Origin of the sequence: Chromobacterium alticapitis, from assembly GCF_002924365.1 — a bacterium.
GTDB lineage: Bacteria > Pseudomonadota > Gammaproteobacteria > Burkholderiales > Chromobacteriaceae > Chromobacterium > Chromobacterium alticapitis.
Genome location: NZ_PQWB01000036.1, coordinates 1 through 57,486 on the forward strand (window position 1 = coordinate 1; position 57,486 = coordinate 57,486).

General features: G+C 63.7%; 47 protein-coding genes and 7 tRNA genes (1 of these 54 only partly in view). 34 read left to right on the forward strand and 20 right to left on the reverse strand.

The features are described from left to right. The first annotated feature begins 181 nt into the window (after positions 1-181). The gene (locus tag C2I19_RS09645; protein WP_103902493.1) at positions 182-571 is read left to right on the forward strand and encodes a hypothetical protein; all 390 of its coding nucleotides are present in this window, start codon (positions 182-184) and stop codon (positions 569-571) included. Between the two features lie 101 nt (positions 572-672). Here the strand turns inward: C2I19_RS09645 and C2I19_RS09650 are convergent, their stop codons facing one another. Further along, positions 673-1,863, reverse strand: a complete 1,191-nt coding sequence (locus C2I19_RS09650) for a radical SAM/SPASM domain-containing protein (RefSeq protein ID WP_103902602.1) — start codon at positions 1,861-1,863, stop codon at positions 673-675. Positions 1,864-2,022: 159 nt separating this feature from the next. On the opposite strand from C2I19_RS09650, the gene C2I19_RS22455 reads away from it, so the two are divergent. Both C2I19_RS22455 and C2I19_RS09655 read left to right on the forward strand, forming a co-directional pair. Next, entirely contained in the window at positions 2,023-2,187 is a 165-nt protein-coding gene (locus tag C2I19_RS22455; RefSeq protein ID WP_233201161.1) for a hypothetical protein, read from the forward strand. Between the two features lie 37 nt (positions 2,188-2,224). Further along, positions 2,225-2,494: a GNAT family N-acetyltransferase gene (locus tag C2I19_RS09655; protein ID WP_439647044.1), complete on the forward strand. Its 270-nt coding sequence runs from the start codon at positions 2,225-2,227 to the stop codon at positions 2,492-2,494. Between the two features lie 27 nt (positions 2,495-2,521). On the opposite strand, the gene C2I19_RS09660 is transcribed toward C2I19_RS09655, so the two are convergent. Then, on the reverse strand, positions 2,522-2,758 hold the full coding sequence (locus tag C2I19_RS09660; protein WP_103902494.1) for a hypothetical protein: 237 nt from the start codon (positions 2,756-2,758) through the stop codon (positions 2,522-2,524). 321 nt (positions 2,759-3,079) lie between these two features. Between C2I19_RS09660 and C2I19_RS09665 the strand changes: the two genes are divergently transcribed. The 3 genes from C2I19_RS09665 to C2I19_RS09675 all read left to right on the forward strand — a co-directional run bounded on the left by C2I19_RS09665 (position 3,080) and on the right by C2I19_RS09675 (position 5,817). Further along, positions 3,080-3,934: a DUF2076 family protein gene (locus C2I19_RS09665; RefSeq protein WP_103902495.1), complete on the forward strand. Its 855-nt coding sequence runs from the start codon at positions 3,080-3,082 to the stop codon at positions 3,932-3,934. A 248-nt stretch (positions 3,935-4,182) separates the two neighbouring features. Next, entirely contained in the window at positions 4,183-4,605 is a 423-nt protein-coding gene (locus C2I19_RS09670; protein ID WP_103902496.1) for a hypothetical protein, read from the forward strand. 216 nt (positions 4,606-4,821) lie between these two features. Next, positions 4,822-5,817: a hypothetical protein gene (locus C2I19_RS09675; protein ID WP_103902497.1), complete on the forward strand. Its 996-nt coding sequence runs from the start codon at positions 4,822-4,824 to the stop codon at positions 5,815-5,817. Positions 5,818-5,979: 162 nt separating this feature from the next. Here the strand turns inward: C2I19_RS09675 and C2I19_RS09680 are convergent, their stop codons facing one another. Beyond that, positions 5,980-8,790 carry an EAL domain-containing protein gene (locus tag C2I19_RS09680; protein ID WP_103902498.1) on the reverse strand — a complete coding sequence of 937 codons (2,811 nt, stop codon included), beginning with the start codon at positions 8,788-8,790 and terminating at the stop codon, positions 5,980-5,982. 248 nt (positions 8,791-9,038) lie between these two features. Here C2I19_RS09680 and C2I19_RS09685 point away from each other — a divergent pair, with 248 nt between their 5' ends. The 3 genes from C2I19_RS09685 to C2I19_RS09695 all read left to right on the forward strand — a co-directional run bounded on the left by C2I19_RS09685 (position 9,039) and on the right by C2I19_RS09695 (position 12,067). Further along, positions 9,039-10,358 (forward strand): TRZ/ATZ family hydrolase, encoded by a 1,320-nt coding sequence (locus C2I19_RS09685; RefSeq protein ID WP_103902499.1) that lies wholly within the window; start codon positions 9,039-9,041, stop codon positions 10,356-10,358. 4 nt (positions 10,359-10,362) lie between these two features. Further along, the gene (gene ubiG, locus C2I19_RS09690) at positions 10,363-11,064 is read left to right on the forward strand and encodes a bifunctional 2-polyprenyl-6-hydroxyphenol methylase/3-demethylubiquinol 3-O-methyltransferase UbiG (RefSeq protein WP_103902500.1); all 702 of its coding nucleotides are present in this window, start codon (positions 10,363-10,365) and stop codon (positions 11,062-11,064) included. A 334-nt stretch (positions 11,065-11,398) separates the two neighbouring features. Then, positions 11,399-12,067: a GntR family transcriptional regulator gene (locus C2I19_RS09695; RefSeq protein WP_103902501.1), complete on the forward strand. Its 669-nt coding sequence runs from the start codon at positions 11,399-11,401 to the stop codon at positions 12,065-12,067. A 71-nt stretch (positions 12,068-12,138) separates the two neighbouring features. On the opposite strand, the gene C2I19_RS09700 is transcribed toward C2I19_RS09695, so the two are convergent. From C2I19_RS09700 to C2I19_RS09720, 5 genes are all read right to left on the reverse strand, one after another. After that, positions 12,139-13,329: a metallophosphoesterase family protein gene (locus C2I19_RS09700; protein WP_233201158.1), complete on the reverse strand. Its 1,191-nt coding sequence runs from the start codon at positions 13,327-13,329 to the stop codon at positions 12,139-12,141. 36 nt (positions 13,330-13,365) lie between these two features. Further along, complete coding sequence (locus tag C2I19_RS09705; protein WP_103902503.1) at positions 13,366-15,252, reverse strand: c-type cytochrome; 1,887 nt, start codon at positions 15,250-15,252, stop codon at positions 13,366-13,368. A gap of 54 nt (positions 15,253-15,306) precedes the next feature. After that, on the reverse strand, positions 15,307-18,759 hold the full coding sequence (locus C2I19_RS09710; RefSeq protein ID WP_103902504.1) for an alpha/beta fold hydrolase: 3,453 nt from the start codon (positions 18,757-18,759) through the stop codon (positions 15,307-15,309). 250 nt (positions 18,760-19,009) lie between these two features. Beyond that, the gene (locus tag C2I19_RS09715) at positions 19,010-19,519 is read right to left on the reverse strand and encodes a dihydrofolate reductase (protein ID WP_103902505.1); all 510 of its coding nucleotides are present in this window, start codon (positions 19,517-19,519) and stop codon (positions 19,010-19,012) included. Beyond that, positions 19,516-20,310: a thymidylate synthase gene (locus tag C2I19_RS09720; protein ID WP_103902506.1), complete on the reverse strand. Its 795-nt coding sequence runs from the start codon at positions 20,308-20,310 to the stop codon at positions 19,516-19,518. Before C2I19_RS09720 ends, C2I19_RS09715 begins: the two co-directional genes overlap by 4 nt. Positions 20,311-20,449: 139 nt before the next feature. Between C2I19_RS09720 and flhB the strand changes: the two genes are divergently transcribed. Genes flhB through C2I19_RS09750 form a run of 6 tightly spaced genes read left to right on the forward strand, consistent with a single transcriptional unit; the run spans position 20,450 to position 27,620 of the window. After that, positions 20,450-21,616 carry a flagellar biosynthesis protein FlhB gene (gene flhB / locus C2I19_RS09725; protein ID WP_103902507.1) on the forward strand — a complete coding sequence of 389 codons (1,167 nt, stop codon included), beginning with the start codon at positions 20,450-20,452 and terminating at the stop codon, positions 21,614-21,616. Between the two features lie 6 nt (positions 21,617-21,622). Further along, on the forward strand, positions 21,623-23,707 hold the full coding sequence (gene flhA, locus C2I19_RS09730) for a flagellar biosynthesis protein FlhA (RefSeq protein ID WP_103902508.1): 2,085 nt from the start codon (positions 21,623-21,625) through the stop codon (positions 23,705-23,707). A gap of 6 nt (positions 23,708-23,713) precedes the next feature. After that, positions 23,714-25,198, forward strand: coding sequence for a flagellar biosynthesis GTPase FlhF (gene flhF / locus C2I19_RS09735; RefSeq protein ID WP_103902509.1), 1,485 nt, complete (start codon positions 23,714-23,716; stop codon positions 25,196-25,198). Between the two features lie 5 nt (positions 25,199-25,203). After that, positions 25,204-26,073, forward strand: a complete 870-nt coding sequence (locus tag C2I19_RS09740; protein ID WP_103902510.1) for a MinD/ParA family ATP-binding protein — start codon at positions 25,204-25,206, stop codon at positions 26,071-26,073. Continuing rightward, a complete protein-coding gene (locus C2I19_RS09745; protein WP_103902511.1) occupies positions 26,070-26,819 on the forward strand; it encodes an RNA polymerase sigma factor FliA in 750 nt (249 codons plus the stop codon). The genes C2I19_RS09740 and C2I19_RS09745 overlap by 4 nt, the downstream gene beginning before the upstream one ends. A 51-nt stretch (positions 26,820-26,870) precedes the next feature. After that, complete coding sequence (locus tag C2I19_RS09750; protein WP_103902512.1) at positions 26,871-27,620, forward strand: flagellar motor protein; 750 nt, start codon at positions 26,871-26,873, stop codon at positions 27,618-27,620. A gap of 363 nt (positions 27,621-27,983) precedes the next feature. Here the strand turns inward: C2I19_RS09750 and C2I19_RS21715 are convergent, their stop codons facing one another. Both C2I19_RS21715 and C2I19_RS09755 read right to left on the reverse strand, forming a co-directional pair. Further along, on the reverse strand, positions 27,984-28,466 hold the full coding sequence (locus C2I19_RS21715) for a surface-adhesin E family protein (RefSeq protein WP_146056771.1): 483 nt from the start codon (positions 28,464-28,466) through the stop codon (positions 27,984-27,986). Positions 28,467-28,553: 87 nt separating this feature from the next. Continuing rightward, a complete protein-coding gene (locus tag C2I19_RS09755; RefSeq protein WP_233201159.1) occupies positions 28,554-29,954 on the reverse strand; it encodes an exonuclease domain-containing protein in 1,401 nt (466 codons plus the stop codon). A 187-nt stretch (positions 29,955-30,141) separates the two neighbouring features. Between C2I19_RS09755 and C2I19_RS09760 the strand changes: the two genes are divergently transcribed. The 4 genes from C2I19_RS09760 to C2I19_RS09775 all read left to right on the forward strand — a co-directional run bounded on the left by C2I19_RS09760 (position 30,142) and on the right by C2I19_RS09775 (position 30,460). Further along, positions 30,142-30,218 (forward strand) — tRNA-Arg (locus C2I19_RS09760). Between the two features lie 5 nt (positions 30,219-30,223). Then, positions 30,224-30,298, forward strand: a tRNA-Glu gene (locus C2I19_RS09765). 7 nt (positions 30,299-30,305) lie between these two features. Beyond that, positions 30,306-30,382 (forward strand) — tRNA-Arg (locus tag C2I19_RS09770). A gap of 3 nt (positions 30,383-30,385) precedes the next feature. Then, positions 30,386-30,460: transfer RNA gene (locus C2I19_RS09775), tRNA-Glu, on the forward strand. A gap of 80 nt (positions 30,461-30,540) precedes the next feature. Here the strand turns inward: C2I19_RS09775 and C2I19_RS09780 are convergent. The 5 genes from C2I19_RS09780 to C2I19_RS21985 are packed head-to-tail and all read right to left on the reverse strand — an operon-like array spanning position 30,541 to position 37,643. Continuing rightward, on the reverse strand, positions 30,541-32,979 hold the full coding sequence (locus tag C2I19_RS09780; RefSeq protein ID WP_158253679.1) for an ABC transporter permease: 2,439 nt from the start codon (positions 32,977-32,979) through the stop codon (positions 30,541-30,543). A 58-nt stretch (positions 32,980-33,037) separates the two neighbouring features. Continuing rightward, on the reverse strand, positions 33,038-35,458 hold the full coding sequence (locus C2I19_RS22730; protein WP_158253680.1) for an ABC transporter permease: 2,421 nt from the start codon (positions 35,456-35,458) through the stop codon (positions 33,038-33,040). 10 nt (positions 35,459-35,468) lie between these two features. Beyond that, positions 35,469-36,146 carry an ABC transporter ATP-binding protein gene (locus tag C2I19_RS09790; RefSeq protein WP_103902515.1) on the reverse strand — a complete coding sequence of 226 codons (678 nt, stop codon included), beginning with the start codon at positions 36,144-36,146 and terminating at the stop codon, positions 35,469-35,471. A 16-nt stretch (positions 36,147-36,162) separates the two neighbouring features. After that, the gene (locus C2I19_RS09795; RefSeq protein WP_158253681.1) at positions 36,163-37,458 is read right to left on the reverse strand and encodes an efflux RND transporter periplasmic adaptor subunit; all 1,296 of its coding nucleotides are present in this window, start codon (positions 37,456-37,458) and stop codon (positions 36,163-36,165) included. After that, positions 37,455-37,643: a hypothetical protein gene (locus C2I19_RS21985; RefSeq protein ID WP_158253682.1), complete on the reverse strand. Its 189-nt coding sequence runs from the start codon at positions 37,641-37,643 to the stop codon at positions 37,455-37,457. Before C2I19_RS21985 ends, C2I19_RS09795 begins: the two co-directional genes overlap by 4 nt. A gap of 224 nt (positions 37,644-37,867) precedes the next feature. On the opposite strand from C2I19_RS21985, the gene C2I19_RS09800 reads away from it, so the two are divergent. From C2I19_RS09800 to C2I19_RS09810, 3 genes are all read left to right on the forward strand, one after another. After that, entirely contained in the window at positions 37,868-39,211 is a 1,344-nt protein-coding gene (locus C2I19_RS09800; protein ID WP_103902517.1) for a sigma-54-dependent transcriptional regulator, read from the forward strand. After that, the gene (locus C2I19_RS09805) at positions 39,195-40,400 is read left to right on the forward strand and encodes a sensor histidine kinase (protein WP_199181127.1); all 1,206 of its coding nucleotides are present in this window, start codon (positions 39,195-39,197) and stop codon (positions 40,398-40,400) included. Before C2I19_RS09800 ends, C2I19_RS09805 begins: the two co-directional genes overlap by 17 nt. Before the next feature lie 120 nt (positions 40,401-40,520). Beyond that, positions 40,521-43,205, forward strand: a complete 2,685-nt coding sequence (locus C2I19_RS09810; RefSeq protein WP_103902518.1) for a TonB-dependent receptor plug domain-containing protein — start codon at positions 40,521-40,523, stop codon at positions 43,203-43,205. Between the two features lie 116 nt (positions 43,206-43,321). Here the strand turns inward: C2I19_RS09810 and C2I19_RS09815 are convergent. From C2I19_RS09815 to C2I19_RS09830, 4 genes are all read right to left on the reverse strand, one after another. Next, positions 43,322-43,396 (reverse strand) — tRNA-Glu (locus tag C2I19_RS09815). Between the two features lie 3 nt (positions 43,397-43,399). Then, positions 43,400-43,476: transfer RNA gene (locus C2I19_RS09820), tRNA-Arg, on the reverse strand. Positions 43,477-43,482: 6 nt separating this feature from the next. Next, a tRNA-Ser gene (locus C2I19_RS09825) sits at positions 43,483-43,576 on the reverse strand. A 61-nt stretch (positions 43,577-43,637) separates the two neighbouring features. Further along, entirely contained in the window at positions 43,638-44,864 is a 1,227-nt protein-coding gene (locus C2I19_RS09830) for an aspartate kinase (protein ID WP_103902519.1), read from the reverse strand. A gap of 324 nt (positions 44,865-45,188) precedes the next feature. On the opposite strand from C2I19_RS09830, the gene C2I19_RS09835 reads away from it, so the two are divergent. The 10 genes from C2I19_RS09835 (at position 45,189) to C2I19_RS09880 (ending at position 55,611) form a co-directional block, all read left to right on the forward strand. Then, positions 45,189-46,016, forward strand: a complete 828-nt coding sequence (locus C2I19_RS09835; RefSeq protein WP_146056772.1) for a hypothetical protein — start codon at positions 45,189-45,191, stop codon at positions 46,014-46,016. Positions 46,017-46,034: 18 nt separating this feature from the next. Continuing rightward, positions 46,035-46,403 carry a response regulator gene (locus C2I19_RS09840; protein ID WP_103902521.1) on the forward strand — a complete coding sequence of 123 codons (369 nt, stop codon included), beginning with the start codon at positions 46,035-46,037 and terminating at the stop codon, positions 46,401-46,403. A gap of 14 nt (positions 46,404-46,417) precedes the next feature. After that, positions 46,418-46,714 (forward strand): STAS domain-containing protein, encoded by a 297-nt coding sequence (locus tag C2I19_RS09845; protein ID WP_103902522.1) that lies wholly within the window; start codon positions 46,418-46,420, stop codon positions 46,712-46,714. Continuing rightward, positions 46,704-48,887 (forward strand): chemotaxis protein CheA, encoded by a 2,184-nt coding sequence (locus tag C2I19_RS09850; RefSeq protein ID WP_103902523.1) that lies wholly within the window; start codon positions 46,704-46,706, stop codon positions 48,885-48,887. The genes C2I19_RS09845 and C2I19_RS09850 overlap by 11 nt, the downstream gene beginning before the upstream one ends. Further along, positions 48,884-50,470, forward strand: a complete 1,587-nt coding sequence (locus tag C2I19_RS09855) for a methyl-accepting chemotaxis protein (protein WP_103902524.1) — start codon at positions 48,884-48,886, stop codon at positions 50,468-50,470. The genes C2I19_RS09850 and C2I19_RS09855 overlap by 4 nt, the downstream gene beginning before the upstream one ends. Positions 50,471-50,487: 17 nt before the next feature. Beyond that, positions 50,488-51,036 carry a chemotaxis protein CheW gene (locus C2I19_RS09860; protein WP_103902525.1) on the forward strand — a complete coding sequence of 183 codons (549 nt, stop codon included), beginning with the start codon at positions 50,488-50,490 and terminating at the stop codon, positions 51,034-51,036. A 39-nt stretch (positions 51,037-51,075) separates the two neighbouring features. Then, positions 51,076-52,626 carry a methyl-accepting chemotaxis protein gene (locus C2I19_RS23005; RefSeq protein ID WP_199181128.1) on the forward strand — a complete coding sequence of 517 codons (1,551 nt, stop codon included), beginning with the start codon at positions 51,076-51,078 and terminating at the stop codon, positions 52,624-52,626. An 83-nt stretch (positions 52,627-52,709) separates the two neighbouring features. Further along, positions 52,710-53,297, forward strand: a complete 588-nt coding sequence (locus C2I19_RS09870; RefSeq protein ID WP_103902526.1) for a chemotaxis protein CheD — start codon at positions 52,710-52,712, stop codon at positions 53,295-53,297. Further along, on the forward strand, positions 53,294-54,397 hold the full coding sequence (locus tag C2I19_RS09875) for a protein-glutamate methylesterase/protein-glutamine glutaminase (protein WP_103902527.1): 1,104 nt from the start codon (positions 53,294-53,296) through the stop codon (positions 54,395-54,397). The genes C2I19_RS09870 and C2I19_RS09875 overlap by 4 nt, the downstream gene beginning before the upstream one ends. An 8-nt stretch (positions 54,398-54,405) precedes the next feature. Further along, the gene (locus C2I19_RS09880; RefSeq protein WP_103902528.1) at positions 54,406-55,611 is read left to right on the forward strand and encodes an EAL domain-containing response regulator; all 1,206 of its coding nucleotides are present in this window, start codon (positions 54,406-54,408) and stop codon (positions 55,609-55,611) included. Between the two features lie 7 nt (positions 55,612-55,618). Here C2I19_RS09880 and C2I19_RS09885 read toward each other — a convergent pair whose 3' ends face one another. Then, positions 55,619-56,608: a serine/threonine protein kinase gene (locus C2I19_RS09885; protein ID WP_103902529.1), complete on the reverse strand. Its 990-nt coding sequence runs from the start codon at positions 56,606-56,608 to the stop codon at positions 55,619-55,621. Positions 56,609-56,697: 89 nt separating this feature from the next. Between C2I19_RS09885 and C2I19_RS21725 the strand changes: the two genes are divergently transcribed. Together C2I19_RS21725 and C2I19_RS09895 are read left to right on the forward strand one after the other, a co-directional pair. Beyond that, positions 56,698-57,039: a hypothetical protein gene (locus tag C2I19_RS21725; RefSeq protein ID WP_146056773.1), complete on the forward strand. Its 342-nt coding sequence runs from the start codon at positions 56,698-56,700 to the stop codon at positions 57,037-57,039. A gap of 48 nt (positions 57,040-57,087) precedes the next feature. Then, on the forward strand, positions 57,088-57,486 hold the beginning of the coding sequence (locus tag C2I19_RS09895; protein ID WP_103902531.1) for a cation diffusion facilitator family transporter. 540 nt of this gene lie beyond the right edge of the window; 399 of the gene's 939 nt are visible here — the first part of the coding sequence; the start codon lies at positions 57,088-57,090; its stop codon lies off the right edge, out of view.

The window sequence follows — 57,486 nt, forward strand, 5'->3', positions numbered from 1 at the left end:
TCACGTGGACCCGCGAAACGCTGGATGCAGAGATCTCGGCGCTGCTTGGTGGTTATGGCGACAAGTTTCAAATCAATTTTTCGTGATTACTTAAATGACAGATTTAACACCGCCGTCATGAGCTATAGATCAACGGCAGGACGCTCTTAATCAACCATAACGTCGTTTTAGGAGACCAGTCATGTCGTCAGTACCGCAAGTAGGCACCTATGTTTCCGCGGACAAGAATTTCTCTTTCAAGATTTCTTCCGCCAATCCGTCTAATGGCGTGATCGCCGGAGCGTATCAAGCCAACTACAGCCCCATCGGCTCTTTCCATACCGAAGGCAATATCGGCAACTACAGCTGGGTGTTCAACAAGTCCCAAGGCCGTGACGGCGTGGCGCCGTTCAACATTTCCTTTGGCGGCAGCCAGCGTCCGGACAGCCGTCCGTACTGCATCGTCGACACCTGGACTGGCGCTTACTTGACCAACAACACCATCCAGGCCGAAGGCTCCCGCGCCTTCGTCAACAGCGATGGCGTGGTTCAGGTCGGCAGCCTCGGCACCCAGACCTTTACCTTGGCCTAAGGTAAAGTACGCGGACGGCGCCTAGGCCGTCCGCGCAGCGTCTATAGCGCGCTCAGCTTTAGTCTTGTCTGCCGCGCGCATTGCCGCAGCGCGCCACACGCTCACGGCATGATTTCGACATATTCGTACACTTCGCAGTCACGCAGCTGCTTGCGCACGTCCAGGCTGGCGCGTTCGAACCAGGCTTGCGGGTCATGGCGGTCGATTTCCGCTCCCATGAAACGCAATAGCTCGCAAATGGGTTCCACCACCTGGCTGCGGTAGCGGGCGTCGCCCTTCTCATATCCCAAGTAGAGATTTTTCATGCAATTGCCGCGGCACCAGCCATAGGCCTCGCAGCCTGCACAGGGCATGGCCGGCGTGTGCTGCAGCGGGCTGGCGCGCAGCCAATTGCCTTTCACATCGCCCATTTTCATTTGCGGCAGATACATCATGTCAGGACAGGGATAAATCTCGCCGTTAGGCATCACATTCAGCAGGTGAGTGGAAACGCGGCATTGGGTGCGTCCTGCATACAGTTCCTGCGCGCGATCGGGAAACAGTTTGTTGCGCGCGATGCCCATCAGGGGAATCAGCGGGTACAGCCGGTCAGGCTGGGAGAAAAAACGTTCGATCAAACGGCGCAACACCGCCTGGCGTTTGACGACGGAGTCGCCCTCATACATTTCATCCGCCACGAACTGCCAGTAGAGGTAGTCGAACGGCGAATCTTCCGCCAGCAGTTGGTCCAACTCTTCAAACGTGGTGTCGGCATTGCCCCAGGTGACGCGCGCGGTCAGGCTGCCGCCCAGATGCGGCCGTACCTTGGCCAGATTGCGCAGCACCTGGCGGTAAATGCCGCGTCCGCGATAGCCGTCGGTGATGGCCTCTCCGCCATCTATGGACACCAGCACATTGGACAAGCGCACCAGCGCCCAGGCGGGCACATCGTCCAGCAAGGTGCCGTTGGTCTGCAGCTGGTAGCGGAAGCCGGGAAAGCGGCGCATCACCTCCAGCATCAGTTTCAGATTCAGCGTCGGTTCGCCGCCGTAAAAGGTAACGTAAACATCCTTGCCGCCAAGGTGGGTCTCCACAAAGGCGGCCAATTGCTCGACATCGTATTCCAGCTCGGTTTGCGAGCCCAGCACCTCGCCCACGCCCAGCGAACAATAAGTGCATTTCAGATTGCACTTCAGCGTAGTCAGCAGTTGCAGCTCCACGCGGGCGCCGACGATGGGCGGTTCCGCGCCGGCCTTGGGCGGACAGGAGTCATGAAAATGGATGGGGGCAAAGGACGAAGAGGAAGCGGTCATGATGCGGCTCCGGTTGGTCAAACCGGCCATTTTGCCCCGCCCGCGCAGACGGGCTCTTGATCTGCGCCAAGCCGCCCGGGCGCTCCGTTCCGTGCCAGGATGCCAAGCTTCCATTTGGCATGCCAGCCAGTCGATATCGCGAGAAACGGAGCGAAACGGATGATGAAACTGGAATGGATGGTCAGAAACGCCGTCGAAAGCGATTACGCAGGCTGGCGCCCCTTGTGGGATGGCTACAACGCCTTTTACGGCCGCGCGGGCGAAACCGCGCTGCCGGAGGCAGATTACCCGGCAAACCTGGGCGCGCTTCCTGGACGCGCGTGAACCGGTCAATGCGCTAGTAGCTCAAGGCGAGGGCCGCATGCTGGGCCTGGCCCATGCCATTATCCACCGCCGCACCACGCGGCTGGCCGATGTATGCTACTTACAGGATCTGTTCACCACGCCGGAGGCGCCCGACAGGGGCGTCGCGCGCTTGCTGATTGAGGCGGTTTATCGACAAGCGGAGGCCGCGGGCTGCAGCCGCGCTTACTGGCAAACGCAGGCAGGCAATCAAACGGCGCGCGCGCTATACGACAAGGTTGCCGCGCACTCAGGCTTCATCGTTTACGGACGAGACCTGGCGCCTTGACGCCGGCTTGCCGGCCCTAGCAGCCGGCTACTTGAATTGCTCGCCGTGGTTCTGCAGCTTCTTATTGCCGCAGGCCTGGCAAATCACGTAACGATCCACCAGATCGATGGACGCCAGGCCGTGTCCGCCCCAGCCGGAAAAGAAACCGTCCAGAAATGCCTTGAGCTGCTCCTTGCGGCTCTTGCCGTACTGGGAAGGCTTCTGCTGGATCCATTCCTTATGCTCGGTCTCTTTACCGCATTTCTCGCAATATTGCTTGGCCATGATGACTCTCCAAACCGGCGGGTAGCCACCGATAGCGGCTTTCCAAACCAGCATTCGTTCTATGTGCAACCGCAGCATTATTTCACCCCAATGTCATACGGCGCAAGAAGAAGCGCATCTTGCTTGAGCAAGAGTCTGAAATCGTACCTCGCGCTGCCAGGGAAAAACCCGCTCTGCGGCCCGGAGGATTATGTCCAGCCAATTTACCAACACATACCAAATCGATATACAATTAGTTTACAAAATCCACATGAATTGCCAGCGGATCTGCAACATCGCTTAAGCGCATGCAGAAGCCGCATTACTCCGTGAAAGGACATCATGACGCCGCAAGAGAACCAAGCCTTGCAGGGCTTCCTCGGCCAATTAGTGCAAACCCAAGGCGTAGCCAAGGATCCGCAGGCCCACGCCAGCATCATGCAGGCTGTTGCCCAGCAACCCGACGCCGCCTACCTGCTGGTATTGCGCTGCATGCAGCAAGACCAGGCGCTGAACGCGCTGAAAGCGCAAGTGGCGCAACTGCAGACCCAAGTGCAAGCCGCCCGCGCGGCTCAGCCGCCGGTTGGCGCGCAGGGTACCTTCCTGGATCCGAACGCCGGCGCGCCCGCTGGTTTCGGCGCCGCAGCCCCCGCTTTCGCGCCCGCCCCGGCGCCGCGCCCGGCTGCTCCGGCCCCGGCCTATCCTCCCGCGGCTCCCGCTTATCAGCAGCCGGCTCCTGTCTATCAACAAGCCGCTCCGGTTTACCAGCAGCCGGCGCCAGTCTATCAACAGCCGGTGCAGCAACCGGTCAAGCAGGGCTTGTTCGGCGGCGGCGTCGGCAGCTTCCTGGGCACCGTAGCCACCGCCGCCGCAGGCGTGGCCGCCGGCACCTTGCTGGCGGACGGCATAGAAAGCCTGTTCAGCAGCGATAGCCACTCCAGCCACGGCAGCCATGGCCACGGCGGCAGCGGCGACTACGGCGGCGATGGCAATTACGCTGGCGACAGCGGCGGTTTCGGCGGCGGCGACTATGCCCAGCAGCCGGTCGAGCAACACATCACCGTCAACAACTATTACAGCTCCGACGACACCGGCGGTTCCGACTACAGCGACCAAGCCGACTCCGGCGGCGACTACAGCGCCAGCGACGACAGCGCCTCGTCCGACGACTACAGCTCCGACGACTCCAGCTACTAAGCTGCCTCCGCCGTCCGGTCAAACGGGACGGCGGCCAGCTTCTCCCACCCGTCGCCAAGGCGACGGGTTTTCTTTGTCCGCGCGCCGCGCAATACCCGGCTTGCGCCGCCCGCCGCTCGTACACCTTGTTACGGTTATGAACAAATACAAATAGCAATCAGCAGCTATCTAATCTTTGCGTTTGCGCAACAAACGGCAGCCATAGTGCAAACATGCGCGATGCGCGTTCGCAATGAAAGAAGACTGCCATGAAACACGTGATGACCGCGGCGGCGCTGATCGCCGCATCCCTGTTCAGCCTGCCCACCCAAGCCGCCGTATCCATCAGCGTCGGCGAGCCGGGCTTCTACGGCCAGATCGACATCGGCGGCGCGCCCGCGCCCCAGGTCATTTACCAGCAACCGGTCATGATCCAGCCCGTGCCGGTGGCTGAGCCCCCCATCTACCTGCGCGTGCCGCCCGGCCATATGAAGCACTGGGATCGTTACTGCCGCGAATACCACGCCTGCAACCGCCGGGTCTATTTCATCCGCGACGAATGGTATAGACAGGTCTATGCGCCGCACTATCGCGAGCATCATCACGACAACGGCCGCCACGAAGGGCAGCGTCATGATGACTGGCAGCATGAATCCTGGCATGGCGATCATCGCGGCTGGTACGAGCACTGAAGCTCGCTTCGTTCATACAAATTAACCACGCCGCGGCGGCATCTTTCGGTTTCGGCCTCGGCGGTTCAGCGAAAATCATCCGACTTTCGCTGAAATCGCAATGCTTTATTGCGACAGCCCCCGCAGCGCTCTTTGCTGCGGCATTTTGCCGCAGCGCCATCCCGGCCGCGCCTAGCCATACTTGCCCCGCAATGTGAAACTAACAAGGGGAACCCTATGGCCGCAAACCGTCTCTTCAAACTTCTGCCCGCCCTCATCGCCGCCAGCGCCTCGTCCGGCGCGCTGGCCTGCGCCAGCTGCGGCTGCACCTTGAGTTCGGACTGGGAAAGCCAGGGTTTCAGCAGCCAGCCCGGCCTGAAAATGGACGTGCGCTACGACTACCTGAACCAGAATCAGCTGCGCAGCGGCAGCGGCGCCATCTCGCCGGCCGCGGCCAGCCAATTGAGCCAAGGCAACCAGGAGGTGGAGCGATACACCCGCAACCAATACCTGACGCTGGGCTTCGACTATGCCTTCTCGCCAGCCTGGGGCCTCAATGTGCAGATCCCGTATCTAGACCGCAAGCACAGCACGCTGGGCACCGGCTCGGACGGCGCCAATCTAGCCGACGGGGCCTATGACTCCAGCACCTCCGGCCTGGGCGACATCAAGGCCATAGGCCGCTATCAAGGCTTCGCCGAGGCGCGCGACTTCGGCCTGCTGTTCGGTCTGAAGCTGCCCACCGGCAGCCATACGCAAACCGGCGTCTCTACCGATCCCGCCAACCCCGGCGCAGCCGCGCCGATAGACCGCGGCCTGCAGCCGGGCACCGGCACTACCGATGCCATCGTCGGCGCCTATTACTTCGGCGAACTAAACCGAAGCTGGCATTACTTCACCCAGGCCACGATCCAGAGCGCGCTGGCGCCGTCCGATCAGTACCGCCCCGGCACCGGCGTCAACCTGAACCTGGGTCTGCGCTATACCGGCTTTACCGGATGGATGCCGCAGCTGCAGCTGAACGCCCGCTACGTCCAGCATGATGCTGGCGACAACGCCGACACCGTCAGCACCGGCGGCACGCTGGTCTACCTGAGCCCCGGCCTAACCGTGCCGCTGACGCGCCAGACCTCGCTCTACAGCTTCGCGCAGTTGCCGATATACCAGCATGTCAACGGCGTGCAGCTGGCGCCGCGCTATACCCTGTCCGTAGGCGCACGCTTTTCATTCTGATCGTCCGTCCTCGCCCTTCCCCCGCTGCAGCTCTGGCCTTCTGAGCAGGGCAAGCAGCCAACGGCAATCCAGCGCAATTTCAGCATTTCATGCGGAATGCCCGGATATGAAAAGCCCGCCGAATCGGCGGGCCAGGATGAGGCGCGGTGGGATGCGAAACGCTCAACTCTGCGGCAGCAGGCTGTCCCGCGTCAGCAGCGCGGCGAACTCGTCAGCCGGCAGCGGCTTGGCGATCAGATAGCCCTGGACGAAATCGCAGCCCTCCTGCTCCAGGAACTGCCACTGTTCCATGGTCTCCACGCCCTCGGCCACCACCTGCATATTCAGGTTCTTGGCCATATTGATGATGGCGCGGGCGATGGCGCTGTCGTCGGCATCCTGCGGGATGTCGCGCACGAAGGAGCGGTCGATCTTCAGCTTGTCCGCCTTGAAGCGCTTCAGATAGGACAGGCTGGAATAGCCGGTGCCGAAGTCGTCGATGGACAGCCTCAGCCCCATGTTCTTCATATTGTCTATGGCCTGGATGGTGGCCTGGGCATCTTCCATGATGATGCTCTCGGTCACCTCGATGTCCAGCGCGTGGCCGGGCAGGCCGTTGGACGACAGCGCGCGCTGCACCTGCTCGGCCAGGTCCGGCTGGCGGAACTGCAGCGCCGACAGATTGACCGCCAGCGTCAGTTCCGGCAGGCCGGCCTGGCGCCACGCCACCAGCTGGCGCGTGGCCTCGGCGAGCACCCAATTGCCTATCTGCACGATGAAGCCGCGCTCCTCTGCCACCTGGATGAAGCGCACCGGGCCCAGCAGGCCCAGCGAGGGGTGGTTCCAGCGTATCAGCGCCTCCGCGCCTATGATGCGGCCGCTTTCCATCTCCACTTGCGGCTGGTAGTGCAGCACGAACTCGTCGCGCTCCAGCGCGAAGCGCAGCTGGCTCTCTATGGCCAGGATTTCGCGCGCGCGCGCGTTGAGGTCCGCGGTGTAGAACTTATAGCTGTTGCGGCCGGACGATTTGGCGTGGTACATCGCCGCGTCGGCGTTGCGCACCAGAGTTTCGTAATCGCGGCCGTCGTCCGGGTAGACGCTGATGCCGATGGACGGGGTGATGGTGATCACGTGGTTGTGCAGCTCGATCGGGCTGGCGAACACGTCGCGCACGCGCTCCGCCGCCAGCGCCGCCTCGCCCGGATCTGAAATCACCGGCAGCAGGATGATGAACTCGTCTCCGCCCTGGCGCGCCAGCATTTCGCCCGGCCCCAGCGCGGACTTGATCCGGTCCGACGCCACCTGCAGCAACGTGTCCCCGGCCGAATGGCCCAGCGACTCGTTGACGGTCTTGAAGCGGTCCAGATCCAGCAGCAGCAAGGCCAGCCGCTGGTTGTCGCGCACGGCGTTGTGGATGGCCAGCTCGACGCGGTCCTGCATGTGCATGCGGTTGGGCAGGCTGGTCAGCACGTCGAAATGCGCCAAGAACTGGATGCGCTCGTCCGCGGCCTTGCGCTCGGTCAGATCGCTGAAGATGGCCACGTAGTGCGTGATTTCGCCCAGGCTGTTGCGCACCGCGTTGATGGCCAGCCACTCCGGATACACCTCGCCGTTCTTGCGGCGGTTCCACAGTTCGCCCTGCCAGGAGCCGTGCTCGTTGATCGCCTGCCACATCTGCTCGTAGAACGGCGCCTCGTGGCGGCCGGACGACAGCACGCTGGTCTTCTGGCCCAGCACCTCGTGCTGGGTGTAGCCGGTGATTTCGGTGAAGGCGCGGTTGACGCTGCGGATGCGCTTGTCGGCGTCGGTGATCATGATGCCTTCGACGGTGTTCTCGAACACCTTGGCCGCCAGCTGCACGCGCTCCTCGGCCGCGCGCTTCTCCGAGATGTCGCGCACCATGCGCCACACCGCGTTGATGCGGCCGAAGGCGTCGCGCATCGCCACCGTCTTGACGCTGACCGGCACCTGATTGTCGAAGCGGTTCAGATAGGTGGCTTCGAACTCGTCGCAATAGCCGAAGCGCAACACCTTGTTGTCCAGATTGAAGCGCTCCAGCGGCTCGCTCTCCTCGGCCACCAGGCTCCAGAAATTCTGCTGTTTGAGCTGGTCCAGGCTGTAGCACATCAAGTTGAGGAAGGCCGGGTTGGCGTCTATCACCTGGCCGTCCAGCGAGCTGATGACGATGCCGTCCAGATTGGACCAGAACAGCTCGCGGTATTTGTTCTCGGAGCGGCGCAGCGCGTCTTCCACTTCGCGGCGGCGCGAAATGTCCGCCTCCAGCGCCAGCGTCTTGGCGCGCAGCTCGTCCACCAGGCGTTTGAGTTCCGAGCGGGTCCACTCCAAATGGGTGCCCAGGCGGCCCAGCTCGTCGCGGCGCGACCATTCGAACGGCGTATCCAGCTTCAGCTCGGCCAGCAGCCGCGCCTGCTCGGTCAGCAGCCGCATCGGCCTCAGGAAGCGCGAATGCAGAATACTCATGATCAGCATGATGGACAACACCAGCTGCGCCGCCAGTATCATCAGGATATTCTTGACCTGGTTGCTCAGCGCGATGGCCAGATTTTCGTTGTCGAACTCCATCGTCACCTGGCCGATGGCCTCGCCGCGGTAGATGACCGGCTTTTCGACATAGGATACGCTGCCGATGCGCCGCTCGCTGCGCACGGCGGACAGGAAAACCTGGTTGGACTGGGTGTCGGTGACGCGGATGGAAATCACCCGCGGATCTTCCATCACCGAGGCGATCAGCGGATTGCCTGCCTGGCGGCTCAGGTTCCACAGCGGTTCCTGCATGCCCAGCGCGACGATGTCGAGCAGACGGCGCTGGTCGGTCTCCAGCTGGGTGGTCAGATTGTCTTTCTGAATGTTGAAACTCAGATAGCTGATGATGGAAGCGGGGATCAGCAAGCCGAGTATCACGGCAATGAGAAACACGTCCCTCAGATTCAGGCCAGAGCTGGCAGTGGTTTTATCGTCTGCTTGTTGAGCCATGTCGCGCTAGTCTTATGCTTCGCCGAAATTTCGGAGATCGTCCCGGAGTTGGATTTGTGCGTGCAATCAGCAGTATACACCGGCGCGTGCCGGCTTTTCTCTTCTATATTCAGCAGTCATCCGCAATCGTCATTTTCAAGCACAGATGAACCATCGCCAACTGGCTTGGCAGCGGCGCATTGCCTTGCCAGTCCCGCTAGGCCTAAAATCCACGACACTTTATTGACAACGCGTTCAGGATTCACACCATGCCGCAGTCACGTTATGAAAAGATTATTTCCGCCCGCTGGATCATCACCGTGGAAACGGATGGCGAAGTCCTGGAAAACCATGCGGTGGCGATCAAGGATGGCAGGATAGCCGCCATTCTGCCAGCGGCCGACGCCGCCGCGCTGGATGCCGATGAAAGGCTGGAGCTGCCCGACCACGCGCTGATGCCGGGCCTGATCAATCTGCATGGCCATTCGGCGATGACCCTGTTGCGCGGTCTGGCCGACGACAAGGCGCTGATGGACTGGCTGACCAACCACATCTGGCCGGCCGAGGGCAAGCACGTGCGCGACGACTTCGTGTTCGACGGCACCCTGCTGGCCATGGGCGAGATGATCCGCGGCGGCACCACCACCATCAACGACATGTATTTCTATAATGCCGCGATGGCGCGGGCCGGCCTGGCCTCCGGCATGCGCACCTTCGTCGGCTGTTCCATTCTGGAATTCCCGACCAACTACGCCAGCAACGCCGACGACTACATCGCCAAGGGCATGGCCGAGCGCAGCCAGTTCCTGGGCGAAGACCTGGTCACCTTCACCCTGGCGCCGCATGCGCCCTACACCGTATCGGACGACACCTTCCGCAAAGTTGTGACGCTGGCGGAGCAGGAAGACATGCTGATCCACTGCCACATCCACGAAACCGCGGAAGAAGTGAGCAATAGCGTCAAGGAACATGGCCAACGCCCGCTAGCCCGCCTTCAGGGTCTGGGCATGCTGTCGCCGCGCCTGGTGGCCGCCCACATGGTGCATCTGAACGACGCCGAAATCGAGCTGGTGGCCAAGCACGGCGTATCCGCCGCCCACAACCCTGCCTCCAATATGAAGCTGGCCTCCGGCATCGCCCCCGTCGGCAAGCTGCTGGGCGCCGGCGTGGCCGTAGGCATAGGCACCGACGGCGCCGCCTCCAACAACAAGCTGGACATGCTGGCGGAAACCCGCCTGGCCGCGCTATTGGCCAAGGTGGGCACGCTGGACCCGACCATCGTCCCGGCCGCCGCCGCCATCCGCATGGCCACGCTGAACGGCGCGCGCGCGCTGGGCATAGACGGCAAGACCGGCTCGGTGAAGGAAGGCAAGGACGCCGACTTGATCGCCATCGACCTGTCCGCCCTGGAAACCGCGCCGGCCTTCGACCCGATCTCGCACGTGGTGTACGCCGCCGGCCGCGAGCAGGTCAGCCACGTCTGGGTCAAGGGCCGCGCGCTGATGGCCGGCCGCAAGCTGCAAACCCTGGACGAAGGCAATCTGAAAGCCCGCGCCGACGACTGGCGCAACCGCATTCTGGCAAAGTAATCGCATGAGCAACGTAGACGAACTCGAAATCGACAAATTCAGCCAACTGGCGCACAAGTGGTGGGACAAGGACAGCGAATTCAAGCCGCTGCACGAGATCAACCCGCTGCGCCTGGACTATATAGACCGCCACGCCGCCCTCGCCGGCAAGAAAGTGCTGGACGTGGGCTGCGGCGGCGGCATTCTGGCTGAAAGCATGGCGCTGAAAGGCGCCCAGGTGACCGGCATAGATCTGGCCAAGAAATCCCTGAAAGTGGCGCAGCTGCACAGCCTGGAAACCGGCGTGCCGATAGACTACCGCTGCGTGCCGGTGGAAGAGCTGGCGGCGGAAATGCCGGCAGGCTTCGACGTGGTGACCTGCATGGAAATGCTGGAACACGTGCCGGACCCGCAAAGCGTGGTGCGCGCCTGCGCCACGCTGGTCAAGCCGGGCGGCTGGGTGTTCTTCTCCACGCTGAACCGCAACGCCAAGGCCTATCTGCTGGCCGTGGTGGGCGCCGAATACGTGCTGAACATGCTGCCGCGCGGCACGCATGAATACGCGCGCTTCCTCAAACCGTCCGAACTGGGCCGCATGGTGCGCCACGCCGGCCTGGACCTGCAGGGCCTCAGCGGCATGGCTTACAACCCGCTCACCCGCATCTACTCGCTGAACGACGATACCGACGTCAATTACCTGATGGCTACCCGCCGCGCGGCGGAATAGCCGCGCATGCGCGCGCCGCCCGCCCCCTCGGGCGGCGCGCCTCTCCCCTCATGGCGCAAGCTCTCCCCTCCTCCGCCGAAAAATAAGACAGATACTGCCAATGAGTTCTGTCAACACAAATACAAAACATGCGTTTTAATCATCTGATTGATATCATGGCCGCCCCCGCGAAAACGGGCGCATGATGGCCATCCGCGACAGGGCAGTGTCGCCGGGCTACGGATGTCCCTGCTGGATACAAACCGGCAAACCAACAGGATATTGCCGGACAATCCATCACAATAGTGTCTTACAATACGTACGAGAACGATAACATTCCATCCGGAGATGACGCATGACTTTCAAGGCCAACGATCTGTTGACCGAACAGATCGCCCAATATCTAGGCAAGCAAATCATCCAGGGCGAGATGAAACCGGGTGAGCGGATACAAGAGCTGCGCATCGCGTCCGAGCTGGAGGTCAGCCGCGGCTCGGTCCGCGAAGCCTTGCTGATTCTGCAACGCCGCCATCTGGTGGACATTTTCCCGCGACGCGGCGCGGTGGTGGCCAGCATCAGCGCCAGCGACGTCAGCGACTTCTTCGATCTGTGGTTCCTGCTGCTGGACCGGGTGGCGCAAAACCTGGCCGCCGGCTGGCAGAACGACGACCTTGCGCGCTTCATCGAGCTGATGGCGCTGCTGGATGAAGCCAAGCGCCACGGGGACTTGCAGGCCTTCTACGACTACGGCATAGAATTCCTGTCCGCGCTGTACCGGCATGCCAACAACCGCTACCTGACCGATACGCTGAACGACATGCTGCCGCTGACCCAGCGCTGCCTGTACGCCATCCTGCGCGCCGGCCAAACCCAGATCGAGCGCACTCACCAGTTCCTGGAAAGCCTGCTGAAAACGCTGATCGCGCGCGATACCGCGCGGCTCAAGCAGATGGTCGGCGAATTCGGCCGCGACTACAGCCGGCTGGCGCAAAGCGCGGCGGAAGCGCTGGAGGGCCGAGGCTGAGCCCCGGACTGTTTTCCCACGGTTCATAAACAAAGGGCTGCCAAAGGCAGCCCTGTTTCAAAACTGGCCGATCAGGGCTGAGGCCAGCGCTTTTCGCCATTCTCGTCGTACAGAACCTCCACCAAGGCCTCGCCGTTCAACTCCACTCGCGCAAAACCATTCAGCACTCGCTCAGGATATTGGCGATCGTCAGCCGATTTCGTTTCCGCCCAAGCCACCTGCGGCTTGCCGTCCAGGATGCTGGCGGCGCCATAAGGAATGGCGCCGTGGCCAATGCAACGCCCTAACATGCCATTCTGCGGCTGATAACAGATCACATTGTGCAAATGCCCCCAATACCAGTAGTCCGGCGCACGGCCCAACGCGTCTTTCACCGCCAGGAACAACGCATTCGACTCGCCCTCCATCGAATAGCCCTGATGGTGGGACAAAACCATGATCTTTCCCTTCCAGCCCGCCGTCACTTCGCGCAGCCAAGCGGTTTGTCCATCGCCCAGCGCGCCGTCCATGTACAAATTCCACTTGTCGCTCCAATAGGCTGTATCCAGCCCGAGAATCAGCCAGTTGGCATTGAACAAGCTGAAATAGCTGGTGCCCTGCTGCAAAGGGAAGCGGCTGGACAGCACGCCGAAATAACCCAGCGCGCCGTTATACATCTCATGGTTGGAATTGAGGGTGAATTGCCCGCGCGCGCCAGCCGGCCAGCCAGCAAAATCCTGATTCTCATCCGAGCCGACACCGGCGTAATAAACATCACCCAAGTGGATGGTGTAATCCGCCGGTCGGCCCGTCATCGCCGTTGCCACCTTGTGGGCGATGTAATCCCCCGTCCCCCAGTCCCCCGCGATGTTAAAACTGACCTTATCGGGTATGGCCAGATGGCAAGGCTGCGTATTCCAGGGAGCCCGGTTTTCGAGATGCTCTACCCACTGCGTCAATGCCTCGCCCCACAAAGGATCCAGCAGCTCCCATTTGCGGCATCCCAACAGCGTGCCGTCATCCATCACCCGGGTAGGCAACTGCGCCTCGGTCGTCGGCAGCGGCTCGCCGTTCAGCCCGCTCGACAAGATGGACAGGCCATGGGCAAACTCCCACGGAATGCCAGGCGCGCTGGTGGCGTCGGGATCGTTGATCACCGCTCTCACTTGCGCGTCTATCAGTTTCAGCCTGCTCAGTAATTCCTGCTTTTGCTGCAACCCCTGCTCGGCTTCCGCCAGGCTACTGTCTATCCGGTTTTTCCATGTGTCGAAAATGCCCATCATTCGCCTCCACGCTTTAAAACGGTCCGATGCGGCCGCCTACAAGGTTTTCATGTACTCGATCAGATCCCACTTCTCGCCATCGCTGAGGTGGATGCCGTACTCGTGGCCGCTGTTGTGGTTGCCCGGCAAGCGGGTATCGAACTTGAAATAGCCGCCGCCCTTGGCCTCCGGCCCCGCCGTGCTGAAACCCACATTGCGCGCGTCGAACACGCTGGAACCGCGATAGAACGTCTTGGGACGCTTGTCCGGCGGCTGCAGCAAGTCCCACAGCGTAGGCACCGAACCGTTGTGCAGATACGGCGCGCGCAGCCAGATGCCGTCGGTGGGCGTATTGCTGTAGCTCTGCGTCTTGCGGTAGGCGCCGAAGTCGAACGGCGGCTTCTTGAACGCGTGGAACTTGTCCACCAGGCCTACGGTGAAGGAGTTGACGCGGTAGGGGTCGGTGCCCAGTTCGTCCAGTCCCACCGTCACCTGGCCAGTGGCTGCCTTGCCGAAGTCATGGCAACCGGCGCAGTTCTGCGCCCACAGCGTCCGCCCGCGCGCCACCCGCACCTGGTCCAGTCCGCCGAACGGCCACTTAGGCGGCTGATGCGTCAGCAGCCAATCCGTCACGCGGGTGAATTCGGCCGGCAGCACCGACTGCGGCGTGGCCCCCACCGCCATCGCGGCGGCGTAATTGCGCTCATGGATGTCATTGTTATTGCCGTCCCAGTGCAGATACAGCGATTCCCTTGGCTTCTGGTTCCAGATTTGCGGCAGGTCCACCGTGCCTATGGTGGAATCGTCCGGGAAGCCGAAGATCACTATCTTGGTGGGATTGAAAGTGTCGGTGCGGCCCGGCCCCTGCAATGGCCGCAGCTTCTGCCAGGCGTATTGCTTTTCCTGCTTCAGGAAGGCCTGCTGCGTGGCCGGCACGATCAGGAAGCGGTAGAACAGTTTTTCGATGGGGCCGAGATCGTAATGCTGCTCGATGGCGTCCATCACCTTGTTCTTGAAGTCCGGATCGCCGGCGCAGCCGTACAGGAACCACTGGAACGACTCCAGATCCAGCAGCGCCGCCGGCGCGGTGGGCACCGGCACCGGCACGTCGTCCGCGCTCTTGCGGTACTGCCCGGTATGGCACAGCGCGCAGTTGGGTTCCACCGACGGGTAACCTATCTGCCGCTTGGCCAGGCCTATGGGCAAATCATGCCCGCCCTCGTAGATGAAGCCGAAGGTCTGCCAGCCTGTCCCCATCCTGGGCATGCGCTGCGCGCACACCTGAGGCAAAACCGAAAACACATAGAGCGGAATGCGCGCATCAGGCCCCAGGCCGATGGCGGCGTACTTGAAGTGGTCCACATTGGACTGCATGGGCGGCTGCGGCACCTCGCGGAACAGATTGAGCCAGGTCTCGAAACCGACGAAACCCAACACCAGCGCGACGACGAGCGCCGCCTTGCGGCAGCGGCCACAAAGGCAATGGCAGGCGCAGCGCCACAGCCCGCGCAATCCGGCGCGCATCAGCGGCCACGGTCTTTGCTCCCGCGGCATGCCGGCGTACAACAAGCCGCCCAGAATCAGGAACATCGCGCCGTCCGAGTAGAGCAGCGGCCGGAACGCATCCGGATAGCCCGAGGTCTGGATCAGATAAATCCAGAACACCACCGCGATCAGCCGCGACAATACGCATAGCCAGGCGTACACCGGATAGCGCTCGGCGCAGACGCCGGCCGGCGCGTAGAACAGGCTGACACCCACCAGCAACATGCCGGCGTTCTGCAACCAGGGGTAGACCGCCTGGGCCGGCAGCCCGAAGTAGCCGTTCAGATAGTCCGGCCACAGCAAGGCCGGCACCGCGAACACCATATTGATGATGATCCCTATCCAGATGAAACGCTGAAACCACCGGATGCAGGGCTGGGCAGAGCATGCGTTTTCCATGACTTCATCCTCAAGGAGCAACCCCGCTCGGCCAGCGAGCGGGACGGCCGGGGTTCAGGATTGGGCGGTCTTGTCCAGATGGGCGACGATGGCCGGGTAGATGTCCACCGCCGCGTTCTTGCCGAACATGCAATCGATATGGCCGTAACCGGGCGCCACCAGCCGGCTGTAGCGCTCCGGCCCGTAGCTCGCCACCAACTTGTCGTAAGTACGCTGCGTGCTTTCCGGCAGATAGCACGCGTTGTCCGCGCCGCTGATGAACAGGATGGGCAGTTGCAGTCGATCGAAATGCGGCATGTAGAGGTCCGCGCCGTCGAAGGCCACCAGATGCCCCTCCCGGCACATCCGCGCCAGATGCTCCATGGTGCGCATATTGGCGATGCCGAACAGCTCGTGCAGATTGTCATGCAGCGTTTCATTCAGCTGGTTGTGGCGGTACAGCGAGGCATACATGAAAGTGATGCGGTGGCACACCGGGTTATCGCAATAGCCCTGCGCCTCCGCCAGCGCATAGCCCTTCAGCGCGGTGTCGTACAGCTTCTCGAACCAACTGGCGTTGGACGCGGTGTAGGCGGTCAGCGATTGCACGCCCAGCTTGTCCAGCACCGTCGGCAGGTGCAGCCCCGTTTTCAGCGCGGTGGCAGGCGGCACCACAATGTCGGCGGCGATCTGCGAGCACACCACCGAGCGCACGCCCTCCAGTCCGGCCAACAAGGCCATGAAGAAAGTGGTGGCGCCATAGCAATGCACCACGCACTGCACATCCTTGGCCCCAGTGGCCTCGCGGATCTGCCGAATCGCCGCCGGATAGTCGTAGCGGGCGATCTGGTCGCCGTCCCACTGCTCCTTGCTGGCCGGCAACAGGATGCTGACGCGGAAATCCAGCAGCCACACGTCGTAGCCATGCTGATACAGGTACTCCAGCAGATTGGTGGCGATGGTGTCGGTAGAGAAGATGTTCGAGCCCACCCCCAAGCCGTGAACCAGCATTACCGGCCCCTTCGTCCCGCCTTGGTAGCGCGTGAGCCTCAGGTCCACCCCGTCCTCAGTGTGGAAGAAGGTCACCTCCGGCGCGCCCGCGTTCAGCGGTCGCTTGCGCCGCGGCGGCGCGTCCGGATGGAAGTAGACATTGGGCGCCAGCACGCCGCCGTAGCTGTCCCACAGCACGCCGGCGAAGTATTCGCCGAAGCGGGCCAGCTGTTTCAGCCTCTCCGCCTCGCTGTCCACGTTCAGCACCTTCATCGTGGTCATCTGCCGCGCGAAATCGGCCGGCGCGATATGCAGCACCCCGCTGCCGACGACCTCGCCCGCATCATCCGCCCCGCGGTGCACCGTGACGTACAGCGTGCTGGTGTCGGACCACACCCTGAGCGCGCTATGGTTGCTCGGCACGTACTTGAAGGCGCTGAAGAAGAATTCGCCGCCGTCTTCAGCCGTCAGCCGCATGTTGTAATTCATATGCCGCACGCCCACCTGCTCCGGGTATTCCTCGAACAGGTTGAACACGCCATGGCTGACGGTCAGCGGCAGCGGCGACAAGGCCGGCGCGTCCAGCGTGCCGACGATGGATGCCTGGTGCCGGGGATTGGAAATCAACTGCTCCAAATCATCCGAGGCCACGGTCACGGTGAAACCCATAGCGGAACCCGCATCCTTGCCGGCTTGGTACGCCGCCTGATAGGCGGCCAGGTCCGTGCCGGCCGGCTGGCGGTAGGCGGTGGAAAAGAAGCCCTTCATCGTCTCGGTGAACTCGATGCCGGGCTTGGCGGCCGCCTGCGCCGCGCGCGGCGCGGAGGGCAGCGCGTAATCTATGCTCCAGCCGCGGTCCGCCGCCAGCAGCGCCATCGCGCGCTCGCTGACCGCGGAAATGGTCAGCAGCGGATTGACCGCCAGCGAGGTGGGGATGACCGAGCCATCGGTGACGTACAGGCCCGCGTAGACCGCGTCGCCGGCCTGGTCGCTGAACACCTGGCCCTTGTGGTTGACCACGCCCTGCGCGGCGTTCTCGCCCATCACGCAGCCTCCCAGCGGATGCACGGTGATCAGGCTGTGGCGGAACAGCTCGGTCCAGATCGGATTGCGCACGTAGATGCCGCCCAGCGCGCGCGTGGCCTCCAACAGCCGCGCGTTGCCGATCTCGAAATTGGGCTGTTCGCCCACGCCCGGCCACTCCAGCTTCAACTGATCATGCTCGTCCAGCGCCATCACGCCGGCGCCGTCGTCGTGGCTCATGATCAGATAGGTCTGCAGCCGGTTCACCGCGCCGTGATAAGGTCCGCGCAGCGCGCTGTCGGTCTCGCGTGCCAGGTATTTGAGCTTGGCCAGCGGCCCGGTTTCGGCCGGCTGCCCTAGCTCCGCCGATGCCGCCGCCATGGCCGGCACCATGGCTCCGCCTATCGCGCCGGGAATGGAGCCCTCCTCTATCACCATCCGCTTGCGCCAGTCGGTTTCATCGCGCATGTCGATGATGGAGGTGATACAGGGGCCGACCGGGCCGATTTCCTTGGCCGAATGCGCGCCGAAGCCTATGCCGTTGATGCGCTCGTCGTTGTTGTAGCCGAAGCCCAGGATGTCGCCGTTGCCGCTCATATGCTTGCCCAACTCGCCGGACAGCGAGAGCCCCTGCTCGCGCGAGCGCAGCAGGATTTCAGTGGAACCCAGCGTGCCGGCGGACAGGATGACGATGTCGGCCTTGACGAACAAGGTGGGCGCGTCGAATTTCTCCCGCCCGGTGCCGACGTACTGGTAGTGCACGATCCAGCCCTCGCCATCACGCTCCAGATGGCGCACCGACGCCTGGCAGAAGATTTCCGCGCCATGGTTGCAGGCATCGGGCAGGTAGTTCATCAGCGTGGTGTTCTTGGCCTTGTTGTTGCAGCCGGAAACGCAATCTCCGCAGTAATTGCACGGCAGCTGCTCCACGCCTACGTGGTTGCGGCCGTCCGGCAGCTTGTCGAAAGTGACGTTGATGGGCGGGCGGTAGAAAGTGTGCTTGTCCTTGAGCCGGTCCGCCGACTGGCGGTTCGCCTCCAGCTTGGGCAGCGTCGGCGCAGCGTCCGGGTAGGGATTGGGCTTCAGCATCTCCTGCGCCCGCGCGAAGCCGTCTTTCAACAAGGTGTCGGCGTGCTCGCGCACCCGCCGCGGCCAGCGCGGGTCTTCGAATACCTGCGGCTCCGGCTGCAGCGAGACATTGGCGTTGATCAGCGAGGTGCCGCCCAGGCCGCAGCCGACCATCACGTTCTGCTGCGGGTTGACGTGCAAATCGTAAAGGCCTGTGCGCGACCCCAGATGGCCATCCGGATGGTGCACCTGGAATTCCGGCGTGGCCTCGGCCAGCGTCGCCGGGTATTCGCCGGGAATGATCTCGCGCCCGCGCTCCAGCAGACAGACGCTGCGGCCGGCCCGCGCCATGCGCGAGGCGGCGATGCCGCCGCCGTAGCCGGAGCCGATCACCACGACTTCGTAATGTTCCTTGATTTCGCTGAGGGAAATAGCGATGCGCGCCATGCTTCGTGCTCCTGTTCGGATCGAACTGCGAGCCACGAATACCTTGCACAAGGCGCGGGGCAGCCAGGCTGCTCGGGCGCGGCGCCGCCTGACGGCGGCCTTATCGTTTTGTGAAGCTTAAGATTTGATCTAGATCAAAAAAATTCAGCCGGCAATATCTGTGTAGTAAAAAGCTCGCCTGGCATGTTCGATATAAAAAGAAAAAGCCGGAAGCGCTGGCTTCCGGCCTGGTATTCGAGACAAATGCCGCTCAACGGCGTTTATAATCGACGAAGGCGTAAGCCAAGCCATCCTGCGAGACATTTTCCTGGCGCGACACTTCCGTCCATTCTCCATCAGAAAACGTTGGAAAAGCCGCAAACGCGGGGAAATGGGCATCGCCGCTAAAATCCTTGTCTATGCGCGTCAGGCACAGCTTGTCGGCGATCTCCAAAGCCTGGCGATACAAGTCGGCTCCGCCGATCAAGCAGACTTCCTCCACATCTCCAGCCAGCTCAAGCGCCTGTTGCAGCGAATGCGCCGCTTCGGCGCCCTCCGCGCTCCAGTCCAGCTGGCGCGTCACCACGATATTGCGACGTCCCGGCAACGGCCGGCCGATGGAATCCCAGGTCTTGCGGCCCATGATCACCGGCTTGCCCAAAGTCACCGCCTTGAAGTGCTTCAGGTCTTCCGGCAGATGCCAGGGCAAGCGGTTTTCTATGCCTATGGTACGGTTGGCGGCCATGGCGGCCACCAGGGTCAGGATGGGTTTCTGGCTCATACGGCCACCGGCGCCTTGATGGCGGGATGCGGATCGTAGCCTTGCAGCGCGAAATCCTCGAAACGGAAGGCGAACAGGTCTTTCACTTCCGGATTCAGCTTCATGGCCGGCAGCGGCAGCGGCTGGCGCGACAATTGCAGCTGCACCTGTTCCATATGATTGCTGTACAGATGGGCATCGCCCAGAGTATGGATAAACTCGCCCGGCTCAAGGCCGCACACCTGGGCCACCATCATGGTGAGCAAGGCGTAGCTGGCGATATTGAACGGCACGCCCAGGAAGATGTCGGCCGAGCGCTGGTAGAGCTGACAGGACAGCTTGCCGTCCAGCACATAGAACTGGAACAAGCTGTGGCAGGGCGGCAGCGCCATTTCGTCCACCAGGGCCGGGTTCCAGGCCGACACGATCAGCCGCCGCGAGTCCGGATTCTTCTTGATCATCTCCACCACATTGGCGATCTGGTCGATGTGGCGGCCGTCCGGCGCCGGCCAGCTGCGCCATTGGTAGCCGTAAACAGGTCCGAGATCGCCGTTTTCGTCGGCCCATTCGTCCCAGATCGACACGCCGTTTTCTTTGAGATAACGGATATTGGTGTCGCCGCTCAAAAACCACAGCAGTTCATGAATGATGGAGCGCAGATGGCATTTCTTGGTGGTGACCAGCGGAAAACCGTCTTGCAGATTGAAGCGCATCTGGTAGCCGAACACTGAACGGGTGCCGGTGCCAGTGCGGTCGGCCTTGTCGTGGCCATGTTCCAGCACATGGCGCATCAGGTCGAGGTATTGTCGCATGTCGTTTTCTCTCGCCAGGAGGCGGTCAAACCAAAAGGCCGGATTATAACAACACTGGCCGGACCAACGCAGCATGCGCTAACATTCACTTGAAAATCAAGACAAAAGCATTAGCGCAACATAAAGCTGAAACAGGGCCATGGCAGAAGATTCAGACCTCGAACGCACCGAACCCGCATCAGATAAACGACTATCCATGGCGCGGGAGGACGGCAACATTCCGCGCTCGCGGGAGTTGTCGACCTTCGCCATCACCATAACCGGCGTCTCTCTGCTAATGGTTTTTGGCGGCCGGATCGCCGTTTTCCTGCGCGAAACCATGCGCCAGCTGCTGACGTTCGACCAAGGCTCCGTTCATAGCACCGAAACCGCCCTCCTGCATTTTCGAGAAGCGATCTTCGGCACTTTGTGGCAACTTGCGCCGGTGTTGGGCGGCCTGACGCTGGTAGCCGTGTTCGTGCCCACGCTGGTGGGCGGCTGGAACCTCACCTTCAAGGCTGTGGAGCCGAACTTCGGCAAACTGAACCCACTGCCCGGCATCAAGCGCATTTTTTCACTGAACGCCGCCACCGAGGGCTTGAAGGCCATTCTGAAAAGCCTGCTGATCGGCGGCATCGCTACCTGGTACATCTGGAAGGAGCGAGACGAGGTGATCGGCCTCATCTCCATGCCGCTGGAGTCCAGCATCCTGAAGATGTCCGACATGATCATCCGCACCTTTTTCATCGTCACCGCGGCGATGATCCTGCTGGTAGCGATAGACGTGCCCTATCAGCTATGGAGCTACTACAAAAAGCTGCGCATGACCAAGGAAGAGATCAAGCAGGAATTCAAGGAAGCGGAAGGCTCGCCCGAGGTGAAGGGCCGCATCCGCCAATTGCAGCGCGAAGCCGCTCGCAAGCGCATGATGCAGGAAGTGCCCAAGGCCAATGTGATTGTCACCAACCCGACCCACTTCGCCGTCGCGCTGAAATACGACGACACCATGCGCGCGCCGCAGGTGGTGGCCAAAGGCTCGCTGAAGCTGGCAGAGAAAATCATAGATACCGGAAAGGATAGCCACGTGCCGGTGATGCGCTCCCCCCGCTTCGCGCGCGCGCTGTATTTTAACGCCGAACTGGGCGAGGACATCCCTTCCCCGTTGTACGCCGCGGCCGCCCAGGTGCTGGCCTATGTGTTCCAGTTGCAGCAGTATCAATCCAGCGGCGGCGTCGCGCCGGTGTTCCCGGACCAACTCGACGTGCCCGAGGAACTTGACCCGTACAGCAAACGTCAGCAAGATTCGGCGCCAGAAGAAAGCCGATAATCCAGCATGGACTCCATCCTCCAGATACTGCGTAACATGAAGATCGCCCGGCTAGCCGGGCCGCTGCTGATCATCCTCATCCTGTCGATGATGATCCTGCCGCTGCCCCCCGTGCTGCTGGACATCTTCTTCACCTTCAACATCGCGGTATCCGTCATCGTGCTGATGGTGGGCATCAATGTACGCAGGCCGCTGGACTTCTCGTCCTTCCCGTCCGTGCTGCTGATCACCACCATGCTGCGACTGTCGCTGAACGTCGCCTCCAGCCGCGTGGTGCTGCTGGAGGGCCATACCGGCCCGGACGCCGCCGGCAAAGTGATCGAATCGTTCTCCCACTTCCTGGTTGGCGGCAACGTCGCCATCGGCATCGTGGTGTTCGTCATCATCACCATCATCAACTTCGTGGTGATCACCAAGGGCGCCGGCCGGATCGCCGAAGTATCCGCTCGCTTCACCCTGGACGCCATGCCCGGCAAGCAGATGGCCATCGACGCCGACCTCAACGCCGGTTTGATCGGCGAAGACGAAGCGCGCAAACGCCGCGCCACCATTTCCGAGGAAGCCAACTTCTTCGGCGCCATGGACGGTGCCTCCAAATACGTGCGCGGCGACGCCATGGCCGGCATTTTGATCATCCTGATCAACGTCATCGGCGGCCTGATCGTCGGGGTGGTGCAACATGACCTGCCAGTGGGCCAGGCGGCGGAAACGTATACTCTGCTGAGCATAGGCGACGGCCTGGTGGCGCAGATTCCTGCGCTGATCATCTCCACCGCCGCCGGTATCGTGGTGACGCGCGTCGGCACAGATCAGGACATGTCTGAACAGTTCTTAGGCCAACTGTTCACCAAGCCGCCGGTGCTGTACATCACCTCAGCCGTGATCGGCATCATAGGCCTGATCCCCAATATGCCCCACTTCTCCTTCCTGCTGATCGCGGGCGGCTTGCTGGCGCTTGCCCGCAGCATGGAGCAGAAGGCCAAGCGCGAACAGCTGGCCGCCCAGCAGCAGGCGGCTCAGCCGCAGGCACAGCCGGAGCAGCAGGGCGCAGAGGTGGGCTGGCACGATGTGCAGCACGTGGACCAACTGGGCATGGAAGTGGGCTACCGGCTGATTCCGCTGGTGGACCGCACCCAGGATGGCGAGCTATTGCGCCGCATCCGCGGCATCCGCAAGAAGATCGCGCAGGATCTGGGCTTCCTGGTGCCGCCGGTGCACATCCGGGATAATCTGGAAATCAAACCCAGCGCCTACCGCATTTTGCTCAAGGGCGTGGAGGTGGGCCAGGGCGAAGCCTTCATGGGCCAGTTCCTGGCCATCAATCCGGGGCGCGTCAGCCAGGAGATCGCCGGCGCGGCGACCACCGATCCGGCCTTCGGTCTGCCCGCAGTGTGGATAGACGCCGGCAAGCGCGAAGAGGCGCAAGGCCTGGGCTATACCGTGGTCGATGCCAGCACCGTGGTGGCCACCCATATCTCGAACCTGCTGCAAACCCATGCGGCGGAACTGCTGGGCCGCGAGGAAGTGCAAGCCTTGATAGACCACCAGGCCAAGGAGTCTCCCAAGCTGATCGAAGATCTGGTTCCCAAGGTGATTCCGGTGGGCACGCTGCAGAAAGTGCTGCAGCAGCTGCTGACCGAAGGCATCCACATCCGCGACTTCCGCACCATTCTGGAAACCTTGGCCGACCACATTCCGCAAAACCAGGACATAGACGAGCTGACCGGCGCGGTACGCACGGCGCTGTCGCGCGTGATCGTGCAGCAGCTATTCCCGGGCGAAACCGAGCTGCCGCTGATGACGCTGGAGCCGCAGCTGGAAAACGTGCTGATGCAGGCGGTGCAGTCCAAGACCGGCGGCGGCCTGGAGCCGGGCCTGGCGGAGAATTTGCTGTCCAGCGCCGCGCAACAAACGGAGCAAGTGGAGATTCAAGGGTACAATCCAGTGCTGCTGACGGCCCCCGGCCTGCGCCCGCTATTGGCGCGTTTCCTGCGTCGGGCATTGCCGCAGCTGCGTGTGATTTCGCATAATGAGATTCCAGACAATAAATCCATTCGTATAATTGCGGTAATCGGCGGCAGCAAGGGCTAATCGACAATGGTGGTGAAAAAGTTCTTCGGGAAGACCACTCGAGACGCACTCAGGCAAGTTCGCGAAGAACTGGGGGCGGACGCCCTCATTTTGTCCAATCGCCCCACCATGGGCGGCGGCGTGGAAATCATGGCGGTGGCCGACGCGGACGTCGCCAACCTGGCCAGCACCCTGTCCCCTTCCAGCAGCAAGCATCCGCCGCGCAACGCGCCGCCCGCGGTCAACCGGCCGCAACAGCCCGCCCCCATTCCGCAGAGCAACGGCAACGCGGTGAACCGCGCCATCGCCCGCACCTACGCCATGCCGGTGGAACCGCTGGAAAGCCCGGCGCCGCCTAGACTGGACGCCGCTCCGCCTCGGCTGGAGCCCGTCTACGCTCAGCCGCAGGCAGCTCCCGCCATGGCGCCCCACTATCCGCCGCAAGCCATGCCGAAAATGGCGCCGCCCAGCAGCCCCCCGCCTTCCCGCCCGGCCCCTCAGCCCGCGCCGCCGCCGCGCGCGGAAACCGCGCCCACGCTGCGCCACAATGGCGAGGAGCCTGAGCAGATGGCTCAGGAACTCAGGCAGATAGGCGACGAGATCAAACTGCTGCGCAGCCTGCTGCAAAGCCAGCTGGCCAGCTTCGCCTGGTCCGATATGGAAGGCAAGGCGCCCAACCGCATCGAGCTGTTCAAGCACCTGCTGGCCATGGGCTTCTCCGCGCAGCTGATCCGCCAGCTGATAGAAAAAATGCCGGCGCAGTATCAGGCAGAAGTGGCGGTGAAATGGGCGCGATCGGCGCTGGTGCATAATCTGAAATGCGCCGACGCCGACCGAGAAGTGATGGACCGCGGCGGCATTTTCGCGCTGGTCGGCCCCACCGGCGTCGGCAAGACCACCACGGTCGCCAAGCTCGCCGCGCGGGCCACCATGCGCTTCGGCGCCCAGCACGTGGCGCTCATTACCACTGACAGCTACCGGATCGGCGCGCAGGACCAACTGCGCATCTACGGCAAGATACTGGGCGTGCCGGTGTTCTCCATCCAGAACGAGGGCGACCTGCAACTGACTCTGGCCGATCTGTCCAACCGCCACATCGTATTCATCGACACCGTGGGCATGGGCCAGCGCGACGCGCGCGTGCTGGCGCAAATCGACATGCTGCGCACCGCCGGCCGGCCGATCGAGCGGCTGTTGTTGCTGGCGGCCAATACCGACGGCCACACGCTGGAAGACGTGGTGCGCCGCTACCGCGGCGAAGGCCTGGCGGGCTGCATACTGTCCAAGATAGACGAAGCGGTGGCGCAAGGCCCCAGCCTGGACGTGATCATCCGCAACCGCCTCAAGCTGTATTACATCACCAACGGCCAGCGCGTGCCGGAAGACCTACATTCAGCCAACGCCGCCTTTCTGGTGGATCGCGCGATGCGCGCGCAGCAGATAGGCTCGCCATTCTCGCTGCAGGCCGACGAGCTGCCCATCATGCACGCGGCGCAATCAGGTTGGCTGTAAGCGCCATGCAGGACCAAGCCGCCAGTCTCCGCTTGCTCGCCGCGCAGCATCGCCGCGCGCCCAGCTTCGCCTTCATCGGCTCCCCCCACTCCGGCACCAGCACGCTGGTTACCGAGCTGTCGCTCGGCCTGGCCTACGCCGGCTTGCGTCCGCTGGTGGTAGACTGCTGCCTGGGCCAGGTGCAGACGCGCCGGCTGGGCGTGCCCGCCACCGCGACCCTGGAAAGCCAAGTGACCAGCGTGGGCGGGCTGGACGAAATGCTGATCATGTCGCGCCAGGGCGTGCAGCTGGTCAACTTGTATGCCAGGCCGGAGCAGCGCGCGCTGTTTTCCGCCCAATTGTGGCTGCGCCTGGGCAGCGAATTCGGCGCGCTGGAGCGCGACGCCTCCGCCCTGCTGGTGGACGCGCCCAGCCCGAGCCAGGATCCGATCCCGGCCAGCGTGGCCGACAATCTGGTTTTGGTATTAACACCGGAGGCCGACTCGCTGACCACGGCCTACGCTAATATCAAGCGTCTGGCCAGCCTGTACGGTCGCCAGCGCTTCAATGTGCTGATCAATCGCGCGCGCCATCTGGATGAGGCGCGCGAGCTGTTCACCCGGCTGTCGGCGGTCGCTAGCGAATTCCTGACCGTCTCGCTGCGCTGGGTGGGTTTCGTGCCGCAGGACAACGCGGTCCGCCGCAGCCAGACGCTGCGCCGCCCGCTGATGGAAGCCTTTCCAGATAGCGAGGCCGCCGCCGCGTTTTCGCAGTTGGCCGCGGTGCTGCCGCAATGGGACGCGCCGGAAACGACGCGAGACAGTACCGGATACATGGACTTGCTGATTGCCGCCTCGCGCGACTGGGCCGAGGCGGATGGAGCCAAACTGCTATGACCTTGCCGCCGTCATTCCGCCGATCGGGCTATGCCGCAGCGGCCCCCAGCGTCGAGATAGACGTGGCGGCCTACGCGCCGCTGGTGCGCAAGCTGGCCAGCATCATGATCGCGCGCCTGCCAGCTTCGGTGGACTTGGGCGATCTGATCCAGGTCGGCATGATCGGCCTGATCGAAGCCTCGCGCCAATTCGACCCGACTCAAGGCGTGCTGTTCGAAACCTTCGCCAGCCAGCGCATCCGCGGCGCCATGCTGGATGAGCTGAGGCGCGAGGATTGGCTGCCGCGCCAGGCGCGCCGCAACTCGCGTCAGATCGAAGAAACCATAGCCCGGCTGGAACATCAATTCGGCCGCGCGCCGCTGGAGTCGGAAATCGCCGCGGAAATGGGCATGGAGCTGGCGCAATACCAGGATATGCTAAGCGACTGCAAAGGCACCACCCTGCTGCATTTCGAGGATTTCAGCGGCGGCGGCGACGAGAGCAGCCACAATCCGGTGGCCAACGTCGCCGACGAAGACTCGCCGGACCCGCTCTCCGCGCTGGCCGACGACAGTTTCCGCCAACAACTGGTGGACGCGATCAAGCTGCTGCCAGAACGCGATCAACTGGTGATGGCCTTGTACTACGAGCAGGAGCTGAACCTGAAGGAAATCGGCGCGGTGCTCGGCGTGACCGAGTCCCGCGTCTGCCAGCTGCACAGCCAGGCCGTCGCCCGGCTGCGCGCCAAACTGAAAGACTGGCTGTAAGGGAGGGCGCGGTCCTGCCGCGCCGCAGACCAGATCGATAACGGAAACAATGTGGATAAGATCAGTTTAATCGCCGTGGTGCTGGGCCTGAGCGCCATTGTCGTCGGCCAGGCCATAGAAGGAGGCAATCTCGGTTCGCTGCTGCAGCTGACCGCCTTCATGATCGTCATCGGCGGCACCACCAGCGCGGTGATGCTGCAAAGCACGCCCAAGCAGTTCGTGGCCGGCCTGCGCATGCTGCGCTGGGTATTCCGCCCGCCCAATTTCGACCACGAGAAAATGATCCGCGAAGTGGTCAGCTGGAGCCAGGCCTCGCGCAAGGGCGGCCTGCTGTCGCTGGAGGGCGTGATAGGCCAGCAGCGAGATCCCTTCATCCGCAAGGCTCTGCAGATGCTGGTGGACGGCACCGAACCGGACACGCTGCGCGCGGTGATGGAAGTGGAAATCAGCATGTTCGAGCATGCGCGCAAACAGGCAGCCCGCATCTGGGAATCGGCCGGCGGCTATTCGCCCACCATGGGCATTCTGGGCGCGGTGCTGGGCCTGATCCACGTGATGGAAAACCTGTCCGACCCATCCAAGCTGGGCGGCGGCATCGCGGTGGCCTTCGTCGCCACCGTTTACGGCGTCGGTTCGGCCAACCTGTTCTTCCTGCCCATGGCCAACAAGCTCAAGCACCTGGTGGCATCCGAGCTGGCGATGAAGGAGCTGGTGGTGGAAGGCGTGGTGGCCATCGCCAACGGCGAAAACCCGCGCATCATCGAGAGCCGGCTGCGCGGCTATTTGGCGATGCATGAATAACCGGGGACTCGCCCCGACCCAGCCTATTCATGATCGCCAAGATTGTGAATCCGCTTCGCGGATATTCTATTATATTGCCGGCCCAGCCCGGCGAGCAGGGAGGGGATATTTGCTTGGCCAAATATCCCCTCCCCCTAAAGGCCACCCTGCAAGCCTGGCCTACGGCTTCCCACCGGGGCCCGTCAGGCCCGAGTCGCGGCTGAACTCGCGATTTGCTAGCGTCAAATCGCTCAAACAGGAACCGTTTAAAACCTCGGGCCTGCCACCCGGCGGCAGGCTTGAAGGGATATTGGCACATCGCAATTGTTCGGCCCAATCAAAGAACAAGCAGAAGTATAAAGCCAAGTAACCTTGCACAGGCTATTAAAATGTAACTATTTTAGGCGCGTGCTTTTTGTGGCCGCTTTTATCCGGTTTCTTTGGCTTTTGGCTACATATTTTCTTGAGCAAACTCTCACCTATAGTCTCAGGAACTATATCGGACATAGTGGGTGCAGCAGGAGCATTCCAACTACACGCGATACCTCCATCAGCCCGATAATACACGGCTGACTCTGCCCCCATTTGCAAGGAGGTACAATTTAAAACATAGTGAACCTTAGCCGTTTGGTAGCTCTGCCCATAACACCAGGGCACTGGTGTTTGTATCACCTGCTCATGCATTTCCAGAACCCAGACTTTTACCGAATCAGTACTCCACTGCATGCTATCTTTATCGTAGCTTTCAGAAATATGGTCGCCTTCGGAACCAGTCAATCCATATAGTTCCCACTGTGCAGCACACGCACAACTACTCCAGCTAGCAAGAATGAAAAACGTCGCCAGCATGCAAAGAGTCATCTTCATATGCTCACCTAAGACATCTCAAAATCAGAGTATCTTTATAGAACCAAAAAACCAATACGTCACAACAATACAGGCAATCGCTCTCATTTAAATTTCGCGTATTACCATATCTTCCTTCCGCAATACCATCTCCAGCAATTTGTAGTAATCGAGATCGAAAGCCGGCTCGCCTTCCAGCTCGCCGCCATTGCGGCGGCTGCCCAAATAGCACCAGCGGTCGAACACATGCTCCACCACATCGCCGCATACCTCGTCGCGCTCCAGCACCGCCACCGCGCCCTCGAACGGCCACGGCTTGACCTTGAGCCGTTGCAGCGCGGCCGATAAGCGCTGGTTGTGGCTGTCCGCGCCCTCCTCGCCCACGCAGGCACCGCGGCAGCGGCGGATCTGGTAAGCCGCGCAGGGCGCGCCCTTGCGGCTGGTGACCTGTTCCACGCCCAGCACGGACTGGCATAAGCCCTGCGCCAGCGCGATTTGCGCCAGCGCCTTGCGCGCCTCCCGCGCGTGGCGGAACAGGCCGTACAAATCGGAGGTGCGGGTGAAGTCGATATCGCCGGCCGCAACCGGAACCGCCCGCATGAAGCCGTCCTCGCCTGTGCTCAGTTGCAAGGTGCACACCTCGCCCATCATCTTGGCGCGCGGATTGTGCAGCGGCAACAGCCGGCGCAGCCACTGCAGCTCCGTGAGATGCGCGCCGAACTCGCTCAGGCACTCGCGCCACTCCACCCTGGCCACAGTCTCGTCTATTTTCACCTCATGCCGGCCCGGCTTGCGCTCGGCGAAATGGCCCAGCGTCTTGCGGTACAGATTGGGGGCGCGGCCCACGTATAAGGCTCGGCCATCCGCGCCGAACAGGGCATAGACGCCGGCGGAATCCGGCATATCCTCGATCTGCTGCTGCAGCTCGGCCGGCAGGCTGGATACTTCGGCCGGCTGCGACAACAGCGCGGCGGCCTCTCCGGCCACCTTGTCGCGCCCCAGCTCGCCCTCGGCGATGTGCAGGAACTGATATACCGCGTCGGCGTCCGCCAGCGCGCGATGTCGATCCGGCATGTCTATGCCGTGGCGTGCGATCAGACTATCCAGGCTGTGCTTGAAATGCTGGGGATACAGCCGCCGCGACAGTTTGACCGTGCACAGCGCGCGCGCCTGGAAGCGCAGGCCCAGGCGGCGGAATTCATTCTTCAGGAAACCGTAGTCGAAGCGGGCGTTGTGCGCCAGCAGCAGCCGGCCCTGCAAGCGCGCCAGCAAATCATCGGCCAGTTCGGAGAAAGGCGGCGCGGCGGCCACCATTTCATTGCTGATGCCGGTCATCTGTTCAATGAACTCGGGAATGGGCTGGCCTGGGTTGACCAGCCAGGACAGGCGTTCGACGCGCTCGCCGTCCACCAGCACCAGGCCGACCTCGGTGATGCGGTCGCGGGCGATATTGCCGCCGGTGGTTTCCAGATCGACGATGGCGCAGGGCTGCGCAAACAGGGTATTCACTCTCGCTTCGCTTTCATGGACGCGGCCCGCCCAAACATGACAAACAGCTTAAAATGTTGGCAGGCCGCGACAGAGACAGGCGGCCAGTTTACCGGCTTTGGAAAAAAAATCATACGAGGTGTTGACAGCGCATTCCCCTATCTATATTATCCGTCCTCTCGCAAGACACAACGTCTCGCGAAACAGTGCACCCGTAGCTCAGTTGGATAGAGTATCTGGCTACGAACCAGAGGGTCGGGCGTTCGAATCGCTCCGGGTGCACCAGGCATGTCCCTATAGTTTAGCGGTTAGAACACCGCCCTTTCACGGCGGTAGCCGGGGTTCGATTCCCCGTGGGGACGCCAACAATATGCACCCGTAGCTCAGTTGGATAGAGTATCTGGCTACGAACCAGAGGGTCGGGCGTTCGAATCGCTCCGGGTGCACCAGCTGTCCCTATAGTTTAGCGGTTAGAACACCGCCCTTTCACGGCGGTAGCCGGGGTTCGATTCCCCGTGGGGACGCCAGGATTCAAAAAAGCCCAGCATTTCACAATGCTGGGCTTTTTGTTTTTCCAAACAGAAAAGGCGGCCTGAACCGCCCTTCGCTATCCGCGCAAGGCCATCTCCGGCCGCAGCCGCAACGCCGCGAGCAAATGCCGCCACACCGCCAGCAGGCACAATGCCAGCGCCAGCAGCAGCGTCCAGCCCCCTATCGGCGCCCTAGCGACGAAACCATCCAGATAATGGCGGATAAACAACCAGGCCGGCGGCAAGGCCAACAGGGCGCTGGCAGCCAGCACCAGCGCGAACTCCCGGCCGATCAGCCTAGCGATCGCCAATCCATCCGCCCCGTACAGCTTGCGCAGCACCACCTCGCGCGCCATGCGCTGCACCGAATAAGCAGACAAGACATAAATGCCGAAGGCGGCGATCAGCATCGCGATGGCCGAGGCGATGGCCAACAGCTGCGCGGCGCGGATGTCCTGGCCATAACGCTTGTCCAGCTGCTGCTTCGCGCTGATGGGCTGCAAGGGATAATCCGGGAAGAAGCGCGGCCACAGCCCCGCCAGTGCCTGCCGCATGGCGGTCTCGCTGCCTTGGTAACGGATGGCCAGCGTGTTGGCATAGCGGTTCTTCGGTCCGATGGAGAAATACAGCATAGGGATGGCGCGCTCGCGCGAGGTTTGCTCGGCGATGTCGGCCACCACGGCGCTGATCGCCTTCTTCCCGCCATCGAACATATCCGACTCCACCACCCGCCCCACGGCCTGCTGCGGCGATGCGAAGCCCAAGCGATGCGCCGCCGATTCGGAGATAATCAGCCCCTCGCCGCCCGCAGCCGTTCCATTGGCGTCGCATACTGCCGCGCTGCGCCCGGCCAGCAAGGGCAGGCGATAGGTTTGCAGAAAGCCGCAATCCACCATGCGGTAGCGCATATTCTGGAAAGCGCCGCCCGCCAAACGGAAGTTATTGGAATTATTGTTTTCGCCAGCCGGCAGGCCGTCGCCATAACTGAGCGCCTGCACGCCCGGTTGCCGCAGCAAGGCCGCGCGCAAGGCCTGCCGTTGTTGCAGATCCCGCGCATTGACGTCTCCCGCCGCGACGAACAGCAAGCCATCGCGCGGAAAGCCCGCCGGCAGCCGCGCGCCATGCCAAGTCTGCCAAGCCACCGCCAGCGTCACGCCCACCAAGCCCATGGCGATGCCGAATTGCGCCACGGTCAAGCCGCGCCGCAGCCAGACGCCCTGCCGCGTCTCCTGCTGATCGCGCCCGGCCAGCGCCTGTGTGGCGCGCACGCCGGCCGCCACCCAAGCGGGATAGAGGCCGCTCAGCGCCCCCACCTGCGCGGCGGCGGCCAGCGTCAGCAAACCGCCCTGCCAGCCGATGATGCCGGCCAATTCACGCTGCACCAGAAAGGCGAACGCAGGCAGCAACAGCCAAGCCAGCAGCAAGCCCAACGCGGCGGCGGCCAGCGCGACCAATATCGACTCCGCGACAAATTGTCCGGCCACGCGTCCCACGCCGGCGCCCAGCACCTTGCGCACGCCGATTTCGCGCTGGCGGCGAATGGCGCGCACGGTCGCCAGATTGACGTAATTGATAGCCGCCAACAGCAAGATCAACAAGCCGATGCCGGCGCAGCCCCACAGCATGAGCCGATTGCCGTGGCGATCCGGGTCCGCGCTTTGGTCCAGGTCGGCGTCCAGATAAACATCCGCCAGCTTGACCGCCGAAAAATCAAGCAAATCCCGGCCGCCCATTTTTGCCTGGATGGCCTGCAGGCTGGGATCGCGGTAGGACGGCGACTGTTTCAAGGCCTGCGACAACAAGGGGCCGGCCTCAGCCGCGTCATGGCCCGGCTTGGGCTGGAAATACAGCGAGGCGCCCCAGCTGAACCAGCTGCTGAAGAACTGCTCATGTAGAAAGTCCGGCGCCATCCGGCTGGACCTGCCCCCCAGGATCGCGTAACGCTGGGTGGCGGTGGCCGGCGGCGCGGCGACGATGGCCGCCACCGTCAAGGCCTTGCCGCCGACGGTGAAACGCTTGCCCAGCGCCTGGCGGGTGCCGAACATGGCCATGGCCTCCTCGTCGGTCAAGGCTGCGCTGTCCGGCCGCGTCAGCGCCCTTTGCAAATCGCCGGCCAAGGTTTTCACCTCGAACAGCTGAGCATAGTCCGGGTCCACCAAGCTCACCCAGCGATTGGCCACCTGCCCGCCCACGCGCACCGGCGCCTTGAAGCCAAAGGCCATGCTGACCCGCTGCGCCACGCCATGCTCGCGCAATATCTGGCCGGCGATCACAGGCGTTTCCTGCTGCCATTGATTACGCACGCCATCCATATTCGGCCTGACCTTGAGCTGATACACCCGCTCGCGGCCGGCGATATGCCGGTCGAACTCCATGGAATAATTCACATAGCCCAGCAGCAAGGCGCAGCAGGCGAAGCCTATGGCCAAGCCGCCTATCACCAGCGCCGACCAGCCCGGCTCCTTGAGCAGCCAGCGCCAGCCCACCCGGAAGTCTTCCCAACGCATCATCGTCATCGCCATCCTCTCCACGCGCCATCTGCGCCGACCTCCCGTCGGCGCGATGGCCTCATCATCAGCCCTTCAAAGCCAGCGCGGGACGCAGCCGCAACGCCGCCGCCAGATGCTTCCACACCGCCAGCGCCGCCACCAGCAGGCACAAGGCCAGCGACAGCAGCAGCGTCCACCCGCCCACCGGCGCTCGCTCGGCGAAAGCGGCCAGGTATTGCCGGATGTACAGCCAAGCGGGAAGCAGACCGATCGCGGCGCCGGCCAGCAACACCCACAGGAACTCGCGCCCCACCAGCCTGGCGATGACGCCGTCGCCGGCGCCGTGCAGCTTGCGCAGCACCACCTCGCGCGCCATGCGCTGCACGGAATAGGCCGCGAGCACATAGATGCCGAAGGAAGCGATCAACAAGGCCACGCCCGCAGCCGCGGCCAGCAACCCCGCCTGCTTGGCGTCGGCGGCGTAACGTTGGTCCAGACGGTAACGCGCGCTTTCCATCTTCAAGGGGTAGTCGGGGAAATAACGCGGCCACAAGCCGGCTATGCTTGCGCGCATTGCCGCTTCGTCGCCCCGGAAACGGACCGACAGCACATCCGCGGAACCGCCAGCCGCCACATACATCCAAGAGCGCGCCTTCTCGCGCGCCGACTGCAGGCGAATATCCGACACCACGCCCGCCACCATGCATCCATCGCCGGCGCCTTCCGCGTTCAGCTTTCTGCCCACTGCCTGCTGCGGCATGGCATAACCCAGATCGCGCGCGGCGGACTCGCTCAGCACGCATTCGCGCCTGGCGTTGTCCTGCGGGCTCGCGCAGCCCGGCAACACATGCCCGGCCAGCAGCCTGACGCCGTAAGTCTCCAGATAAGCGCAGCCTATGCTGCGCACCTCCAGATTGATCGAACGCTCGCCCTGCTTGATGCTGGTGATGTTCATGGAACCGTCGGCCAGATTATTGCCGCTCAGTGCCGCCCCGCTGACGCTTGGCAAAGCCGCCACCGCGGCGCGCAGCGCTTCTCGGGCATGGCGGCTGCTGCCCGTCTCCAGAGTCAGCAAGCCTTCCACCTGGAAACCGGTGTCCAGGCGGCTGCCATACCAGGCCTGCCAGGCAATGGCCAAGGTCACGCCGCTCAGCGCCATGGCGGCGGCGAATTGCGTCACCGTCAAGCCCCGGCGCAACCAGACGCCGCGCGTCGTTTCCTGTTGATCGCGCCCAGCCAGCGCTTGCGTGGCCCGCACCCGGGATGCCACCCAGGCCGGATACGCGCCCGCCAGGCCGCCCACGCCTATCGCCGCCAGCAGGGCCAGCGCCACGCTGCCCAGCGTGAACATCCCGTCCAGCTCCCTTTGCATCAGGAAGGCGAAGCCAGGCAACAGCAGCCACGCCAGCAGCAAACCCAGCGCCATCGCCAGCAGCGACACCAGCACGGACTCCAGCAGGAATTGTCCCGCCACTCGCGCCACGCTGGCGCCCAGCACCTTGCGCACGCCGATTTCGCGCTGGCGGCGTATCGTGCGCACCGTGGTCAGGTTGACGTAGTTGATCGCCGCCAGCAGCAGGATCAACAAACCGATGGCGGCCAGCCCCCACACTTCGCCCCGCCTCGCATGCTCGCTGTCGCCGCCCCCCACCCCGGCATCCAACCTGGGGTCCAGATACACGTCGGCCAAGGCCGCCGCGCCATACACCACCATGGGCCGGTTCTTCAGCATTTGCCGGAACTCCGGCGGCAAGCCGCGCGAAAAAGCGGAATGCTCGAAAGTTTGCTGCAGATTCGCCAATACCTGCTCGCGGGATACGCCGACGCGCGGCCGGAAATACACCTTGCCGGACACGCCGCCCCAGTTCTCCAGCATGGCCCGCGACATTTTGTCGTCCATCGCCACGAAGCGGCGCGCTGCCAGAATGGCATAACGCTGGGTGGAAGTGGACGGCGGCGCCGCCACCACGGCCGCCACCGCGACATTCTGGCCATTCACGCGCAAAGTCTTGCCGACCGCGGCCGCGCTGCCGAACAATTGCCTGGCCTTGTCGTCGGTCAGCGCCACCTGATCCGGCCGGCTCAGCGCCGCCGACAGATCGCCGGCCAGCGTCTTGACCTCAAACAGCTGGGCGAAATCAGGGTCCGCCAGCGTCACCTCCTGCATGCTGACGGACTGCCCCGCTCTCACCGCTTGCTGAACGTCCCAGGCAAGGCTGGTCCGCTCGGCCAGCCCTCCATCCCGCATCGCCTGAACTGCCGGAAAGGGCGCGACGTTGAGCCACTTGTTGTCCATGCCCGGCAGATTGAAACGCGACTCCAATTGGTAAACCTGCCGCTTCCCTTGCAGGTGCTGGTTGTATTGCAGCGAATAGCGCGCATAGCCCAGCAGCAGGAAGCAGCAGGCGAATCCCACCGCCAGGCCAGCGATCACCAGCGCGGACCAGCCAGGCTCCTTGAGCAGCCAGCGCCAGCCGACGCGGAAGTCTTGCAAGATTTCGCTCATGTCCGGCTCCTCACAATTGGGTGGCGTCGACCACCACGCGGCCATCCAGCATATTGATGGTGCGCGAGGCCTGGGCGGCGTGGAACGGCGAGTGGGTCACCATGACCACGGTGGTGCCGTCGGCGTTGATCTCGCGCAGCATCTTCATCACCTCGTCGCCATGGGCGCTGTCCAGATTGCCGGTGGGTTCGTCCGCCAGCAGCAGGGCGGGCTGCGAAACCAGCGCGCGGGCGATGGCCACGCGCTGCTGCTGGCCGCCTGACAGCTGCGACGGGCGATGGCCGGCGCGGTGCGTCACGCCCAGCCGCTCCAGCGCGACGCCCACCCGCTGCTTGCGTTCGGCCGCGGGCACATCGGAATACTCCAGCGCCAGCGCCACGTTCTCGCGCACAGTCAGTTCCTCGATCAGGTTGAAGCTCTGGAAGATGAAGCCGACGCGGCCGCGGCGCAGCTGGTTCAACCTGGCCTCGCTCCAGCCGGCCACGTTCTGGCCATCGAACCAGTATTCGCCGCTATTGGGCACATCGAGCAGGCCCAGCAGCGACAGCAGCGTGGACTTGCCGCAACCGGACGGGCCGGTCACCGCCACGTATTCGCCGGCCTCTATCTCCAGATCCACGCCGTTCAGCGCGCGGGTTTGCACTTCGCCGCCAACGTGCAGCTTGCTGATGTTCTTCAGCTTGATCATCTCTATCGCTCCCTTGTCATTGTTGTTGCAGCGTCAGCCGCGTGTATTTGCCGAAAGCCGAGTACGAGGACACGATGACGCGCTCGCCGGCCTTCAATCCATCCAGTATTTCCAGCTGGGTCTGGCTGCGCCGGCCGATGCGGATGGCGCGGCGCTCGGCATGGCTGCCGTCCGCGCTCAGCGCCATGACCCAGTTGCCGCCGGTGTCGTTGACGAAAGCGCCGTTGGGCACCACCAGTCCCTGCGCCGGCCGGCCCAGCGTCAGCCTGCCGTCCAGCCCCTGGCCCGCGTTCAGCGACGCCGCCGGTTGCGCGCCAAACTGCAACTCGACCTGAAAATGGCCGTCTTGCACCTGCGGATTGATATTGCTCACGGTCGCGTCCACCGTCTTGCCGCCATCCAGCTCGATGGCGGCGCGCTGTCCGCGCCGCGTCCGCGCCAGATAAAACTCGTCCACCTGCGCCGTCAGCTTGTAGCGGCCCAGGCTGTCCACCCGCCCGGCTCTATCTCCCGGCTTCAGCGAGCTGCCCACCTGGGCGGTGAAATTAGTCAGCTGGCCATCCATGGGCGCGCGCAGCGACAAGGCGGCCAGCGTGTCCGCCGCCATCCGCGTGCCGCGGCTCAACTCGTCCTGCGCCTGCTGCATCTGCCTGAGCGCGGTCTCCTTGATGCCCAGCTCGTTCGCCTGGCTTTGCCGCTCATCGCGGTAGTCATCGCGGTATTGCTGCAGCCGATCGCGCGAATCCTCCAGCGCGGCGGTGGAAATGAAACCCTGCGCCGCCAGCGCCGCGTCGCGTTTGTACTGGCGCTCCTGCTGCTTCAGCTTCAGCGCCAGATCGCTGAGGCGGCGGCGGTAATCGCTGCGTGTCGCCTCCAGCTGTTCCCGCGTGGAGGACAGGTTGGCGTATTGCTGCGCCAGGTCGGACTTGCGTGCCAGTAGGTCCAGTTGGCGCTGAGGATTGGACAGGCGCAACAACACCTGGCCGGCCTTGACCTTGTCGCCGTCATGCGCCAGCACCTCGTCCACCCGGCCACCCTCCACCAGGTCCAATAGCACGGACTGAGCCGGCTGCACCGTGGCGCGCAGGATCACTTCGTCGCTGAAGCTGCCCTGCGCGACCGTTGCGATCTGCAGCTCGCCCGCCGCCACGCGCAAGCCGGAAGGCTGCCAGGCCCACCAGCCCAAGCCCCCCGCCATCGCCGCCGCCAGCGCGGCCAGCCCTATCACGCGGCCGCGGCTCCAGCGCTTGCGCGCCACCGCCTCATCCATGGCCGCGCCGCTGACCGGCGCCTCCGCGCGCGCCTCGCTCATGCCGCCGCTCCCGCCGGCCAGGACACATGCAGCTCCAGCCGCAGCACCGCCAGATGGGCCGCCACATGCATGCCGCCTTGTCCCACATGGCAGGCCAGGGACAGCGGCGCGTTCCGCAGCGTCATGGCCAGGCATACGGACAAGGCCAGCGCCGCGCACAGTATCAAGGGGGTTGTGCTCTTCATGTCATCACCTCACTTTGCTTACCCCCCATCTAAGCAAGCCGCATGCCAGCAATTAATATATTGAATTTAAAAGAAAAAATTAAAATCAATCGCAAAGCTGTCCGATAACGGACAGCTAAGCCTGTCCGATAGTGGACAGTGTCCGCTCCGCGGACACATCGCGCTTGCCAAGCAGGCCTCCACGCAGCAACATCATGCCCTTGTGCTAACAAAAAGCTGGAGCCATGAGCCGCCCCGTAATTCTGCTGATAGAGGATGATGAAGACGTCGCCCTGGCCGCCCGCATGCTGCTGCGCAAGCTGGACGCCGACTTCGTCCACCTGCCCCACCCGCAGTTGTTCGACGCCTGGCAGCGTCAGCGGCGGGCGGACATCGTGCTGCTGGACCTCAACTACAGCCCCGGCGCCATAGACGGCGCGGAGGGCATGGCCATGCTGGCTCGGCTGCGCGCGCTGCCGCAGCCGCCGCAGGTGTTCGCGCTGACGGCTTATGCCGACGTGCCCTTGGCCGTCGCCGCGCTGAAGCAGGGCGCCGCCGACTTCGTCACCAAGCCCTGGAACAACGACAAGCTGTTGCAAACGGTGGCCGGCGCATTGCGAGCGCTGGCGCCCGCGTCGGATGGACGCGCGGATTCTCAACACGAGTTGCTGGGCGACTCCATGGCCATGCGCGCGCTGCGCGCGCTGATAGCCAGCGTGGCGCCCACCGAGGCCAATGTGCTGATTCTGGGCGAGAACGGCGTGGGCAAGGAACTGGTGGCGAGCGCCGTCCACCGCGCCTCGCTGCGCGCCGCCGGGCCGTTTCACAGCGTGGACATGGGTGCGCTGCCGGAATCCACTTTCGACAGCGAACTGTTCGGCCATCGCAAGGGAGCCTTCACCGATGCCCGCGCCGACCGGACCGGGCGCTTCCAGAGCGCGGCAGGCGGCACCCTGTTCCTGGACGAAATCGGCAATCTGCCGCTGGCCAGCCAGGCCAAGCTGCTGACGGCGCTGGAACGCCGCCAGATCACGCCGCTGGGCGCGGACAAGCCGGAACCGCTGGATGTGCGCGTGGTCAGCGCCACCAATCTGCCGGAAATCCAGCTGCACGACCCGCAATGCTTCCGCCGCGACCTGCTGTTCCGCCTCAACACCATCGTGCTGCGCGTGCCGCCGCTGCGCGAGCGGCGCGAGGACATCCCGCAGCTGGCGCGCCACTATCTGGACCGCTACGCGGCGCAATACCGCAAGCCGCCTCTCGAACTGCCACAGGAAACGCTGCGGCAGCTGCAGCGGCATGACTGGCCCGGCAATGTGCGGGCGCTGCGCCATGCCTGCGAGCGCGCCGTCATCCTGGCGCGAGCGGGCGGCTATCTCGCGGCAGACTTCGACCTGCCAGGGCCCGCCGCGCCGCCATCCCCCCTCTCCCCGACAGCGGCCGCGCTCAAGCTGGACGATCAGGAAAAGCTGGCCATCCGCCAGGCATTGGAGCAGTGCGCCGGCAATATCAGCCATGCGGCGCGCCAGCTTGGCTTGTCGCGCGCGGCCCTATACCGCAGGATGGAAAAACATGGCTTGCAAACTTGACGGCCCGCGCAGCCTGCTGCCGCTGCAAAGCGCCGGCCTCGCCGCCGCCGCCGCGCTGGCCGCGTACTGGCGCGACTCTCCGCGGCTGCTGGCGCTGTGCCTGCTAGTCGGCCTGCTGTTCGCCGCCTGGCAATGGCGCGGCCACGCGCGCCTGCTACGGCAAGCCGCCCTACCGCACATGGAGCCTCCTCCGCCTCAGCTTGCCAGGCAAGCCATCCATCCGCCGGAAATCCGGCTGGAGCACGCGCCGGTCGCCCTGTTCCGCCTCAGCGGCGAACAGGCCGAGCCGCTGAACGCGCGCGCGCGCAAGCTGGCCGCGCCCGGCAATAGCTGTGACGCGGCAGCCCTGTACCGCCAGTTGCAGGAGCAGGATGGCGAGCGGCGCTGGATACGCTTCGAAACCGAGCGCGGCGTGGAGCGGGCGCTGGCCTCGGCCAGCAGCCTGGTCATAGAAGGCCGGCCTGAGCGCCTGCTGGCGCTGCTGCCGCTGGAGAGCGAGCTGGAGGCGGAGACGCTGCGCGCCTGGCAACAGCTGGTGCACGTGCTGACGCATGAAATCATGAACTCGCTGACGCCGGTGGCTTCGCTGTCGCGCAGCGCCGCCGGCATGCTGGACGAAACGGCGGCTTTGCCCGACGGGCTGCGCCAGGAGCTGGAGCTGGCTTTCGCCGCCATCAGCCGGCGGGCCGACAGCCTGGCCGATTTCGTCGCCAGTTACCGCAGCCTGTCGGCGCTGCCTGAGCCGGCGCCGGAAATCGTCCGCATCGCCGAATTGTTCGAACGCTTGCAAGCGCTGACCGCACCCAGCTGGAAATCGCGCGGCGGCCAGGCCGTCTTCAGCGTGGAGCCGCCGACGCTGGAGCTGAAAGCGGACGGCGGCCAGCTGGAGCAGGCGCTGATCAATTTGATCAAGAACGCCTACGAAGCCACCGCCCCGCAAAGCGAAGCCAGACTCGCCGTCAGCGCCAGCCTGGCGCGAGGCGGCCGCTTGCGGCTGGAAGTCAGCGACAACGGCCCCGGCGTGCCGGAAGACAAGATAGAGCAGATCTTCACGCCTTTCTATTCGACCAAGGCCAAGGGCCGCGGCATAGGCCTGGCCCTGGTCCGCCAGCTGGTGAACGGCAACGGCGGCACCGTGCGTTACGCGCGCAGCGTATCCGGCGGCGCGCGGCTGATACTGACCTTCTAACTAGCCCATACATTCCTAAGTCATTAGTTTTGCTGAAATTATTAGATAACAAAAAATGACAAAGTGATAAATTGTATTTTCCGAAATTGCCACAGGACCAGCGCTGCCTGGCTTGATTCCGTGAAAATACAAAATACTTTTAAGCTCAAAGTCATAACAACGGCGCTGCTAGCGGCAGCCGGCCTGGCCCACGCCGGCGACGCCGCCCAGCCGGATGCGCTGGACAAGGTCACCGTCACCGGCTCCCGCATCGCCCGCTCCGCCAAGGAAGGCCCCGCCAGCGTCACCGTGATCAGCGGCGCCGACATCGAGAAGCAAGGCTATGCCAACGTCTACGACGCGCTGGATGGACTAACGCAGAACACCGGCTTCACCCAGGGAGCGGACTTCGGCAACACCTTCACGCCGGCCGCCAACGCGATCAGCCTGCGCGGCCTAGGGCCCAATCACACGCTGACCCTGATCAACGGCCGCCGCATGGCCGACTACCCCACCGCGTATGACGGCCAGGTCAATTTCGTCAATCTGGCCAATATTCCATCCGCGCTGATTGACCGCATCGAAATCCTCAACGGCGGCGCCTCGGCCATTTACGGCTCGGACGCCATCGCCGGCGTAGTCAACATCATTCTGAAAAAGAAGATCGACGGCGCCAGCATCAACCTCAAGGCCGGCGGCACCGAGCATCACGGCGGCGAGAATATCCGCCTGCAGCTGACCGGCGGCAAAAGCTGGGATCAGCTCAGCCTGATCTACGGCCTGGAACTGAGCGAGCGCCAGCCCATCTGGGCGCGACAGCGCGGCTTCATGTCCAGCTCCACCGCCCAGGGCGAAGCGCCCTCGCCCGTCCTATCCCGCCGCATCGCCGGCGGCAGCTATCTCGACGCCGGCGGCGCCTGCGGCAACTTCGCGGGCCTGTTCGCGGGCAGCGTGCAAACCGTGGGCAACGCGCAAAAGGGCTATTGCGCCAGCGGCATGCTCAAGCCATCCTACTGGACGCTGCAAACCGCCAATCGCAGCCAGAACGGCTTTCTCAGCCTGGATTTCCCGCTCAACGCCCACCTTGAGCTGTTCAGCGACGCCGTGTTGGGATTCAACCATACCGAAAACAACACCCGCGGCCCCAATTGGACTGCCGCGGCCGGTCAGGGCGGCTATTTTCTCAACAACAACACCGGCAACTATGAAATCTGGAACAAGCGCTTCGCGCCGGAAGAACTGGGCGGCGCCAGCCAGTACAATCGCCAATGGGACGATCTATCCGCCAACCTGACGGTCGGCGCCCGCGGCGAACTGAGCGGCAGCTGGAACTACGAAACCGCCTACAATGCCTCGCTTTACACCAGCCGCGCCGCCACGCCCATGCTGCTGGCCGGCGTCAACGACTACTTCCTCGGCCCGCAGTTGGGCGTGGATGGCAGCGGCGTACCCATCTACTCGCCGAATCTCTCGCGCTTCTACCAGCCATTGACGCCGGCCCAGGCATCCAGCCTGATAGGTGACAGCGTCAGCCATAACAAATCCTGGTTGCAAGTGCTGAGCCTGAGCGCCAACGGCGACGCCTTCCAGCTGCCAGCCGGCCCGGCCCGACTGGCCGGACTGGCCGAATGGGGCAGCCAGGGCTTCAGCAACGATCCCGAGCAGAAACTGAATCAGGGCGTGTTCTACAACGCCGGCCCGGCCATCCGCTCCAACGGCGCCCGCTCGCGCGAGGCCCTGGGCGCGGAACTGCTGCTGCCCCTGGCCAAGCCCGTCAACCTGACGCTGTCCGGCCGCTACGACCGCTACGAGATCAGCAGCGGCAGCGAGGGCAAGTTCACTTACGGCGCCGGCCTGGAATACCGTCCGACAGGCTCGCTGCTGCTGCGCGGCAACTACGCCACCAGCTTCCGCGCGCCGGACATGAGCTATCTGTTCCAGACCCAGACGCGCGGCTATTACGCCTCCACAACCGATTACTGGCGCTGCGCGCAAGCCGGCCAGCCGCTGGCCAGCTGCCAATACGCCAACGTGTCGCCCGGCTCCAACTACGTCAGCAACGGCAATGCCAATCTGAAACCGGAAAGCGGCAAATCGTACGGCCTCGGCTTCGTCTGGTCGGCCAGCAAGGACGCCGACCTGTCCATTGATTACTGGAACATCGCCATCGACGACCTGGTCACCACGCTCGATCCCGACCTCCTGCTGCGCACCGAAGCGGCCTGCCGCTCCGGCAGCTACGACATTCACTCGGCGCTATGCCAGGACGCGCTGAACCGCATCGTGCGCAATCCGGCCAACGCGCTGGTGGACCCGGGCGCGATCAACAGCATCGTGGTCAACCCGATCAACGCCGCCAGCGAGCGCACCAGCGGCATAGACCTGAACGCCAAATACCGTCTGCGCACCGCCAGGCTGGGGGAGTTTCTGTTCAAGGCCGCCTATACCAAGGTGCTGACGCACACCTATCAACAGTTTTCCGGCGATCCGGTGCAGGACAAGCTGACCGACATGAGCAATACCGACTGGCCGGACAAGCTGGACTTCACCACCACCTGGCATATCGGCGACTGGACCTCCACGCTGCTGCTGACCCGCTACGGCAAGATCCCGAACAGCGCCGGCACCGGCTACCTGACGCCGACCGTACTGGCCAACCTCAACTTGAGCTACCTGTTGAGCAAGCAAACCACCGCCAGCCTGATCGTCAACAATGTGCAGGATTTCATCAAGAAGGACTATAGCGGCGGCTGGCCCTACTACCCGGTGGGCAGCTACAAACCCTACGGCCGCCAGGCCTGGCTGGAGGTCAACCACAGCTTCTGATGGCGCCACGGGATGCCTCCCGGCATCCCGCGCCGCGGCCGCCTGTTAAAATGGCGCCGCGGCGGCTGAAAACGCAAAAAGCCCAGCATTTTGCAATGCTGGGCTTTTTTGAATCTTGGCGTCCCCACGGGGAATCGAACCCCGGCTACCGCCGTGAAAGGGCGGTGTTCTAACCGCTAAACTATAGGGACAGCTGGTGCACCCGGAGCGATTCGAACGCCCGACCCCCTGGTTCGTAGCCAGATACTCTATCCAACTGAGCTACGGGTGCAGTTTCTGGCGGAGAAAGAGGGATTCGAACCCTCGATACAGGTTTAAGCCCGTATGCTTCCTTAGCAGGGAAGTGCCTTCGACCACTCGGCCATTTCTCCGTTCAGAGAGCGCCATATTAAACAGCGCTCTTCTCACTGTCAAGCGTAAATACAAAAATATTTACGCGGCCTGGTCCAGTCCGAAAACCTTATGCAATACGCGAACCGCCAGCTCCAGGTATTTCTCGTCCACCAGCACCGACACCTTGATCTCCGAGGTGGAAATCATCTGGATGTTGATGCCCTCTTCCGCCAGCGTGCGGAACATGGTGGAGGCGATGCCGCAGTGCGAGCGCATGCCCACGCCGACGATGGAAATCTTGGCTACTTTGTCGTCGGCGTCGATCTTGGCCGCGCCGATATGGGTCTGCACTTCGCGCAGGATGGTCAGCGCGCGGTTGAACTCGCCGCGCGGCACGGTGAACGAAAAGTCCGTGGTACCGTTTTCGCCGACATTCTGGATGATCATGTCGACTTCGATATTGGCGTCGGCGATCGGTCCCAGGATCTGGTAGGCGATGCCCGGCTTGTCCGGCACGCCCTTCACATTGATGCGGGCTTCGTTGCGATCGAACGCGATGCCTGCCACTACCGCCTTTTCCATGCTCTCATCTTCCTCAAACGTAATCAGGGTGCCCTCGCCTTCGTCCTCGAAGCTGGAGAGCACGCGCAAGCGCACCTTGTATTTGCCGGCGAACTCCACCGAGCGTATCTGCAAAACCTTGGAGCCCAGAGACGCCATCTCGATCATCTCTTCAAAGGTCACCGTCTTCAAGCGGCGGGCCTCCGGCACCACGCGCGGATCGGTAGTGTAGACGCCGTCCACATCGGTGTAGATCTGGCATTCGTCCGCCTTCAGCGCGGCGGCCAGCGCCACGGCCGAGGTATCCGAACCGCCGCGGCCCAGCGTGGTGATGTTGCCTTCCTCGTCCACGCCCTGGAAGCCGGCGACGATGACCACGCGCCCCTCCTTCAGGTCGCCGCGCATCACGCCCTCGTCTATCGACTGGATGCGGGCCTTGGTATGGGCCTGATCGGTCACCACCTTCACCTGCCAGCCGCAATAGCTCTTGGCCGGCACGCCGATTTCCTTCAGGGCCATGGCCAGCAGGCCGATGGTGACCTGCTCGCCGGTGGAGACGATCACGTCCAGCTCGCGCGGATCGGGGTAGTCCTGGATATCCTTGGCCAAAGCGATCAGGCGGTTGGTTTCGCCGCTCATCGCGGAGACCACCACCACCACATCATGCCCCTGAGCCTTCCACTTGGCGACGCGGCGGGCCACATTCTTGATGCGCTCGGTCGTCCCGACCGAGGTGCCGCCGTACTTCTGTACGATGAGTGCCATACGTGCTTCTTGATTGATAAAAGGTTGAAATATCGAGCTTCGATTCTGACCATAGAATGTGCAGAATTGCAAGACGGAATTGCCCTCGCCTTATCCCGGAGCGGAATATGGCGTCTTCCCCTCTCCGTCCGCAGGCTGTTTGCATCCCCTCGGCGCAAAGGCTACAAACAGTAAGAAGACTATATATCCGCAAGACGGGACCCCCGCATGATCGCCCCTGTTCAACCCTGGCGCTGGATTCGGCTGGAAATCGGCTTGGCCGTCAACGGGGGCCTTCAATATGCTTTATTCATAAATCATCCCCTGTTCTGGCCGGCTGTAGGCTTGAGTTCCCTGCTGATCGCGCTGCTGCTGCTATGGCCCATTCCGGCGGCGGCGCCCGCCCCCGCGCCGGAGGACCCGCAGCATGCCGGTTATTGGCATAGCGTGGCGGCCCATGTCTACGCCCTGCTGCCGCTATGGGCCGGCCACATCGCTCTGGGACGCGAACAGATAGACGACGCCGCCGGCCAGCTCACCATCCGCTTCGACGCGATGCTGAGCCAGTTGGGCGGCAGCCAGGACCCGGCGGCCGATCCGGCCCACCCCGTGATCGCCGCGCAAGGCGCGTTGAGCGATGCGCTGGAAACGCTGCAGTTGCCGCCGCCGCTGCAAAAACGCCTGCAGCCTCAAGTGCAGCAGCTGAAGCAGGCCGGCCGCCAATTGGCGGAGATGGTTCAGAACCTGCTCGGCACGGCAGACTCTCCCCCATCCGCGATAGAAAAGATCAACGAACAGGCCAGGCAGTTGCTGCGGCAACTGGAATCCCTGGATGGCGACATCCATGCCAGCTGCCACAGCTGCAAGCTGCGGATGGACGGCGCTCCATCCAGCGTGGACCTGCAAACCACCATACAGGAGGTGCTGATTCATCTGCAGTTCCAGGATCGGGTCAGCCAGATTCTGTCCCATGTGCAGAACGACATCTGGCAACTGGAAACCATGCTGCACGAGGCTCTGCACAGCGGCGGCGACGCGCTGCCGGAGCCGCCGGACACAGAGGCCTGGCTCAATGCGCTGAAAAACAGCTACACCACCCATGAGCAACGCGCGCTGCACAACCGCGAACACAACGACAAGACACCGGGTGCGAGCGACATCACATTCTTCTGAACGACGGGGAAGCGGCATATGACCAAAACAATATTGATCGTCGACGACTCCACCACCTTGCGGCAGGTGGTGCGGATGACGTTGGTCGGAGCCGGCTACGAAGTGCTGGAGGCCGGCAACGGCGTGGAGGCGCTGGACATTCTGGACGGACGCAAAATCCACTTGATCATCTCCGACGTCAACATGCCGCAACTGGATGGCATCGCCCTGCTCAAGAGCATCAAGCAGCTGCCGCATTACAAATTCACTCCGGTCATCATGCTGACCACGGAATCGGCGGAAGATAAAAAACTCGAAGGCAAGCAAGCCGGCGCCAAGGCCTGGGTGGTCAAACCCTTCCAGCCTCCTGCGCTGCTGACCGCAGTCAGCAAGCTGATCCTGCCCTGAGCCCGGAGGGAGACATGACGCTTGCCCTGTCCGCCGGCCACGAACAAACCATCTACCAAGCCGCGCGCTGGCGCGCGGAACTCGAACAGGCGCTGCAAAGCGGCGAAGACATCCTGCTGGATTTGTCGGCGCTGGAGGAGTTCGACTGCGCCGGCGCGCAGGTGCTGATCTGGCTTAGGCGGGAAGCCGAGCATCGCAAGCGGCGGCTCCGCCTGGCCGACCCCAGCCGATGCGTGGCGGAGTTCGCGGCGCTGCTGGGATTGGAGCGGGAGCTGTTGTCAAACTCGGAGGGGGGCGGCGATGGATCTTGAACAGGCGATGCAAACCTTCCTGGAGGAGGCGCGCGAACTGCTGGGCGAGATGGAGGGCATCCTGCTGGACATAGACCCGGAACACATCGACGCCGAGCAATTGAACGCGCTGTTTCGGACCATGCACACCATCAAGGGCTCCGCCGGGTTATTTGGCCTCGATGAGATCGTCCGCTTCGCCCACCAGGCGGAAAACCTGCTGGATCTGCTGCGCGACGGCCAGCTGAGGCTGGACGACGAACTGGTGGGCCTGCTGCTGCGCTGCCATGACCACGTCAAGGCGATGATGCAGGCGCTGGCCGACAAGGCCGATCTATCCGCCCTGCGCGACGAAGCGCTGCTGGCCGCCCTGCTGGGCTATCTGGCCACGCCGCAAGCGATGCAACCTCCGCCTGCGCCCCCGCTGCGGCACAGCCCGCCGCCGGCCGAACGCTGGCTGCTGTCGCTGCGCTTCGGCCCCGACGTGCTGCGCAACGGCCTGGATCCCTCATCCTTCATCCGCTACCTCGCCACGCTGGGCGAGATAGAAGACATCTGCCCCATCAGCTGCAATCTGCCTCTCAGCGAGGATTTCAACCCAGAGACCAACTACCTGCGGCTGGAACTGCTGTATCGCAGCGATATAGGCGAGCAAGCGGTGAACGAAGTGTTCGACTTCGTCCGCGAAGACAGCGAGTTGCACATCTGGCCGCTGCGCGCCGCCGCCGCCCACCTGGACGAAGCCTGCGCCAGCGCGACGCCGCAAGAGGCGGCGGACATCCGCACGGCCTGGCAGCGCCTGGGCGCGATCGACGCAATCGACTCCTGGCAGCCCCCGCCCGTCCCGCCGCCCGCAGAACCGCCTCCTCCACCCGCGGCCGCCCCGGCCGACAGTCCCCGGCAAGCGGAAGCGCCCCATGCCGCCGAAGCCGCGCCGGCGCCTCCGGAGGGCCGCCGCCAGCAGGAAAGCAAATTTCTCAAGGTGGAAGCCGGCAAGCTGGACAGCCTGATCAACCTGATAGGCGAACTGGTGATCGCCGGCGCCGCGGCCAACCTGATCGCGCGGCGTTCCCAGCAGACGCAGTTGGTGGAAGCGACGCTGACCATCGCCAATCTGATCGAGCAGATCCGCGCCGGCACGCTGTCCATGCGCATGGTGCAGATAGGAGAAATCTTCCAGCGCTTTCCGCGCGTGGTGCGCGACGTGTCGCGCGAGCTGGGCAAGGACATCCAGCTGCACATCGTAGGCGCGGAAACCGAGCTGGACAAATCCATGGTGGAAAAACTGGCAGACCCGCTGCTGCACATCGTGCGCAACGCCATAGACCACGGCATAGAGCCGTCCGACGCGCGGCTGGAGAGCGGCAAGCCGGCCCAGGGCAATCTATGGCTCAACGCCTACCATGAGTCCGGCAGCATCGTCATCGAGGTAGCCGACGACGGCTGCGGCCTCAACCGCGGGCGCATCCTGGCCAAGGCGCGCGAGCGCGGCCTGCTGGGGCCGGACGACGAGCCGCCGGACGAGGCGGTGTTCCAGCTGATCTTCGAGGCCGGCTTCTCCACCGCGGACCAGGTGACCAATCTGTCCGGCCGCGGCGTGGGCATGGACGTGGTCAGGCGAGGCATAGAGCAGTTGCACGGCGCGATCGAAATAGACAGCGAAACCAATCTGGGCTCCACCTTCCGCCTGCGCTTGCCGCTGACGCTGGCCATCATCGACGGCTTCCTGGTCGATGTCGGCCGCTCCACCTTCGTGCTGCCGCTGGAAGCCGTCGTGGAATGCATAGAACTGCCGGCCGGCCTGCCGGAAAACGGCGTGCACGACTGCATCAATCTGCGCGGCGAGTTGCTGCCGCTCCTGCATCTGGGCCGCTTCCTCGAACTGCCGCCCATCGCGGCGACGCGCCGCAACGTCGTGGTCGCGCAGTACGGCGAACGCAAGGCCGGCCTGGTGGTGGACGCGCTGCAAGGCGAGTTCCAGACCGTGATCAAACCGCTGGGCACGCTATTCAGCTCGCAGAAGGCGATCAGCGGCTCCACCATACTCGGCACCGGCGAGGTGGCGCTGATTCTGGACGTGCCAGCGCTGATCCAGCACGCCTGCCGCAAGGAGGCCGAGCGTTTCCTCCACACCATTCCGCCCGCCGCCTGCGGCGCGGCCGAAGAACCCGCCACGCCACGGAGCTCGCCATGACGGCCATACGGGACATGCGCATCAGCACCCAGCAGGCGCTGGGTTACGGCTCTATCATCGCGCTGTTGTTGCTGTGCGTCGCGGTCGCCCTTCTCGGTTTCTACGATCTGGGCGAAGTGATAGACGGCATCACCCGCGTCAACAACGTCGAGGCCAGACTGGCCCACCAGTTGCTTGAGCAGAACCAGCAGATCCGCATCGACATCCGCGGCGCATTGCTGGCGGACTCACCGGGCGAAACCGCGCGCGCCGAGCAATCGTTCGAAGACTCGCTGCGCCGCTACGAGGATAGCGAACAGCAACTGGCGCAAATGTTCCAGCGCGAAGCGAACACTACCGCGCGGGAGCGAGAGATGATAGGCGCCATCCAAAACGCCGGCAAGGAAGCGCATCAGGACTATCGCCAGGCCTTGACGCTGGCGATGCAGCAAAGAGGAACCGATGCGCGCGCGATGCTCAGCGGCAAAGGCGGCCGGCTGAACAGCGCCATCACGGCGCTGGCAGACTATGAAGACCAGTTGAACGACCAACTGGCGCGGCAAAGCGAGCAAGCCACGACGGACAACCGCAATCGGCTGTTGGCCCTGGCCGCCGCCGCCATCGCCGCCAGCGCGCTGATCGCGGCGGCCACCCGCCGCCAGTTGCTGCGAACACTGGGCGGCGAACCGAGGCAGGTAGCGGAAATGATGCGCGAGATCGCCCGCGGCAATCTGCTCAGCCGGATCGCGCTGCGTCCAGGCGACCACTCCAGCCTGGCGGCCTCCATCACCCAGACCGTGCAAACGCTGGCCGCCATCATCACGGAGGTCAAAAACGGCTCGGAAAACCTGTCAGTCGCCGCCCAGCACATCCACTCCACCTCGCAGATGCTGGCGCAATCGGCCAGCGAGCAGGCGGCCGGCCTTGAGGAAACCACCAGCTCGGTGCAGCAGATGTCCCACTCGATCAACCAGACCAACGACAACGCCCAACTGACCGAGGGCATGGCGGAGAAAGCCTCCAGCGAGGCCGCCGCCGGCGGACAGGCTGTGCAGGAAACCATACGCGCGATGCGCCAGATCGCCGACAAGATCAGCATCGTCGACGATATCGCCTACCAGACCAATCTGCTGGCGCTGAACGCCGCCATCGAAGCCGCCCGCGCCGGCGAGCACGGCAAAGGTTTCGCCGTGGTGGCGGCCGAAGTGCGCAAACTGGCCGAACGCAGCCAGGTGGCCGCGCAGGAAATCAGCGCGCTGGCCAAGAGCAGCGTGAGCCTGGTGGACCAGGCCGGCGGCCTGCTGGAGGCAATCGTCCGCTCCAGCGGCCGCACCGCGGACCTGGTGCAGGAAATCGCCGCCGCCGCCGGCAAGCAGTTCGGCGGCGTCGGCCAGATCAGCCTGGCGGTGCAGCAACTGAACCAGGCCACGCAGCAGAACGCCAGCGCCAGCGAGGAATTGGCCGCCACGGCGGAGCAGATGAACCGCCAGGCCGAGGGCCTGCATGAGCTGATAGGTTTCTTCCACCTCGGCGCGCCGCCTGCCGGCGACCGCCGAGCGCTGCCGCAGGCCGACGGGCCGGGCCGCGCTTTCATGCCGATGTGAATCGCGGGAGACGAGTCATGGCCGCTCTGAACATGCTTCGCCGCAGCGACGGCGCCCCAGCCGGGGACGAGCCGGACGAAACCCGGCAGTTCCTCACCTTCCAGCTGTCCGGCGAGACCTTCGCCGTCAGCATTTTGCGCATACGCGAAATCCTGGAGTACATGGCGCCGACCACGGTGCCGCTGATGCCCTCCTTCATCCGCGGCGTGATGAACCTGCGCGGCGCCGTGGTCCCGGTGATAGACCTGTCGCTGCGCTTCGCCCGCGAGGAAACGGCTATCCAGCGGCGAACCTGCATCGTCATCATCGAGATGGAGCACGCCGAGCAATGCCAGCTGTTGGGCGTGCTGGTGGACGCAGTGCACGAGGTGCTGGCGATAGCGGACAGCGAGATCGAGCCGCCGCCGCAGTTCGGCAGCAAGATCCGGGTGGACTTCATCGAGGGCATGGCCAAGGTGGAGGGCCGCTTCGTGGTGCTCCTGAACGTGGACAAGGTGCTATCGCTCGAGGAAATGTCGCTGCTATCCGAGCTCGGCCACCAGGAAACGGCGGGGGAGGAAGGATGAGCCGCCCTCTCGCCGCGCCTAACCGACGGAATACCACCTATGGCTGACTTCACTCTACGCCGCCAGTTCAGCGCGCTGATCGCCTGCGTGCTGCTGGGACTGGGCCTGCTCACCGCCACCGCCTGGATGGGGCTGCGCGCCGTGATGATCAACGGCGCGCTGTACCACCAGGTGGTCATAGGCAAGGACTTCATCAACGATCTGGACCCGCCGACGCTGGAGCTGGACGCCAGCTTCCTGCTGGTCAATCTGCTGCGCAACACGCCGGACCCTTCCATCCGCCAGCAGTTGCTCAATCAGCTGCGGCTGCGGCGCGAGGCCTTCTACGACTCGCAAAGAAAATGGCTGGCCAGCGACTTGCCGGCTGACATGCGCGCTCGGCTGCGGCAACAGGTCACGCCGACAGCGGACGCCTTTTTCCAGGAGGTCGACACGCAAATGCTGCCCGCCCTGGACGCGCACGACCAACTGGCGATCAACCGCGCTTTCGACCGCCTGTCCGCCGCTTATGATCTCAACTACCAGGCCATCCTGCCGCTGATAGACAAGACCAACCAATTGCAACGGCAAATGGAGGCCGAGGCGGAGCGCACCACCCAGCTGACCTTCGCCATTCTGGGCGGAGTCAGCGCCGGCGTATTGCTGCTGCTGACCGGATCGTTGACCTGGATCTACCGCCGCCTGGTGCGGCGGTTGGGCGGAGAGCCGCAGCAGGTGGCGGCCATCGCCCGCGAAGTGGCCGCCGGCCGGCTGGACCTCGAAGACAGCCCGGCGCCGGACGGCAGCCTGCGCGACGCGATGCAGCAGATGTGCCGCCAACTGCGCGCCACCATAGGCGAAGTCAAGGACGGCGCCGACGGCGTCTCCTGCGCCGCGCAGCAGATCAGCGCCACCGCGCTGACGCTATCGCAGGGCGCCAGCGCCTCGGCGGCCGGCGTCGAACAGAGCTCGGCCTCGCTAGAGCAGGTTTCGGCCTCGGTCAGCCAGACCAGCGACAATTCCCGCGCCACGGAAGCCATCGCCGAGAAAGCCTCGGACGAAGCCACCGAGGGCGGCAAGGCGGTGCAGCAAACCGTGCGGGCGATGCGCCAGATCGCCGAACGGGTGGGCATCATCGACGACATCGCCTATCAGACCAATCTATTGGCGCTGAACGCCGCCATCGAAGCGGCCCGCGCCGGCAAGCACGGCGCCGGCTTCGCCGTGGTGGCGGCCGAAGTCCGCAAGCTGGCCGAACGCAGCCAGGTGGCGGCGCAGGAAATAGGCGAGCTGGCCGAACACAGCGTCAGCGTGGCGGAACAGGCCGGCAGGCTGCTGCAGGAAATCGTCCGCTCCAGCGCGCGCACCGCCGATCTGGTGCAGGAGATCGCCGCCGCCACTCAGGAACAGGCCGGCGGCATCGGCCAGATCAGCCAGGCCATCCAGCACCTGAACCACACCACGCAGCAGAATGCCGCCGCCAGCGAGGAGCTGGCCTCCACCGCCGCCGAAATGACGCAGCAGGCCGAGCGCCTGCAACAGGCCATGGCCGTTTTCCAACTGAATAGACTGCCCCAGCCGCCCGCGCCCGACACGCCGTTCCGCTTCTAATGAATGGACACGGCGCGGACTGTACTAGATTGAAAAGAAAGCGCGGCGCCGGCTAGCTGGCGCGCAACAAGGGAGTCACCGCCATGGCGCCGTCCCCGCCATCCGCAACAGGCAGTCCGTCCGACAAGCGCTCCGCCTCCAACCCGCCCGCCGCGCCCAGCGGCGACGCGGTATTTCTGCATCCCGGCGAATGGCACTTCGGCGGCGGGGAGACTCGCATCCGCACGCTGCTCGGCTCCTGCGTGTCCATCGTGCTGTGGCATCCGCAGGCCCGCATCGGCGGCATGTGCCACTACCTGCTGGCCCAGCGCAACCACCGTCGCACCGAAACGCTTTCCGGCCGCTACGGCGATGAAGCCATGCTGCTGCTGCTGCGGGAAATCCTGGCTAGCGGCCTGCCGCTGCAGGAGTTCCAGGCGCGGCTGATAGGCGGAGCCTCCATGATGCTCAGCAGCGAGCGCAAGCTCAGCCACGACGTGCCGACGCGCAATATCAGTCAGGCCCGCGCCATGGTCAAACAGCTGGGGCTGCGGCTGCACGGCGAGGAGCTGGGCGGCAGTTGCCCGCGCCTGGTGCTGTTCGAGGTCGCCAGCGGCCACGTCTGGATCAAACAATCGCAAGAGGCCGAGCTGGACTCGATGCCGACAAGCAAAACAAGGACGCGCACATGAGCATCAAGGTTATGATCGTCGACGACTCCGCCGTGGTCAGGCAGGTGCTGAGCCAGGTATTCGACAAGGCGAGCGGCATCGAGGTGATGGATGTCGCCAACGACCCCTATATGGCGATGGACAAGATGAAGGCGCAGTGGCCGGACGTCATTGTGCTGGACGTCGAAATGCCCCGGATGGACGGCATTACCTTCCTGAAACAACTGATGGCCACCCGGCCGACGCCGGTGGTGATCTGCTCCTCACTGACGCAAAAGGGCACCGACATCAGCATGCAGGCGCTGGCGGCCGGCGCGGTGGAGGTGATCGCCAAGCCGGCGGCCGGCGTAAAAGGCTTTTTAGAAGACAGCGCCAGCCAGCTGGTGATGGCGGTGCGCAGCGCCGCCGCCGCCCGCATGAGCCGAGTGCGGGTCATGCCGTCCGCGGCCTCTCCCGCCGCCTCGTCCGCTACTGCGGCATCCGGGCTGGAAACCCGGCCCAAGCTGTCGGCTGACGCCATTCTGGCGCCGCCCACCGGCAGCAATGTGTTCGCCACCACCGAGCGCATCATCGCCATCGGCACCTCGACTGGCGGCACCCAGGCGCTGGAAGCCATATTGACCGAGCTGCCGCGCACCTGCCCCGGCCTCGCCATCGTCCAGCACATGCCGGAAAAATTCACCCGCTCCTTCGCCGACCGCCTGAACAGCCTGTCGCAAATCGAAGTGAAGGAAGCCAGCAACGGCGACCGCATCCTGCCCGGCCGCGCGCTGATCGCGCCCGGCGGCAAGCACATGATGGTCAAGCGCAGCGGGGCCTATTACCAGGTGGAAGTGGTGGACGGGCCGCTGGTCAGCCGCCACAAACCTTCGGTGGACGTGCTGTTCCGCTCCGCCGCCAAGTTCGCCGGCCGCAACGCGCTGGGCGTCATCATGACCGGCATGGGCGACGACGGCGCGAAGGGATTGAAGGAAATGCATGACTGCGGAGCCAAGACCATCGCTCAGGACGAAGAAAGCTGCGTGGTGTTCGGCATGCCCAAGGAGGCGATCAAGCTAGGCGCCGCCGATGAGGTGATGGCGCTGGAAATGATCGCCAAAGCGATCTGCCGACAGTCATAGGCGGCGCTATGACAAAGCAGATAAACGACGTGCTGGTGGTGGAGGACAGCGTGGTGCAACGGCAGCACGCCTGCAATCTGTGCGAGCAGCTCGGCATCGCCCAGCCGCGCCAGGCCGCCGACGGCGCCGAGGCCCTGGCCCGGATGCGCGAACGCCTACCGGACCTCGTTCTGATCGATCTGGAAATGCCGCATATGGACGGCGTGCAACTGATCCAGCAGATGGCCAAGGAAAACCTCGCCGTTCCCATTATCGTCACGTCAGGCAAGGATTACCTGCTGATCTCCACCGTCGAACTGATGGGACGGGAGCTGGGCCTGCAGGTGCTGGGCGGCATCAAGAAACCCTTGCAAAAACCGGCGCTCGAGGACTTGCTCAGGCGCATCTGGGCGCCCCGGTCCGAACACGGAGCCGAACAAGAACTCAGCGGCGAGCAGGACGTGCGGCTGGCGCTGGACCAAGGGCAGCTGCTGCCCTATTTCCAGCCCAAGGTGACGCTGGACGGCGGCCTGCTGAAAGGCGCCGAGGTGCTGGTGCGCTGGCGCCATCCCGAGCTGGGCATCATTCCGCCTTCGCGTTTCGTGCCGGTGATAGAAGCCTGCGGCTGGGCGACCGAGCTGACGCTGGCCATGCTGGAGCAAGGCCTGGCGCAATGGCAGGAGTGGGCGCGGCGCGGCCTCAGGCTGCCGCTGTCGGTCAATCTGTCCGCGCTGTCGCTGAAGGGCACGACGCTGGCCGACGAAATAGACCAACGCATCCGCGCCAGCCGCGTGCCGCCGCGCTTCATCGTGTTCGAAATCACCGAGACCGCCGTCGCCGACAATCTGGCCGAGGCGATAGGCATAGCCGCGCGGCTGCGGCTCAGCGGCGTAGGCCTGTCAATAGACGACTTCGGCACCGGCTTCGCCACCTTCCAGCAGTTGATGCGCTTTCCGTTCACCGAGCTGAAGATAGACCAGTCATTGGTGACCTCCGTCGCCAACAAGCCGCACCTGGAGGCCGTGTTCAACAGCATACTGGAGCTGGCGCGGCGGCTGCAGCTGACCACGGTGGCCGAGGGCATAGAAACGCCGACCGACCTGTCCTTCGTCGGCGAGCGCGGCTGCGTGATGGGACAAGGCTATTACTTCGCCAAGCCGCTGTCGGCCGAACAATTCGAGGGCTGGGTCAAGCAGCGCCTGCAACGCAAGGCCGCCAAAGCCGAAGAGAGCTGAAGCGTCCTCAGCTGGACCACAGCGGCGGCTCGTCCATCAGCGCGATCTGCTCGCGCAGCGCCAGGATCTGCTCCTCCCAGTAGCGCGCGCCGCCAAACCACGGGAAGGCCGCCGGAAACGCCGGATCATGCCAGCGCCTCGCCAGCCAGGCGCTGTAATGGATCAGCCGCAGCGTGCGCAGCGCCTCCAGCAGATTCAGCTCTCGCAGGTCGAACTCGCAGAAATCCTCGTAGCCGGCCAGCACCTCGGCCAGTTGCCGCGACTGCTCGGCGCGGTCGCCGGATAGCAGCATCCACAAATCCTGCACCGCCGGACCGGTCCGGCTGTCGTCGAAGTCCACGAAATGCGGGCCGGCATCGGTCCACAGCAAATTGCCGACATGGCAATCGCCATGCAGGCGCAGCGTCTCCGCCGAGCCGGCGCGCTCAAAGCAACGCGCTGCGCCGGCCAGCGCCTGCTCCACCACGCCTCGGTACACCAGCGCCAGCTCCGGCGGCAGCCAATCGCCGGCCAGGATGAAATCCGCCGGTTCGCGGCCGAAAGTCTGCCAATCCAGCGCGGGCCGGTGCCGATAGCGCTCGGTCTTGCCCAAGGCGTGGATGCGGCCGAGAAAACGGCCTATCCATTGCAGCGTGTCGTCGCGGTCCAACTCAGGCACTCGGCCGCCGCGCCGCTCGAACAGGGCAAAGCGGAAGCCGCCATGGCTATGCAGCGTCCGTCCCTGCAAGGTCAATGGCGGCACCGCCGGAATCTCGCGCTCCGCCAATTGCAGGCTGAAAGCATGTTCCTCCAGGATGGCCTCGTCGCTCCAGCGTTCGGGGCGGTAAAACTTGGCCACCAGCGGCGGACCCTCGTCCATGCCTAGCTGATAAACGCGATTTTCATAGCTGTTCAAGGCCAGCAGGCTGCCGCTGGCCTTGAAGCCCGCGCTCTCCACCGCGTCGAGGATGGCGTCCGGCGTCAGCGAGGCGAAAGGGGGAAGCTGTATGTTTTCCATGTCCGGATTATAACGGCGGCGGCCGCGCAGCGGCCCGCCATCTGCTAATTGTTAATCAAGGCCTTGTTTTCATGCACTGGAGCGCTGCGATGAAACCGCATTTCCCCCATCCCCATCTGCACATCAGCGGCGAACAGCTGCAACAGGGTTCCGAACGCTGGGCCGACCTCACCTGGCAGGGATGGAAGCTGCTGTTCGACCGCGCCGCGCGCCGCCAAGCCTGGCTGCGTTTGCGCGAGCATCGGCTGCGCGCGCGACGTTCTGGGCGGCCTGGCCTGTTGGCTAAGCGGCAGCCTGGTGCTGCTGGCCATGGCCTATCTGTTGTATTGGATCTCGACTCGCTGGTAAACCCTGATTTTGAAATGGTCTACGCGGCTCATTCTCGTTTTCATTATCATTTAGATTTGCAATTGAATTTTAATGACCGATAGTAAAAATAATGAGAAAATCACGGCAAGCGAACCGCAAGGACGACCGAGATGCATCACTCCCCGCCCCATTGGCAAGACGAAACCGACAGCGCCGAGCGCCGCCGCGCCGCGCGCGTCAGCACCCTGGTCAGCTCGGCGGTCAATATCGTACTGTCCATCGTGCAGATCGTCGTCGGCGCCTGGGCGCACTCCGCCGCGTTGGTCGCTGACGGCATCCATTCGCTGTCCGACCTGATGGCGGACTTCGTGGTGCTGTTCGCAGGCAAGCACAGCGGCAAGGAACCGGATCATGACCACCAGTACGGCCACCAGCGCTACGAAAACGCCGCCTCGCTGGTGCTGGGCCTGCTGCTGCTGGGCGTCGGCGGCGGCATGCTGTATTCCTCCGCCCATAAATTCATGCACCCGGAAGACATTCCCTCAGTCCACTCCCTGGCGCTGTGGATA

Bases quoted from the DNA above. Each gene is read 5' to 3' on its own strand.
- C2I19_RS09645 (WP_103902493.1), top strand. From the start codon at position 182: ATGTCGTCAGTACCGCAAGTAGGCACCTATGTTTCCGCGGACAAGAAT.
- C2I19_RS09650 (WP_103902602.1), bottom strand. From the start codon at position 1,863: ATGACCGCTTCCTCTTCGTCCTTTGCCCCCATCCATTTTCATGACTCC.
- C2I19_RS22455 (WP_233201161.1), top strand. From the start codon at position 2,023: ATGATGAAACTGGAATGGATGGTCAGAAACGCCGTCGAAAGCGATTAC.
- C2I19_RS09655 (WP_439647044.1), top strand. From the start codon at position 2,225: ATGCTGGGCCTGGCCCATGCCATTATCCACCGCCGCACCACGCGGCTG.
- C2I19_RS09660 (WP_103902494.1), bottom strand. From the start codon at position 2,758: ATGGCCAAGCAATATTGCGAGAAATGCGGTAAAGAGACCGAGCATAAG.
- C2I19_RS09665 (WP_103902495.1), top strand. From the start codon at position 3,080: ATGACGCCGCAAGAGAACCAAGCCTTGCAGGGCTTCCTCGGCCAATTA.
- C2I19_RS09670 (WP_103902496.1), top strand. From the start codon at position 4,183: ATGAAACACGTGATGACCGCGGCGGCGCTGATCGCCGCATCCCTGTTC.
- C2I19_RS09675 (WP_103902497.1), top strand. From the start codon at position 4,822: ATGGCCGCAAACCGTCTCTTCAAACTTCTGCCCGCCCTCATCGCCGCC.
- C2I19_RS09680 (WP_103902498.1), bottom strand. From the start codon at position 8,790: ATGGCTCAACAAGCAGACGATAAAACCACTGCCAGCTCTGGCCTGAAT.
- C2I19_RS09685 (WP_103902499.1), top strand. From the start codon at position 9,039: ATGCCGCAGTCACGTTATGAAAAGATTATTTCCGCCCGCTGGATCATC.
- ubiG (WP_103902500.1), top strand. From the start codon at position 10,363: ATGAGCAACGTAGACGAACTCGAAATCGACAAATTCAGCCAACTGGCG.
- C2I19_RS09695 (WP_103902501.1), top strand. From the start codon at position 11,399: ATGACTTTCAAGGCCAACGATCTGTTGACCGAACAGATCGCCCAATAT.
- C2I19_RS09700 (WP_233201158.1), bottom strand. From the start codon at position 13,329: ATGATGGGCATTTTCGACACATGGAAAAACCGGATAGACAGTAGCCTG.
- C2I19_RS09705 (WP_103902503.1), bottom strand. From the start codon at position 15,252: ATGGAAAACGCATGCTCTGCCCAGCCCTGCATCCGGTGGTTTCAGCGT.
- C2I19_RS09710 (WP_103902504.1), bottom strand. From the start codon at position 18,759: ATGGCGCGCATCGCTATTTCCCTCAGCGAAATCAAGGAACATTACGAA.
- C2I19_RS09715 (WP_103902505.1), bottom strand. From the start codon at position 19,519: ATGAGCCAGAAACCCATCCTGACCCTGGTGGCCGCCATGGCCGCCAAC.
- C2I19_RS09720 (WP_103902506.1), bottom strand. From the start codon at position 20,310: ATGCGACAATACCTCGACCTGATGCGCCATGTGCTGGAACATGGCCAC.
- flhB (WP_103902507.1), top strand. From the start codon at position 20,450: ATGGCAGAAGATTCAGACCTCGAACGCACCGAACCCGCATCAGATAAA.
- flhA (WP_103902508.1), top strand. From the start codon at position 21,623: ATGGACTCCATCCTCCAGATACTGCGTAACATGAAGATCGCCCGGCTA.
- flhF (WP_103902509.1), top strand. From the start codon at position 23,714: ATGGTGGTGAAAAAGTTCTTCGGGAAGACCACTCGAGACGCACTCAGG.
- C2I19_RS09740 (WP_103902510.1), top strand. From the start codon at position 25,204: ATGCAGGACCAAGCCGCCAGTCTCCGCTTGCTCGCCGCGCAGCATCGC.
- C2I19_RS09745 (WP_103902511.1), top strand. From the start codon at position 26,070: ATGACCTTGCCGCCGTCATTCCGCCGATCGGGCTATGCCGCAGCGGCC.
- C2I19_RS21715 (WP_146056771.1), bottom strand. From the start codon at position 28,466: ATGAAGATGACTCTTTGCATGCTGGCGACGTTTTTCATTCTTGCTAGC.
- C2I19_RS09780 (WP_158253679.1), bottom strand. From the start codon at position 32,979: ATGACGATGATGCGTTGGGAAGACTTCCGGGTGGGCTGGCGCTGGCTG.
- C2I19_RS22730 (WP_158253680.1), bottom strand. From the start codon at position 35,458: ATGAGCGAAATCTTGCAAGACTTCCGCGTCGGCTGGCGCTGGCTGCTC.
- C2I19_RS09790 (WP_103902515.1), bottom strand. From the start codon at position 36,146: ATGATCAAGCTGAAGAACATCAGCAAGCTGCACGTTGGCGGCGAAGTG.
- C2I19_RS09795 (WP_158253681.1), bottom strand. From the start codon at position 37,458: ATGAGCGAGGCGCGCGCGGAGGCGCCGGTCAGCGGCGCGGCCATGGAT.
- C2I19_RS21985 (WP_158253682.1), bottom strand. From the start codon at position 37,643: ATGAAGAGCACAACCCCCTTGATACTGTGCGCGGCGCTGGCCTTGTCC.
- C2I19_RS09800 (WP_103902517.1), top strand. From the start codon at position 37,868: ATGAGCCGCCCCGTAATTCTGCTGATAGAGGATGATGAAGACGTCGCC.
- C2I19_RS09805 (WP_199181127.1), top strand. From the start codon at position 39,195: ATGGCTTGCAAACTTGACGGCCCGCGCAGCCTGCTGCCGCTGCAAAGC.
- C2I19_RS09830 (WP_103902519.1), bottom strand. From the start codon at position 44,864: ATGGCACTCATCGTACAGAAGTACGGCGGCACCTCGGTCGGGACGACC.
- C2I19_RS09840 (WP_103902521.1), top strand. From the start codon at position 46,035: ATGACCAAAACAATATTGATCGTCGACGACTCCACCACCTTGCGGCAG.
- C2I19_RS09845 (WP_103902522.1), top strand. From the start codon at position 46,418: ATGACGCTTGCCCTGTCCGCCGGCCACGAACAAACCATCTACCAAGCC.
- C2I19_RS09850 (WP_103902523.1), top strand. From the start codon at position 46,704: ATGGATCTTGAACAGGCGATGCAAACCTTCCTGGAGGAGGCGCGCGAA.
- C2I19_RS09855 (WP_103902524.1), top strand. From the start codon at position 48,884: ATGACGGCCATACGGGACATGCGCATCAGCACCCAGCAGGCGCTGGGT.
- C2I19_RS09860 (WP_103902525.1), top strand. From the start codon at position 50,488: ATGGCCGCTCTGAACATGCTTCGCCGCAGCGACGGCGCCCCAGCCGGG.
- C2I19_RS23005 (WP_199181128.1), top strand. From the start codon at position 51,076: ATGGCTGACTTCACTCTACGCCGCCAGTTCAGCGCGCTGATCGCCTGC.
- C2I19_RS09870 (WP_103902526.1), top strand. From the start codon at position 52,710: ATGGCGCCGTCCCCGCCATCCGCAACAGGCAGTCCGTCCGACAAGCGC.
- C2I19_RS09875 (WP_103902527.1), top strand. From the start codon at position 53,294: ATGAGCATCAAGGTTATGATCGTCGACGACTCCGCCGTGGTCAGGCAG.
- C2I19_RS09880 (WP_103902528.1), top strand. From the start codon at position 54,406: ATGACAAAGCAGATAAACGACGTGCTGGTGGTGGAGGACAGCGTGGTG.
- C2I19_RS09885 (WP_103902529.1), bottom strand. From the start codon at position 56,608: ATGGAAAACATACAGCTTCCCCCTTTCGCCTCGCTGACGCCGGACGCC.
- C2I19_RS21725 (WP_146056773.1), top strand. From the start codon at position 56,698: ATGAAACCGCATTTCCCCCATCCCCATCTGCACATCAGCGGCGAACAG.